Raw genomic sequence first — 55,609 nt, forward strand, 5'->3', positions numbered from 1 at the left:
CGTGGCGCAGATCGCCGACGAGAAGCAGACCATCGTCAATCTGGTCTCGGCGGGGCTCGGCGTCGCCATCGTCCCGCGCTGGACCTCGCGCATGGCCACCCGCGGCGTCCGTTTCATTCGCCTGGCGGCCACAGACATGAACAAGCTGCCGCTGGCCGCCGCCTTCGTCAGCGGCACCCGCGATCCCGTGCGCGATGACGTGCTGGAAATGCTGAAAGCCGATCTGCCGCGCTATGCACGCGAGGCGTAGGTCTTCTGACCCGCCCCCTCGAGGGGCGGGTGAAGAAAAGTCAGATCGAAAAGCTGGTCCCGCACCCGCACGACGCGGTGGCGTTCGGATTGACCACGCGGAACGACGCGCCGATCAGATCGTCGACGAAATCGACCTCAGACCCGGCGAGGAACGGCACCGAGGCCGGGTCGACCAGCACCACCGCGCCTTCGCGCGCGATCACCAGATCGTCCTCGGCCTTGTCATGGTCGACGTCGAATTTGTACTGGAAGCCCGAGCAGCCGCCGCCCTCGACGGAGATGCGCAGCATGGCGCCGTCGCCTTCGGTCTTGAGGATTTCGCCGATGCGGCGGGCGGCCCGCTCGCTGACGGTGATGGCAGTGGTCATGGCATCTCTCCGGCCCGTCATGCCCAATTCATTTGGTTCGGGGCGTCAGACATAGTTAAGTGCGTAATCTCGCGGAATCAAATGGATAAGGACTAAAAAATCGTGTCGGTCGGAATGGCTGCCCCCCGTGCGCCCTATGGCTGCGACCCGGATTCCAGCCGCGGCCGGCTGGTTGCGGAGCCGCCGAGCCGGACCCGCAGCCCGTTCCGGCGCGATTGCGACCGGGTGATCCATTCCACCGCTTTCCGCCGGCTGAAGCACAAGACGCAGGTGTTCGTGTTTCACGAGGGCGACCACTACCGCACCCGCCTGACCCATTCGCTGGAAGTGGCGCAGATCGCGCGGGCGCTGGCCCGCCAGCTCGGCCTCGATGAGGACCTCACCGAGACACTGGCGCTGGCGCATGATCTGGGTCATCCGCCGTTCGGCCATGCCGGCGAGCGGGCGCTCGACAAATGCCTGGCCGCGCAGGGCGGCTTCGACCACAACGCGCAGGCGCTGCGGGTGGTGACGTCGCTGGAGCACCGCTATCCCGAGTTCGACGGGCTGAACCTGACCTGGGAATCGCTGGAAGGCATCGTCAAGCACAATGGCCCGCTGACCGGGCGCGACGGAGCCCCCATCGGTACCTGCCTCGAGCGCGGCATTCCGGTCGGAATCGTCGACTTCAATCAAAAATTCGATCTGGAGCTGTGGAGCTACGCTTCGCTGGAGGCGCAGGTCGCGGCCTTCGCCGACGACATCGCCTATGACGCCCACGACATCGACGACGGGCTGCGCGCCGGCCTGTTCGGCGTCGACGATCTCAAGGTGATGCCGCTGATGACCACCATCATCGCCGAGATCGACGCGCATTATCCCGGTCTGGACGACATCAGGCGCGGCGCGGAACTGGTGCGCGAGCTGATTTCCTACATGATCGGGGCGGTGATGTCGGAAGCGGGCCGGCGGCTTGCCGCGGCAAAACCGCAATCGGCGCAGGACGTGCGCCACCACCACCAGCCGCTGGTCGCCTTTCCGGCCGAGGTGGCCGAGCAGGAAGCCGCGATCAAGGCGTTCCTCTACCAGCACATGTACCGCCACCCCCGCGTCATGCGGGTGATGGGGGAGGCGGAAGGCATCCTGTTCGACCTGTTCGCACGCTACCAGGCGTCTCCGGGCGATCTGCCGCCGGAATGGATCGAGGGCACCGAGCGCGAGAGCGAGGGGGAACGGGCGCGCCGGATCGGCAATTTCATTGCCGGAATGACCGACCGTTTCGCCTTAATTGAGCACCAACGGCTTTTTGACTCGACCCCGGATTTGCGTTAGGCGGCGGCCATGTCCGACAAGCCGACTTCCCACCATCTGTTCGCCGACGTGCTGGCGCGCGTGCAGGCGATTTGCGCCGCGCTCGCGGCCGAGGGCCAATGGCCCGCCGGCATCGATTTTTCCCGTGTCGTGGTCGAGCCGCCGCGCGACGCCAGCCATGGCGACATGGCAACCAATGCCGCGATGGTGCTGGCCAAGGACGCCAAGGCGAAGCCGCGCGAACTCGCCGACAAGATCGCGGAAAAACTGCGCGCCGACGATCTGGTGGCTTCGGTCGAGGTCGCCGGCCCGGGCTTCATCAACCTCACCCTGAAACCGCAGGTCTGGGCGGAGGAGCTGCGCACCATGCTGCGCGAGGGCGCAGCCTATGGCAAAAGCGCGGCCGGCCATGGCGCCAAGGTCGACGTTGAATACGTCTCGGCCAATCCGACCGGGCCGATGCATGTCGGGCACTGCCGGGGTGCGGTGTTCGGCGATGCGCTGTGCAGCCTGCTCGATTTTGCCGGCTTCGACGTGACGCGCGAATATTATATCAACGACGCCGGCGCGCAGGTCGACGTGCTCGCGCGCTCGGCGTTCCTGCGCTACCGCGAAGCGCTTGGCGAGAACATCGGTGAAATTCCGGAAGGGCTTTATCCAGGGGACTATCTCGTGCCGGTCGGGCAGGCGCTTGCGGCCGAGCACGGCGACAAGCTGAAGGCGATGCCGGAGGCCTCGTGGCTGCCGATCGTGCGCCCCAAGGCGATCACCATGATGATGGACATGATCAAGGGCGATCTCGCCGCGCTCAACATCAAGCATGACGTGTTCTTCTCGGAGCGCTCGCTGATCGCGACCGGCAACAACAAGGTCACCGAGACCATCGATTTCCTGCGCGCCAAGGGCGATATCTACGAAGGCAATCTGCCGCCGCCGAAGGGCAAGCCGGTCGAGGATTACGAGGACCGCATCCAGACGCTGTTCCGCGCCACCGCCTATGGCGATGACGTCGACCGTCCGCTGATCAAGTCGGACGGCAGCTATACCTATTTCGCCTCCGACATCGCCTATCACAAGGACAAGATCGATCGCGGCTTCCTCGATATGATCGACGTGTTCGGCGCCGATCATGGCGGCTACATCAAGCGCATGCAGGCGGCGGTGAAAGGCGTCAGTGCCGGCAACGCCGCGCTCGACGTCAAGGTCGTGCAGCTCGTGCGGCTGTTGCGCAACGGCGAGCCTGTGAAGATGTCGAAACGCTCCGGCGATTTCGTCACGCTGCGCGAAGTGGTCGACGAGGTCGGTTCCGACGCGGTGCGGTTCATGATGCTGTTCCGCAAGAACGACGCCGTGCTCGATTTCGACCTCGCCAAGGTGCTCGAGCAATCGAAGGACAACCCGGTCTTCTACGTCCAGTACGGGCATGCCCGCGGGCATTCGATCTTCAAGAACGCCCGCGAGGTGGTTCCGGAGCTGCCCGAGGACGATGCCGCCCGGTCGGCCTGGCTGGGAACCGCCCCGGTTGAGCAGCTGACCGACCCGGCGGAACTCGACCTCTTGAAACGGCTCGCGCTCTATCCCAGAATGATCGAGTCTGCGGCGGTGGCGCATGAGCCTCACCGAATCGCCTTTTATCTATATGATTTGGCCAGTGAATTTCATGCGTTATGGACGAAAGGGCGGGATTTGCCCTATTTACGCTTCATTATGACTAATGATGCAGAGATCACGAGGGCGCGACTGGCTATGGTCCAGGGCGTCGTCTCGGTTCTGGCATCGGGCTTAGCCGTTCTCGGCGTCCACGCTCCGACCGAGATGCGGTAGGCAGGGGCGAAGGCCTTCACGAATGGGGGTTCGTGGGGGCATCTGGCAGGGGCCACGCTCGTCATGGTTTGGATGACATGGCGGGTTTGGCGCTGTCCCGAATGGGATGCATCATCACGATGGCTGATCGTTATCAGGACCGACCTTTTCCTTCCGCCGACCAGGGTCGTGCCGAGGGTGACCCGCTTGCGGAGCTCGCAAGGCTGATCGGGCAGAATGATCCGAAAGGGGCCGCCGGGGCCAAGCCGGCGCCGCGCCCGCTGCAGTCGCGGGCCAATGTGCGGCCGCAGCAATACGATCTGCCGGACGAGGAGGAGCCTGTCGCGCCGCCGAGCCCGCCATCCTGGATGCAGCGCACGCGCCACGAAACCCCGCTGCCGCCGCCGCCGTTGCCGCCGTTGCCGGAGGCATACGACGAAGAGCCGGAATATGAGGAGCCGGCCCCGGTGCATCCCTTGCATCGCTACGCTGCCGCGCCGCCTCCGCCACTGCCGCGCGCACCTGTGCACGACTATCAGGAGCCTCAGCAGGACTACTACGAGGCACCGCAGCAATATGCCGACGAGCCGCAGCAGGACCCGTCACGCTACGACGATGCGCTGTATGGGCGACTGGAGACCGGCGAGCACGACTATCAGCGCGATCCGGCCTATCCGGATGATCCCTACGCTTATCAGGGCGAGGAGTATGAGGATGAGGAGCCCCCGCCGAAGAAGCGGTCCAAGGGCCTGATGACGGTGGCCGCCGTGCTGGCGCTCGCCGTGGTCGGCACCGGGGCCGCCCTTGCCTATCGCACCTTTTTGGGCTCACCGCGCTCGGGCGAGCCGCCGATCATCCGGGCCGACAACAGCCCGACCAAGGTGCTGCCGGCGCCGGCCGATGGTGGCGCTGCCAAGACGCCTGACCGCTTGCTGTCGGGCGATGGTGGCGAGAGGCTGGTGTCGCGTGAAGAGACGCCGGTCGATGTCAATTCGCGGTCCGGCGGACCGCGCGTGGTGTTTCCGCCGCTGAACCAGAATGCCAACCCACCAGCGGCCGCCAGCGTTTCGCCGTCGGCGCCGATGACCTCTGCCGCCAACGGCACGATGCCGAACAACGAGCCGCGCCGGGTCAGGACGCTCGCCGTCAAAGGCGACGCCGCCGACAATGGTGGCGTCCCGGCCGGCGCCAGCGCGCCACCGCCACGGCCAGCGCCCACGACCCGAAATGTCACGGCCGCGCCGGCTCCTGCCGCACCGGCGCGCAACCCGGCCTCGGCCAATGCCAGCGCCAATTCTCCGATGTCGATTGCACCGCAGGCGACCGAGCCGGACCCGCCGACCCGCGTTGCCGCGACCAATCCGACACAGAGTGCGCCCGCGTCCGAGGGTGGGGGGACCTTTCTGGTCTCGGTGACGTCGCAGGACAGCGAGTCCCTGGCGCGGGAGTCTTTCCGTGTGGCGCAGGGCAAGTACGCCTCGGTGCTCGGTTCCCGCTCTCCGGTGATCCGCCAGGTCAATCTGCCCAACGGCATAACCAAATATCGGGCGATGGTCGGGCCGTACCGGACCCGGCAAGAGGCCGCTGCATTCTGCACCGAGCTGAAGTCCGTCGGCGGGCAGTGCTTTATCCCGTAGAATTATCTGCGGTTTCCTTGACCCCGGGGCTATGACGGGCCTAATCGGCCATCATGAGCAGCCGCGCATTCATCACGGGCGTATCGGGACTGGAACTCAGCGCTGCTGAGCGTGAGTTCATCGGTGAGACGCGCCCCTGGGGCTTCATCCTGTTCAAGCGCAATATTGAGGCGCCCGATCAAGTGTCTGCGCTTGTTCGGGATTTGCGGAGCGGTGTGGGCGAGGCGGACGCCCCGGTCCTGATCGACCAGGAAGGCGGGCGGGTGGCCCGCCTGGGGCCGCCGCATTGGCCGATCTATCCGCCGGGGGCGGCCTTCAGCGCGCTCTACGACCTCGACAAGGCGCTGGGGCTGCGGGCCGCGTGGCTGTCCTCGCGGCTAATCGCGGCCGATCTCATCGACCTCGGCATCACGGTCGACTGCCTGCCGCTGGCCGACGTTCCGGTGGCCGGTGCGGATGCCGTAATCGGCAACCGGGCCTACGGAACCGAGCCGGCCAAGGTGGCAGCCATTGCCCGGGCGGTCACCAGGGGGTTGGAAGAGGGAGGGGTGCTGCCAGTCCTGAAACACATTCCCGGCCATGGCAGGGCCACCGCCGACAGCCATTTCCGGCTCCCGACCGTCGATACGGCGCGGGAGGAGCTGGAACGAACCGATTTTGCTGCCTTTCAACCGTTGGCGGACCTGCCGATGGCGATGACCGCACATGTTGTGTTTAGCGCGCTGGACCCCGCCCAACCGGCGACGACTTCTGCGACAATCGTTCGGCAGGTGATTCGCGGCGGAATTGGGTTCCAAGGTTTGTTGATGAGTGACGACGTGTCGATGAATGCCCTGGCGGGATCGATCGCCGAGCGGACCCGCGCCATCGTCAACGCCGGCTGCGACATGGTCCTGCACTGCAACGGCAAGCTGGACGAAATGCGCGACGTGGCGCGCGAGGCGCCGGAACTGGCTGGTGAACCGCTGGATCGCGCCAGACGGGCACTGGCCGCGCGAAAGCAGCCAAAACCGTTCGACCGGCCGGCGGCGCGGGCTGAACTTGAGACGTTGATGAATCGGGCAGGAACGGCATGACGGCTGAGATTCTATCGTTTGAAACCGGACGGCCCGCTGAAATCGCCGACAGCGAGGCCGCGCTGGTGGTCGACGTCGAGGGCTATGAAGGTCCGCTCGATCTGCTGCTGACGCTGGCGCGGCAGCAGAAGGTCGATCTCGCCAAGATCTCGATCCTGGCACTGGCCGACCAGTACCTGACCTTTATCGAGGCGGCGCGAAAGATCCGCCTCGAGCTCGCCGCCGATTACCTCGTGATGGCGGCCTGGCTCGCCTACCTGAAATCGCGCCTGCTGCTGCCCGAACCGCCGACGCCGGACGGCCCGAGCGCCGAGGAAATGGCCACCGCGCTGGCCAACCGGCTGCGCCGGCTCGAGGCGATCCGTGAAGCCGCCAATCGGCTGATGAACCGGCCACAGTTCCAGCGCGATATCTTTCCGCGTGGCAATCCGGAATCGATCGCCGAAATCCGCCATCCGAAATTCACGGCCACCCTGTTCGACCTGCTCACCGCCTATTCCGCGCAGCGCCAGCAGCGCGTGCTCGCGACGGTGCATCTGGCCAAGCGCACGGTGTGGTCGCTGGCGGAAGCGCGCGCCTCGCTGGAGCGGCTGGTCGGCATGACCGAGTCCGAGGACTGGAGCTGCCTCGACGATTTCCTGCTCGGCTACGTCGTCGATCCCTCGCAGAAGGCGACGGTGTTCGCCTCGAGCTTCGCCGCGGCGCTCGAACTGGTGCGCGAAGGCGAGATGGAATTGAACCAGAAAGAGGCGTTCGCGCCGCTGTATTTTCGGAAGCGTCCGTCGCAGGCAGCAATGCCCGCGCCGGATATGACGGTCGAGTAGTGGAAGGAGACCTAGCCATGGCAAGTCTGGCGGAAAAACGCATGGAAGAGGCCGAGGATCATCCTATCGACCAGACTATCGAAGTCGAGAACCCCGAAGTCGAGGCGCGGCCTGAGGAATTGCGGCTGCTCGAAGCATTGCTGTTTGCCTCCGCCGAGCCGATCGATCAGGCAACGTTGGCCAAGCGCATGCCCGACGGCGTCGACGTCAAGGCGGCGCTGGCGCAACTGCAGGCGGAGTACGCCCCGCGCGGCGTCAACCTGGTGCGCGTCGCCAACAAATGGACGTTTCGTACCGCCGGCGATCTGTCGTGGCTGATGACGCGCGAGAGCACCGAGACGCGGCGGTTGTCGCGCGCGGCCATCGAGGTGCTCGCGATCATTGCCTATCACCAGCCGGTGACGCGCGCCGAGATCGAGGACATCCGCGGCGTGATCACATCGAAGGGAACGCTCGACGTCCTGCTGGAAACCGGCTGGATCCGTCCGCGCGGCCGCCGCAAGACGCCGGGCCGGCCGCTGACCTTCGGCACGACCGAAGCGTTCCTGTCGCAGTTCAGCCTGGAGGCGCTCGGCGACCTGCCGGGTCTGGAAGAGCTGAAGGGGACGGGACTACTGGACTCGCGGCTGCCTTCCGGCTTCAGCGTGCCGACGCCGTCCGACGACGTGGCGCTGCGCGAGGACGAGGATCCGCTGGAGGCCGGCGACAGTCTGGAACTGCTGCTGGCGCCGGCTGCCGAGCCGGAAGAACCGGCTGCGGAGCCGGAAGAGACCCCCGTCGCGCCCGAAGAAACCGGCGGACATGGTTCCGAAGGCTCTGCCAGCTAGCGCAGTTAATGCTAGCCGTAATACGTAGCCGTGACAGCGATTTGCCGCGGTATGGGTCCTTGTTTTTGACACCCGCCGGGCCTACCTTCCGCCAAAGCTTGGCCGGAAGCCGGCCGTCTCTTTTTGGAGGGTTGCAGGATGGGTTCGCTTAGCATTTGGCACTGGATCGTCGTGATCGCAGTGGTCCTGCTGCTGTTTGGCCGCGGCAAGATTTCGGACCTGATGGGCGACGTCGCGCAGGGCATCAAGGCCTTCAAGAAGGGCATGCAGGACGACACCAAGGAGGCCGAAAAGCCTGCCGAGCCGGTGAAGACCATCGACCACAACGCAGCGCCGGCGCCGACGGCGGCCCGGACGGATGTCGGCAGCAAGGCCGTCTGAGCCAGGCATCCCGGACCGGGGTCTGTGGAAAGACGCCGGTTGAGAAAAGGCGCGGGCAGGTCCAAATCTGCTAGATAGGGTTTGGGCGCGGACGTCTCGCGCGAGCGGAAGAATTCATGTTCGACATCGGGTGGAGTGAACTGGTCGTCATCGCGGTCGTCGCGTTGATTGCCATCGGCCCGAAGGAGCTGCCGGGCGTGCTGCGCATGGTCGGACAGTGGATGGGCAAGGCCCGCAAGATGGCCGCCGAATTCCAGGGCCAGTTCCAGGAGGCGATGCGCGAGGCCGAAATGGCCGATCTCAAGAAGAGTTTTGACGAGGTCAAGGACGTGGCGACGGGCCTGTCCCCGGCCAACGTCATGACCTCGCTGCAGAAGGACGTCAGCGACGCCATGCAGATCGGGGACATCGACAAGCCTGCGGTCACGGCCGGCGATGCCCAGGTGGCGTCCGCGATCGACGAACCCGTTACGCCGACGACACCAGCCGTGCCGACCCCGGAAACCTTCGTCGAGGCCGAGGCGCATGTGGCGGCGTCCGAACCGCTTGCGATCACGCGCGACGTTCAGGCGGCGCAGGATATCGCGCCCACGGCGCCTGACCTTCTCAAGGACGCCAAAGCGTCATGACCATCGAGGATATCGAAGCCAGCAAGGCGCCGTTGATGGATCACCTGATCGAGCTGCGCTCGCGGCTGATCAAGGCGCTGCTGGCCTTCGGCATAGCGTTCATCTTCTGCTTCTTCTTCGCCAAGCAGATCTACAACGTGCTGGTCTGGCCGTTCGTCTGGGTGGCCGGTGCCGAGAACTCGAAATTCATCTACACGGCGCTGTTGGAATACTTCCTGACGCAATTGAAGCTGGCGATGTTCGGCGCCGCCTTCATTTCGTTTCCGATCGTCGCCGGGCAGATCTACATGTTCGTGGCGCCCGGTCTCTACAAGCACGAGCGCGGCGCGTTCCTGCCGTATTTGATCGCGACGCCGTTCTTCTTCGCGTTGGGATCGATGCTGGTCTATTTCATCGTGCTGCCGATGCTGGTGCGGTTCTCGCTCGGCATGCAGCAGACCGGCGGCGACGAGACCGCACAGATCCAGCTGCTGCCGAAGGTCGGCGAATATCTGTCGCTGATGATGTCGCTGATCTTCGCCTTCGGCGTCGCATTCCAGCTGCCGGTGATCCTGACGCTGCTGGGACGGATCGGCATCGTCACCTCGAAGATGCTGCGTGAGAAGCGGCGCTATTTCATCGTTATTGCCTTCGTGATCGCCGCCATACTGACGCCGCCGGACGTGATCAGCCAGGCCTCGCTCGCGATCCCGCTGTTGCTGCTCTACGAGGGCGCGATCGTTGCGGTCGGCATGGTGGAAAAGAAAGCCGCCGCCCAGGCCGCGTCCGGCACGCCGCCCGCCAGCCCGCCCCCGGAAGGCAACCCGGCGGGATAGGGCGCAAGGGCCGCCTTTTCCCTATCATCGGCCACGCTGCCCATGATTCGTCATGCCCGGGCTTGTCCCGGGCATCCACGTCTTTTACAGACCGTGCGACGAAGACGTGGATGGCCGGGACCCTGGGGTGAAGATGCGCTTCGCGCTTTTGCCCGGCCATGACGGGAAATGAGCCATGCACGACATCAAATCGATCCGCGACAACCCGCAAGCCTTCGACGCCGGACTGAAGCGCCGCGGCCTGTCGCCGTTGTCCGCATCGCTGCTCGCGATCGACGAGAAACGCCGTGCGGCGATCCTGGCGTCCGAGCAGGCCCAGGCGCGGCGTAACGCGGCCTCGAAGGAAATCGGCGAGGCCAAGAAGGCCAGGGATGACGCGCGCGCCGGCAAGCTGATGGCGGAAGTCGCCGAACTCAAGACCACGATGCCGGAGCTTGAGCTGGCCGCCAAAACCGCGGACGAGGAGCTGGCGAAAGAACTCGCCGCGATTCCGAACCTGCCGCTCGACGACGTGCCTGACGGCGCCGACGAGCATGGCAACGTGCAGCGGCACCTCTACGGCAAAATCCGCAACTACGCCTTCACGCCGAAGCCGCATGACGATCTCGGCGGTGCGCTCGGCTATATGGATTTCGAGGCCGCCGCGAAGCTGAGCGGCGCGCGCTTTGTGGTGCTCAAGAAAGGACTGGCGCGGCTGGAGCGTGCGATCGGCCAGTTCATGCTTGATCTCCATACCGGCGAGCATGGCTACACCGAAATCAACCCGCCGCTGCTGGTGCGAAACGACGTCATGTTCGGGACAGGCCAGTTGCCGAAATTCGAGGATGACCAGTTCTGGGCCATCAAGGGCGAGCTGCTTGCCGCGCCCGACGACCGGCTGAAGACCGAGCGTCTTGGGCTTATCCCCACCGCCGAGGTTGCTCTCACCAACCTCGTCCGCGAATCCATCGTCGAGGAAAAAGAACTGCCGATGCGGCTGACCGCGCTGACGCCGTGCTTCCGCGCCGAAGCGGGCGCGGCGGGCCGCGACACCCGCGGCATGATCCGGCAGCATCAATTCACAAAGGTCGAGCTGGTCTCGATTGCAACCCCCGAGACCAGCCGTGACGAGCTCGAGCGCATGCTGTCCTGCGCCGAGGAAGTGTTGAAGCGGCTCGACCTGCATTACCGTGTGATGACGCTGTGCGCCGGCGACATGGGCTTTTCCGCGCAAAAGACCTACGACATCGAGGTCTGGATGCCAGGACAATTTTCAAGTCAGGGCGAGGGCGGCGCGTTCCGGGAAATCTCGAGCTGCTCGGTGTGCGGCGACTTCCAGGCGCGCCGCATGGATGCGCGCTCGCGCGGCCCCGACGGCAAGCCGCGCTTCGTGCATACGCTGAACGGCTCCGGCACCGCCGTCGGCCGCGCGCTGATCGCGGTCATGGAGACCTACCAGCAGGAAAACGGCACGATCGCCGTGCCCGATGTGCTGCAGCCCTATATGGGCGGGCTCAAGACCATCGAGCGGGACAAATAGCGCAGCGGAAAAATGGCCCTGCATCGCGACATCCTTTGGATCGGGAAGCAATGGGCTGTTACCGGCCACGGCATGCAATTGATCGACCAGCGGCTGGAGGGCGCGTTCGATATCGAGGCGGCCCGGCTGTGGGACGACGATCTCATCGAGAGCCTGCGCGCCAAGGCGTGGCTCAAGGCCGATGATTTCGACAAGGGGCTGGCGGTGGCGCGAACGCGGCATCCGCAGCCCCAGGCGGGATCGACCCCGGCGGTCGAGCCGACGGCCGCCGCGATCGAACCCGTTGCGCTGCCTCCGATACCGCCGGAAGGCGTGAGCCCGCGGCCGCAACCCCTAGAGCCGGTAAAAGATGAATTGCCGGCCCTCCAGATGAAAATCGACGGCGGCGCCAGATTCGCGCGCCCGTGGCGGGTCTGGATGAAGAAAACATGAGCCAATCGGGCCGGTTTGCCTCCTTCGCGAGAGCCGGATAAGACGAGGCAAGCGCCCCGCGATCCAAACCAGAAGGCATTTTGACGGATGCGAATTCTCTGCACCAACGATGACGGCATCCATGCGCCGGGCCTGAAGATCGTCGAGGAGATCGCGCGCGGGCTGTCCGACGACGTCTGGGTCGTGGCGCCGGAGATGGATCAGTCCGGCGTGTCGCATTCGCTGTCGCTGAACGATCCGTTGCGGCTGCGCGAGGTCGGTCCGCGCCATTTCGCGGTGCGGGGCACGCCGACCGATTGCGTGATCATGGGATCACGCCACATCCTCGGCGAGACGGCGCCCGATCTGGTGCTGTCGGGCGTCAACCGCGGCCGTAACGTCGCCGAGGACGTGGTCTATTCCGGCACCATCGCCGGCGCGCTCGAAGGCACGATTCTGGGCATCCCGTCATTCGCGCTGAGCCAGGAATTTTCCATCGAAACCCGTCACGCGCCGCTGTGGGACACCGCGCTGAAATTCGGTCCCGATATCCTGCGCAAGGTGATCGATGCGGGTGTACCCAAGAACACCGTGATCAACGTCAATTTTCCCGCCTGCACGCCGGACCAGGTGCAGGGCGTCCGTGTCACGCGACAGGGCAAGCGCAACCTCGGCTTCCTCAAGGTCGACAAGCGCCACGACGGCCGCGGCAATCCCTATTTCTGGATCGGTTTTGAGCGCGCCGCGATGATGGACACGCCGGCTGAAGGCACCGATCTCGCAGCACTTGCGGCGCGCTACGTTTCGGTCACGCCGCTGCGGCTCGATCGCACCGACGAAGCGTTCTCGGCAGCGCTGACGTCGACGCTGAAGTGACGCCGTAGCCCGGCAATGAAGTAGCCCGGATGAGCGCAGCGATATCCGGGGGCCGGTCTCGCCAAGCATTCCCGGATGTCGCTGCGCTCATCCGGGCTACGCAGCGATCTAAACCGTCGCGCTCTTCATCGTGGCCGCGATCAACTGGGCCAGCGTTTCCAGCTGGAACGGCTTCTGCAGCGCCGGCCGGTCGCGGTATTCGTGGGGCAGGCCGGAAGATCCATAGCCGGTCGCAAAGATGAACGGGCGGTTGCGCGCCGTGATCAGCTCGGCCACCGGCGTGATGACCTTGCCGTTGACGTTGACATCGAGAATGGCGAGATCGAAATCGGTCGATTGCGCCAGCTTGACCGCTTCGCTGATTTCGCCGGCCTCGGCAGCCACGCTGTGACCGAGCTCTTCCAGCATGTCAGCGACCATCATCCGGATCATCACCTCGTCTTCAACGAGGAAAACAGAACAGCCTGCCGGCCGTGTCGCCATCATGGGTATCCTTGCCCTTCCGAGGCTTTGAGGTTCGCAAAAAACCCCCTCTGGTGCAACGTCGAGATCGGCGCGCTTTGAGGCAAGGCTCCCCCTTCGAGGCAAAGCCCCCGGATTTTCGGGCCTAACGCCCGGCGGCGGCCCTGGTTCCAAAATCCGGAACCGGAATTTTGAGGAAATTCTTCCTTAAACGCGCGGGGGCTATTACATCTCGCGAGGCCTGAGCATTGGATGGGCGGCCGAAGCCCCGCTGCGAGACCGCAATGTCGCAAGAACCGCCCGAGAAGATGATGTTCCAGCTCGCCCTGCGGCGGCGGGGGATCAGCGACCAGGCGGTGCTCCGCGCCATGGAAGAGGTGCCGCGGGAGGTGTTCGTGGCGGCCGCCGATCGCGGCCATGCCTACCGCGACAGCGCGCTCGGCATCGCCTGCGGGCAGACCATCAGCCAGCCCTTCGTGGTGGCCTACATGACCGAGCAGCTGCAGCTCCAGAAAAGCCACAAGGTGCTCGAGATCGGCACCGGCTCCGGCTATCAGGCCGCGGTGCTGTCGCGGTTGTGCGCCCATGTGCTGACCATCGAGCGCTACCGGACGCTGGCGGACACGGCGCGCGACAGGCTGGAAGCGCTCGGCTATTTCAACATCGAGGTGATGCTCGGCGACGGCTTCGACATACCGGCCGGCGCCGGCGATTTCGACCGCATCATCGTGACGGCGGCGATGGAGCAGATTCCCGAAAAGCTGCTGGAGCGGCTGCTGCCGGGCGGCATCCTGGTCGCGCCGGTCGGGCCCCATCACGGCACCCAGACACTGGTGCGGGTGACCCGGACGGACAGCGGTTTCGAGCGCAAGGAATTGGTCGATGTCCGCTTCGTCCCGGCGTTGCCCGGAATCGCGCGCGAACTGTAGAAAGCCCGATTGGCGGTCCGTCCAACATCTTATTTGAAGGGTTAAGCGCTTATTTACTCGGCACGTGTTTACTCAAAACAGTATTTTGTTGCGTACGAGTGAGTAACCATGTCCCGTATCGTCGAGTTGCTTTGCTCGCGTCGGGTGCCGCAGGTCGCGGTGCTGACGCTGATGTCGGTCGGCTTTGCCGGCTGCAGCGCCGATATGCAGACGCGCTTTTCCGACAGCTCGTTCTCAAATCCATTTGCCTCGCAGCCTGACGCCACCGGTTCGGTGCGCGCGCCCGTCGCCGAGCGCCGCGAACCGCCGCCGCAATACGCGCCCCAATATGCCCGACCGCAGGCGGCTGCTGCACCGCAATTTCAGTCCCAGGCCTTGCCGCCTCCGCCGGTCGCCGTTGCGCCGGCCCCGGTCGCGCCACCCGCCTATCCGGTCAGCTCCAACGGCGTATCCGGAGGAGGGCGCGGGATCTCGTCCTATGCGCCGCCGTCCCAGCCGCCGATCGAGACCACGGCCACGGTGCCGCCGCGCTCGGTGGCCGCCGCGCGTCCGGTCGCGCATAACGGCACCATGATCATCGTCGGCACCAGCGACACGCTCGACGGTCTGGCGAAGCGCTACAATGTGTCGTCCGCCGCGATCCTGCAGGCCAATGGCTACAAGGGGCCGCGCGTGCTGTCGCCGGGCCAGCAGCTGATCATTCCGAAGCCGACCGCCGTGGCCGGCGCGGCGCCGTCGCCCGCGCCTGCGGCCAGCAGGCCGGTTGCCGCGGCGTCGTCGTCGAGCGTCCATGTGGTCAATAGCGGCGACACGCTGATGGGCATCGCGCGTCGCAACAACGTCCCGGTTGGCGAACTCGCCCGGGCCAACAATCTCGATCAGTCCGCCAAGCTCAGCCTCGGCATGAAGCTCACGGTGCCCGGCTCGAAATCGGTTGCCGCTGTCGCGGCTCCACTCGCTCAGCCTGCTGCTGTCGCCGGCGCACCCGCCCAGCCGGCTGCACCCGCCACCAAGATGGCCTCGGCCGGCGGTCCGCCGCAGGCGGCGCGGCTGGCCTCCGCCACCACCAATGTCACGGAAGAAAAACCCGTCGCCGAGCCGGCCGCGGTCAAGCCCAGCGAAGCCACCGGCGCACTGCCGACCTTCCGTTGGCCGGTGCGCGGCAAGGTCATCACGACCTACGGCGCCAAGACCAACGGCAAATCCAATGACGGTATCAACCTGGCGGTGCCGGAAGGCACGCCGGTGAAGGCGGCGGAAGACGGCGTCGTCGCCTATTCCGGCAACGAGCTCAAGGGTTACGGCAATCTGGTTCTGGTGCGGCACTCCAACGGTTACGTCACCGCATATGCCCATGCGAGTGAACTGCTGGTGAAGCGCGGTGATCCGATCAAGCGCGGCCAGATCATTGCCAAGTCGGGTCAATCGGGCGAGGTGGCGTCGCCGCAGCTCCACTTCGAAATCCGCAAGGGTTCGTCGCCGGTTGACCCGCTTCAATTCCTGAACGGAGCGTGATCCTCTTCGTCATTGCCGGGCTCGACCCGGCAATCCATCCGAAGGAAAGCGTTCTGCTTGAAGATTGATGGATACGCGGGTCAAGCCCGCGTATGCCCACCCCGGGGTGCGGCAAGGTCGGCGCAAGCCTGCGAAACGCGCTACTTCCCCGACAGCCTCACGCCCAGCCGCCCCGCCAGTTCCTGCGTGAACTGCCACGCCACGCGGCCCGACCGCGAGCCGCGTGTGGTCGACCATTCCAGCGCCTCGCGCTCCAGCGCTTCGTCATCTATCTTGATGCCGAAATGGCCGCAATAGCCGCGCACCATGGCGAGATATTCGTCCTGGCTGCAGCGATGGAAGCCGAGCCAGAGTCCAAAACGGTCTGACAGCGACACCTTCTCCTCGACGGCTTCGCCAGGGTTGATGGCGGTCGAGCGCTCGTTCTCGATCATCTCGCGCGCCAGCAGATGGCGACGGTTCGAGGTGGCGTAGAGGATGACGTTGTCGGGGCGTCCCTCGATACCGCCTTCCAGCACCGCCTTGAGCGATTTGTAGGAGGCGTCGTTGCCGTCGAAGGAGAGGTCGTCGCAAAACACGATGAAGCTGAAATCGGAGCTTCGCAGCAGATCCATCAGGCCGGGCAGGCTCTCGATGTCCTCGCGATGAATCTCGATCAGCTTGAGCCGGTCGGCCGGCTTGCGGTCGAGATTGATATTGGCGTGGGTGGCCTTCACCAGCGACGACTTGCCCATGCCGCGTGCGCCCCACAGCAGCGCGTTGTTGGCGGGCAGGCCGTCGGCGAAGCGCTCGGTGTTCTCGATCAGGATGTCGCGCATCCGGTCGATCCCCTTGAGCAGGCCGAGGTCGACGCGGCTGACGCGCGGCACCGGCGAAAGCCGCCCGTCCGGATGCCAGACAAAGGCGTCGGCGGCACCGAACGATTCAACGGGTGCCGCGGCCGGAGCGGCCGCCGAAAGATGGCCGGCGATGGCTTCCAGCGCGATGGCGATCCGCTCCGCCGTGGCGCCGTCGAGCGCGCTTGCCGGACCTTTTGTCGCGGCTTTTGAAGGGGCTCGCGAGGCGGCTTTCGGGGCCGCGCGGGGCGCTGTTCGCGCTGGTGTTTTCTTGGCTTTTTTTGACATTTTGGCAGTTCCTGACCGCGCAGCCTTAACGGGCCTTGGAAGCCCCTGCAAGCGGCCTAAATGAGGGGTCCGGCCACGTTGCAATTGGGCGCGCCGCCGCTATAGTCCGCGCGAATTTGCCCGGACCGGCCGATTTGCCCATGGTACTTAGCTCGGCGCTAAGCCCAGGCATGGCCGGTTCTTTTCCTTCTCACGAGGATTGTTCGAATGCTGATTACCCCTGCGTACGCCCAGGCTGCGGCCGGTGGCGATGCCAACGGCATGTTGATGTCGCTGCTGCCGTTCGCGCTGATCTTCGTGATCATGTACTTCCTGATTCTGCGCCCGCAGCAGAAGAAGGTGAAGGATCATCAGGAACTCGTCAAAAACATCCGCCGCGGCGACACCGTCATCACCTCGGGCGGCCTCGTCGGCAAGGTCACCAAGGTGGTCGACGACGACCAGATCGAGTTCGAGATCTCGGACGGCGTCCGCGTGCGCCAGATGCGACAGATGATTTCGGGCGTCCGCACCAAGGGCGAGCCGGCCAAGGAGAAGGCCGAGACCAAGGAAAAGGCTGAGAAGGACGAGACGTCCGCGAGCTGAGCTTTCCGCGCTGCTCCTGGCAGTGCATTTTCCTGGATGTGACGGGTCAACTCGATGCTGTATTTCTCGCGGTGGAAAGCGCTGGCGATCATTCTGACCACGCTGATCGTCTGCCTGTTCGCGCTGCCGAACTTCTTCTCTCAGGAGCGGGTGAAGACCTGGCCGCTGTGGGCGCAACGGCACATCGTGCTCGGCCTCGATCTGCAGGGCGGGTCGCATCTGCTGCTGGAGCTCGATTCCAATTCCGTGAAGAAAGAACGACTTGATCAGGTACGAGACGAAGCCCGTCGTGTGCTGCGTGATGCCAAGATCGGTTACACCGGCCTGGCCGTACGCGGTGACGCCGTCGAAGTCCGCGTCAAGGAGAGCGACCTTCAGGCCGCGCTTCCCAAGCTGCGTGAGTTGTCGCAGCCGCTCGGCGGGCTGCTTGGCTCCAGCGGGCAGCGAAGCCTCGAGGTTTCGGACGCCGGCGGCGGCTTGATCCGTCTTGTGGTACCGCAAGCGGCGATCACCGAACGCGTTCGCCAAACGAACGAACAATCGATCCAGATCGTCGAGCGTCGCATCAACCAGCTCGGCACGGTCGAGCCGCTGATCCAGCGGCAGGGGGTCGATCGCATCCTGGTTCAGGTGCCGGGCCTGCAGGATCCGACCGAGCTGATTCGTATTCTTGGTACGACCGCCAAGATGGAATTCCGCATGGTCGATCCGTCGATCTCGCCGGATCAGGCCCAGCAGGGACGCGTGCCCGCCGACTCGGAAGTCCTGATGAGCGAGGCATCACCCAAGGTGCCTTATGTGGTCAAGCGGCAGGTTCTGGTTTCCGGCGGCGACCTCACCGACGCGCAGCCGGGTTTCGACCAGCGCACCAATGAGCCGATCGTCAACTTCAAGTTCAACAGCTCGGGCTCGCGCAAATTCGCGCAGGCGACGTCGGAGAATGTCGGCGTGCCGTTTGCGATCATCCTCGATGGCAAGGTGATTTCCGCGCCCGTGATCCGGGAGCCGATCACCGGCGGCCAGGGTCAGATCTCCGGCAGTTTCACCGTGCAGGGGGCCAACGAACTCGCGCTGCTGATGCGGGCCGGCGCGCTGCCGGCGCCGCTGACCGTGATCGAGCAGCGCACCGTCGGTCCGGGACTCGGCCAGGACTCGATCGAAAAAGGCGAATTGGCCGCCTATGTCGGCTCGATCCTCGTCATCGTGTTCATGCTGTTGACCTACCGGCTGTTCGGCGTGTTCGCCAACATCGCGGTCGCCATCAACGTCGCGATGATCTTCGGCATCCTGTCGCTGCTCAACGCCACGCTGACGCTGCCCGGCATCGCCGGTGTCGTGCTCACCGTCGGCATCGCCGTTGACTCCAACGTGCTGATCTATGAGCGCATCCGGGAAGAACTGCGGGGCGGCCGCAACGCCATTTCGGCGATCGACGCCGGTTTCCGGCGCGCGCTGTCGACCATTCTGGACTCCAACATTACCACCTTCATTGCTGCCGCGGTACTGTTCTACATCGGCACTGGCCCGGTGCGCGGCTTCGCCGTGACGCTGGGCATTGGCATCCTCACGACCGTCTTCACCGCCTTTACCCTCACCAGCCTGATCGTCGCGGGCTGGGTGCGGTGGACGCGGCCGAAGACCGTGCCGATCTAGGGACCTCATTGTGACTCAATACGTTCTCATTGGGCTGGGCGTGCTGATCGCCGTGCTGACTGTGGTCGCCGTGTTCGATCTGCTGCCGCCGCTGCGCATCGTTCCCGACGACACGCATTTCGATTTCACCCGCTTTCGTCGCATCAGCTTCCCGATCTCGGCGGCACTGTCGATCGTGGCGATCGTGCTGTTCTTCACCCATGGGCTGAATTTCGGCATCGACTTCAAGGGCGGCACGCTCCTGGAAGTTCAATCCAAGTCAGGTCCGGCCGATATCGGCGCGATGCGTGCGACCTTGGGCAATTTGGGCCTCGGAGAGGTTCAGCTTCAGCAGATTGGTGATCCGACCAACGTCCAGATCCGCGTCGCGCAGCAGCCTGGAGGCGACGCGGCGCAGCAGGAGGCGGTGACGAAAATCCGCGGCGCTCTTAGGGACAGTGTCGAATACCGCAAGGTCGAAGTGGTAGGCCCGCGTGTCTCCGGCGAATTGCTGGCTTATGGCATGCTCGGCCTGATGCTCGCGATCTTCGCGATCCTGATCTATCTCTGGTTCCGGTTCGAATGGCAGTTCGCGCTGGGCGCCATGATCGCCAACGTCCACGACATCGTGCTGACGATCGGCTTCATGTCGATTTCCCAGGTCGACTTCGACCTCACCAGTATTGCCGCGTTGCTGACCATTCTCGGCTACTCGCTGAACGACACCGTCGTCATCTACGACCGGATCCGGGAAATGCTGCGGCGTTACAAGAAAATGCCGATGCCGCAGCTTTTGAACGAATCCATCAATTCGACATTGTCGCGCTCGATCATCACCCATGTCACGGTGACGCTGGCCTTGCTGGCGCTGCTGTTGTTCGGCGGCCATGCGATCTACAGCTTCACGGCGGTCATGATGTTCGGCGTGGTGCTGGTCGGCACCTACACCTCGATCTTCATTGCCGCCCCGATCCTGATCTATCTCGGCGTCGGCGAGCACCGCGACACGCCGGACAAGCCAGCGAAGAAGTAGGGCACGGTCCGAAAAGCATGCCCCCGGGGCTTGACCCGAGGGTGGGAACCGGTTTTCGGACAAGGATCATGCCCAAAATGACCACCCGTTCCTCGGACGCTCCGCATCTTCCGAGGTCGGCGCCGATCGAAGCCTACGGCAAGGGCGGCTTTGCCTTCGCCGACATGTCGCATCGTGGCTCGCTGCTGTGCCTGCCGGATGCGATCTGGGCCTGGGACGTGACCCAGTCATCCCAGATCGACGAATATTCGCTGGATCGGGTCTTCAAGGCCGCCAATGCGATCGACACGCTGATCGTCGGCACCGGCACCGAAGTCTGGCTGCCGCCGCGGGGGCTGCGCGAGGCGCTGCGGTCCGTGCGCGTGGTGCTGGATGCGATGCAGACCGGTCCCGCGATCCGCACCTATAACGTCATGCTGGGCGAGCGCCGGCGGGTCGCGGCGGCGCTGATCGCTGTGCCATGAGCGAGGCGACGACGTCGAAGGAGGCCGCTGCGTTCTGCGCCGATCTGGTGCGCACGCATGATTTCCCCCGCTATGCCGCGACGCTGTTCCTGCCGCAGGCGCCGCGCCGCGCGCTGCTGTCGATCTACGCCTTCAATGTCGAGATATCGCGGGTGCGCGATCAGGTCAGCCAGCCCTTGCCCGGCGAGATCCGGATGCAATGGTGGACCGACATGCTGACGGGCGCGGGCCATGGCGATGTCGAGGGCAATCCCGTCGCCGCCCAATTGCTGCAGACCACGAGCGAATACCGCCTGCCGGCCGAACCGCTGTTGCGGCTGATCGAGGAACATCAGTTCGACCTCTACAACGATCCGATGCCGTCGATGGCGGCGCTGGAAGGCTATGCCACCGACACGGCGTCGGCGCTGTTCTCGCTCGGTGCGCGGATTCTGGAACCGCCGTCGGCGGTGACCGACCATCTCGCCCGCCATGCCGGCCTCGCCCAGGGCATGGCGCAGGTGATCGCGGCGTTGCCGTTCGACGCCGCGCGGCGTCAGTTGTTCTTGCCGCTGCAGCTTTTGCAGCAGCACGGCAGCGGGATGGAAGAGATCTTTTCCGGCAAGCAAACGCCGCGGGCGCGTGCGGCGATCGATCAATTGGCGGGAGAGGCCAGAAAGCATCTCGATACGGCGTTTGATCTGCTCACGCATTTGCGGCCGGAGGTGCGCCGAATATTCCTGCCGCTGGTGCTGGTGCGCCGCGAGTTGGCGCGGATGTCACGTGCTGACTTCGATCCCTTCGTGCCGCAGACCACCTCGCGGCTGCGAACCCTGTGGACGCTGTGGCGCGCGTCGCGGACGAAGGAATTTGGCGGGTAGACCAAACCTCCGTCATTGCGAGCGCAGCGAAGCAATCCATCTATCCACCTGCGGCGCTATGGATTGCTTCGCTGCGTTCGCAATGACGCTGAGAGACCTATCGCGAATTCAACTCGCTGCTTTCGAAATTGAACCGGTCCCGCAAATTCTTGCGGCTCTCCAGAATATCCTTCAGGAAAGCGCGGTCGATCTCGTTGTGAAGCAGCGGTTCGATCAGGTCGACCTGGTTCATGGCGACGAGCTGCAATATCTCGGTGCGCGGCTTGCCGGCGGCGTCGCGCGGCAGGGCATGGACCACCTGGATGTGCTCCGGCGGCTTGACGCCCTTGGCGGCGGACAACTCGCTGCGCAACTGCTTTTCCAATGCCACCTGGTCGGCCTCAACAAAGGCGTAAAGCCCGACGCCGCTGCGGCGATCGGCGAAGGCGACAATGGCGGTGTCGCGCACCTCGGGGTTTTTCCGGATCAGATCGATCAGCACAGGCGCGTCGTTGACCAGCCTTCGGCCACCGCCTTCGCGATCGGTGAAGTTGAACAGGCCTCGGGTGATGGCCTGGTAGACCTTCTTGCCGGTCTTGAGCCAGATTCTGGCGACAAATGATTTGCGCGCCAGGATCTTGCGCTCCATCGCCGTCAGCGCCTGCGGCGCATAGCTGCGCTTGTGCTTCAGCAGGTGCCGGAGATCCTCGTAGGCCGCGATCCGGAACAGCCGGCTTCGCGACTTGAAGCAGGCGGCGAGCTGGAAATCGGTCACGTAGGCGCGGCCGTCGCTGCCGCGCAGCCAGTTCTGCTCCTTGGCGAGATCGTTATGGCAGATGCCGGCGCGGTGAAGCTTGCGCAGGGCGAGCTTGGCAGAGCGGAAATAGGCGAGATCGCCATGCGGTTTGGCCAGATGCAGCGCGACGCCGTCGATGAAACCGCGCACCAGTGCCTGCCGGCCGGCCCATAGCAATTTCGGGCCGACATCGAGCTCGCGCGCCAGCGCCAGCGCATGGCGTTCGCGGGCGAACAAATGGCGGGCCAGCGGATAGGACCAGGCCGGCACCTGGTCGAGCCGGCGCAGCACCGCGTCGACCTCGCCCGCCTCGTCGCGGAAGCGACCGCGCTCGACGGTGGAGAACACGTCGCGCTTGAGCAGCACGCCTTCGGTCCAGCGCGCCGACAGGGTGGCGGCATCGTCTTTCGGCAAGCCCATGACGTTACGCCGCCGCCGCGACGCGTAGATGATCGGCGATCCAGCGATCGAGATCGGAGAGCGCCCGGGCGCTGAGCGCCTGCTTCTTGGCCACCGTCTTCTCGTTGCCGCGCAGCCGTGTGCCGTCGGGCTTTTTGGTCGGCACGCTCGCCAGCGGCGGAAACAGGCCAAAGTTGATGTTCATCGGCTGGAAGGAGCGTGTTCCGGCCTCAATGGTCTCGATGTGGCCGCCGGTGATGTGGCCGAGCAGCGAGCCCAACGCGGTTGTGACGGGCGGCGGCTCCAGCGACTGCGCGCGTGCGTCCGCCGCAGCATAGAGGCCGGCGATCAGGCCGATGCTGGCGGATTCCACATAGCCCTCGCAGCCGGTCATCTGGCCGGCAAAGCGAAGCCTTGGCTGCGCGCGCAGCCGCAACTGGCCATCGAGCAGCTTTGGAGAATTCAGGAAGGTGTTGCGATGCAGGCCGCCGAGTCGCGCGAACTCGGCGTTCTCGAGACCGGGAATGGTGCGGAACACGCGCTGTTGCGCGCCGTAGTTCAGCTTGGTCTGGAAGCCGACCATGTTGTAGAGCGTGCCGAGCTTGTTGTCCTGGCGCAGCTGCACGATGGCATAGGCCTTGACGGTCGGGTCGTGCGGATTTGTCAGCCCGACCGGCTTCATCGGGCCATGCCGCAGCGTCTCATGGCCGCGCTCGGCCATCACCTCGACCGGCAGGCAGCCGTCGAAATAGGGCGTGCTGGTCTCCCAGTCCTTGAAGTCGACCTTCTCGCCGGCCAGCAGCGCCGCGACGAAGGTATCGTACTGTTCTTTGGTCATCGGGCAGTTGATGTAGTCGGCGCCGGTGCCGCCGGGCCCGACCTTGTCGTAGCGCGACTGAAACCACGCCACCGACATGTCGATGGAATCCTTGTGCACGATCGGTGCGATCGCATCGAAGAAGGCCAGTGCATTCTCGTCCGTCAGCTCGCGGATCGCTTCGGCCAGCGGTGCGGAGGTGAGGGGGCCGGTCGCGACGATCACGTTGCCCCATTCGGCGGGCGGCAGACCGGCGACCTCGGTGCGGTCGATCTCGATCAGGGGATGGTCGTGCAACGCTTTGCTGACGGCTGCGGAAAACCCGTCGCGGTCAACCGCCAGAGCCCCGCCCGCGGGCACCTGGTTGGCGTCGGCGCAGCGCATGATCAGGGAGCCCAGCCGGCGCATCTCCGCATGCAGCAGGCCGACAGCGTTGTTGGCGGCGTCGTCGGAGCGGAACGAGTTGGAACAGACCAGCTCGGCGAGGCCCTCGGTGCGGTGGGCCTCGGTCATCCGCGAGGGACGCATCTCGTGCAGCACGACGCGAACGCCGGCATTGGCGAGCTGCCAGGCGGCTTCCGAGCCGGCGAGGCCGCCGCCGATCACATGGACGGTGTCGGTTTGGGGTGTGGAGGAAATCATGCGCGCAGCGTTAGCGCGTTTTCGTCCCAAACGCACCGGTTGGCGTCGAATAAAACGCCTCGAACCGAGGCCAGAAACGACAACGCCCGCAGCGCGGCGGGCGTTATCCGTTCGTCAGGCGGCCGAACAGCAATCAGTTGGCGTAGTTGCCGGCTGCAACGCGCGGAATGTCCGCACGATCAAGGCCGATATCGGCCAGTTCGCGATCGCTGAGCTGGGACAGTTCGCTGACATTGCGCTGATAATCCCGGAAAGCCTGGATCATGCGGATGAGCGAGAGTAACATGGTAGTCTCCTTGAAGTTCAGATTCAGCCTTTGCGCTTGGCCTCATCAATGAAATGAATATAGCCGAGATTCCGCAATGCGGAAGTTCCTATGTTGCGGTGCAGCTAAGCCTCAGATGCATGGCAATGGTAAGGTCGGCTTAACCTTTGAATGTGGCCATCGGATCGAGCGACCCACGCGTTCATCGTCGTGTCGCAAGCACGTAACAAATGCCTTAAAATTGCAGGTTTTTTGAATTTTCGTGATCGACTTGGGCCGGCCAGTACAAGGCTGTGACGGGAACCAAATTCACCGCTGCCGCCCATCATAGTGGCAGAAATGTGCGATTTTGTTGGACTTGTTGGAAGTTTATTATGCACGAATCGCATGCACGCCGGATCGAATAAATGAACTAATATTCATTTGTATGATCCGATAGTGTCGCGTCGGAAGCCAGCACCAACAGGTCAGCTTCTGACGTGTGTGCAAGAGGGAAGCCTGCCTCAGTTCACCCCCCGAGCCGGGCGAGGCGGTCCCCATTCTACTTTGCATGGGGTTGTTTTCGTACTTTTTGTGTCGGTCACCCGTTTATCGTCACGGTGCCCGCGAAAGCTGGGTCGCGAAATAGGCGATGGTTCTGGCGTAGACCTCGCTCTTGTTCCACTCCTTGATGACAGCGAAATTGTCGCTGCCGGGCTCCCAATCCTTGCCGCGCTTCCAGCCGTGGCCGGCGAGGAAGTTCGCGGTCGAGGCCAGCACGTCCGGTGCGCTGCGCAGGAGATCGCGGCGGCCATTGCTGTCGAAATCGACGGCGTATTTGATGTAGGACGACGGCATGAACTGGGTCTGGCCGATTTCGCCCGCCCATGCGCCGCGCAGATCCTGCGGTGCGATATCGCCGCGCTCGACGATGCGCAGCGCGTCCATCAGTTCGGCCCTGAACAAGTCGCTGCGGCGGCAGTCATGGGCCAGCGTCGCCAGCGCGCGCAGCGTCTGGAATTTGCCGATGTTGACGCCGTAATCGGTTTCCAGGCCCCAGATCGCCACCAGCACTTCGCCGGGCACGCCATACTTCTCCTCGATGCGGCCGAGCACCGAACCATATTGCTTGAGCATGTTGGAGCCGCCGGTGATCCGCGGCGGTACCATGCGGCCGGAGAATTCCTCAAACGTCTGGCTGAATACCTTCTGCGATTGATCGCGGGCCAGCACGCTCTTGTCGGGCGTGATGCCGGTGAGGCCAGCCTGAATGACGGTGGCCGAGATCCCCTTGGCGGCAGCTTCCTTCTTGAAATCCTCCAGCCAGGTCTCGAATGGACCCGTGCCACAAGGCGCCGCCGGCGCGGGCGCCACGGAAATCAACAACAGGGCGCCCAGGGTGAGGACGCGCAAGGAGAAACGAGAAATCATTGGGCTGTTGGCTCCGGGTCGACAGATCATCATGGTTAGTGTCCACGTGATGTCGAATGTTCGAAGCAAGATCGGCCAAAACATGGCTGAGGTCGCAGCCTTGGCTTCCTTTCTGTCGAAGATGCTCAACTCATCGTTAGCGCGCGGTGACCGATCGCACCGCCGGCTGTTGGCCGACGGTGTGAGAGGCATGATTCCGCACGGGCCTACGCGCTGTCCTTGCTGCGCCACGGGAACAGATTGGCGGGGAAATCGGCCGCCGGCTTGCGCTCGCGGTGCGGGCGCGGCGGGAGCGGCTGCGGATTGAGCGCCGGCTCAACCACTTCTCGGTAGAGGTGCCAGGTGGCGTGGCCCAGCAGCGGAATGACGACGGCAAGGCCGATGAACGCCGGCAGCGTCCCCGCCACCAGCAGGAGCGCCACGATCAATCCCCACGCCGCCATCGGCACGGGATTGCGCGCGACGGCGCGCAGCGAGGTCACCATCGCATCGCCGGCGCCCGCATGGCGGTCGAGCATCAACGGGAACGACACCACGCTGATGCAGAGCGCGACGAGCGCGAACAGGAACCCGACACCGCAGCCGACCAGGATCAACCACCAGCCTTGCGGCGTCGCCAGCACGCGCGCGGCAAAATCGGAAATGCCGGTTGCGCCGGCATAGCCGAATGCGGCGATATAGATCGCCTGTGCGGTTGCCACCCACGTCGCGAACAGCGCGAACAACAGCACACCGAGTCCGAGCATCGCGCCGAACGACGGCGAGCGCACGACCTCGATCGCATCCCAGGCCGTGGCCTCTTCACCGCGTTCACGGCGACGGCTCATCTCGTAGAGACCGAGCGCGGCAAACGGGCCGAGCAGGGCAAACCCGGCGGCGAGCGGAAACAGCAGCGGCAGTACCGAATAGCCGAGCACGGCGCGCGCCAGCACCAATCCCAGGACGGGGTAGATGATGCACAGGACGACGGCGTGGGTTGGAACGGCCTTGAAGTCTTCCCAACCGCGCTGCAGGGCCCGATGCAGTTCCGTCAGGCCAATGGTTCGGATGACGGGCGCGGTGGCGGGATTTGGTCCGCTTTGCGCCATCGATGTGACATTGCCGTGATACGTCGCCATGGTCGCTGTCTCCCTCGCGGTCGCAGTGCGCCAGCAAGGACGCAAACGCGCCGCTTCATAGAATGATCGCGATCAGGCCAGACGCGAAGACAAACGGAACCGGCCATGTCGCGAACTGAATTGCCAGCGTACTCCCATACAGCCGGCGAACGCACTCACGCTTCGGTGAATGTTTCATTGGCCAAGCGTCGCCCGTCTGGCTAGACTTGTTGTGATCCCGGCTGGCGCTGCCGATCGGACGGTGCCGCAAGAGATTCACTCCATCCTCAATTTCATTGGGAGCGAACGATGAGCATTTTCGGAAAAATCATGGGCGCGATTTTCGGTACCAAGGCGGACGCCGCGCCTGCTGGCGGCGGCGCGGCTGCGGGCGGAGGATCCTCCGGAGGTGCCGCGGCACCGGCAGCAGCGACCGTCGACGTCGCCCCCATCCTCGACCAGGCGGTGAAGGCCAAAGGCGAGAAGCTGGAGTGGCGTACCTCGATCGTCGATCTGATGAAGGCGCTCGATATCGACTCCAGCTTCGCGGCGCGCAAGGAACTCGCCAAGGAGCTCGGCTATACCGGCGACAGCAACGATTCCGCCAGCATGAATATCTGGCTGCACAAACAGGTCATGACCAAGCTGGCCGCCAATGGCGGCAAGCTGCCGCCTGAGATCAAGCACTGACGCTTCGTTCGGTTTGCGCATGCAAGGGCCCGCGGCGACGCGGGCCTTTCCTTTTGGCGCGATTGCGATGCAGCAACGCGCAAGCGGTATCCACTTCGCCGTGAAGACCAAGCAAAACGGAGGAAGCCATGAGCGATGTCGACCGCAGGACGGTTTTGGCATGGGACGGTCAAGCAGAACTCGGACCTGAGCAACATGATCTGGAACGTGGCCGAGCAGATCGCCAAGCTTTCGGAAGCCTTTGAACTCAAGGCGGGTGACATCATCTATTCCGGCACACCGGAAAACGTCGGCCCGGTCGTGAAGGGCGACGTGCTGTTGTGCAAGCTCGAGGGCCTGCCGGATATGTCGATCCGGATTATGGGAGGCGGGGAACTTTCACGCCGTCAGATCGACGAACTCCGGGTTCTTGCGCAGATAGTCCACCACAAAACCGCAACCGGCGATGACCTTGCGGCCGTCGGCGCGGATCAGTTCGAGCGAGCCCCTCACCAGTTCGGAAGCAATCCCGCGGCCTCGTAACGCGCGGGGTGTTTCTGTGTGGGTGATGATGACTGCCGTAGGCGTGAGGCGATAATTCGCAAACGCCACGGCGCCGTCGACGTCGAGTTCGAAGCGATTTTGAGTCTTGTTGTCGCGAACGGCGGCCATGGCGATTCCCGGATGAGTGATTTTCATGTAGGGGCATGGCCGCAGCGATGCAAACCGGCGAAGGAACGGCGCGACCGCAGGTTCCGCGCGTTGGTGCAGCGCAACGACGGGGCGTCCGCGGGCGTAGCGCGCAAGATCTTCGCATGCGGACCTTGCAACGGTGTGCAGGGCCCCTAGGTGTTTTGGATGACATACGCCGCCGCGGCGGCAGGGTCTGGGCCTAAGTCGAACATGCGCTGATCGCGGCCGCCCATGTATGCCTCTTCTTAAAGGGAGGTTTGCCATGTCGGGCATTGGTTTCTTCAGCAAGCATCGGACGTGGGAAGACTGGTGCGGCATGCTGCTGGGCGTGCTGATCGTGGTGTCGCCGTGGTTTCCGTTCTCCAACCATGACGTGATGGACGCCGAACGCAGCACCATGATCCTCAATACGTTCGTGGTCGGCATGCTGGTGTTCGGCCTGGGCCAGCTCGAATATGTCGCACTGCAGCGCTGGGAGGAGGTGGGCGAGATCGTGCTCGGCCTCTGGCTGATCGCCTCGCCGCTGATTCTTGGATATTCCGGCGACGAGGCGCTTCGCATGTGGCACATGACGCTCGGTGCCATCGTCGCCGCGCTGGGCGCGCTTCAGCTCTGGCAGGACTGGCGGCTGAGCGAGCAGGAACTGGCCAAGCATTCCCAGTAGTTTATTTGGCGAGCAAAGCGCCGGATTCGTCGTGGCGCGGCAGGATGCCAGCCGGCAGGGCGGCTGTGCCAGCCAAGATCAGCTTTCGCGGGTAACCGTGGTGATCCCTTGAATCATGGGTGGAGTTGATGGACGGGCGCGCCGGGCCGGCTATGGTGATGCGCACAACGCTTGCCGGGAGAATACCATGGCCAATGAAAAAGGCCCCAACATCAAAAAGAAGCAGAAATGCAAGAACTGCGAGGGCAAGGGCCTGCTGAAGAAGGGCGACCGGGTGGTCAAGTGCCAGCGCTGCAAGGGGACCGGTGTGCGCTGAGGCCGGCCCACGGATTTGAGCAGGCGGCAGGCTTTCTGCTATCGTTGCGCCGAGCTGACTACGTCTGTTGTTCGAAAATGCAGGTTGATTCCCGGTGTCTGAAACCATGACGATTCCCGTTCCGCGCGGCGGCTTGGCGCGGATGTCGCGCCGGGTGATGAACCTCGCGCATATGCTGACCCAGAACGCCCGCCGCCATGGCAACCGCACTGGCTTCGTGTGGGGCGACAGAACCTGGACCTGGCGCGAGATCGACGGTCATGTCTCCGCGCTGGCGGCCGGCCTCGCCGCGCGCGGCATCGTCAAGGGCGATCGCCTTCTCGTGCATTCCAAGAATTGCGACGAGATGTTCTGGTCGATGTTCGCGGCTTTCCGGTTGGGGGCGGTCTGGGTGCCGACCAATTTCCGCCTGATGCCGGACGAGGTCGCCTATCTCGCTTCCGCCTCCGGGGCGAAGGGGTTTTTGTGTCATGGTGATTTTCCCGATCATGTGACCGCTGCGGCCAATCCCGCGCTCGAATTCACCTGGCGGATCGGCGAGGGGGCGTTCGGCGAGCGGGAGGTGAGCGAGGTGATCGCGTCGCACGCCGGCGCCAGGGTCGAGAACGCTGCGGTCGAGTACGACGATCCCTGCTGGTTCTTCTTCACCTCCGGCACCACCGGCCGCTCCAAGGCCGCGGTGCTCACCCACGGCCAGATGGCCTTTGTGGTGACCAATCATCTGGCTGACCTGACGCCCGGCACCACGGAGACCGACGCTTCGCTGGTGGTCGCGCCGCTGTCGCATGGCGCCGGTGTGCACCAACTGATGCAGGCCGCGCGCGGCGTGCCGACCATTTTGCTGCCGACCGAAAAATTCGATATCGCCGAAGCGTTCCGCCTGATCGAAACGCATCGCGTCAGCAACATGTTTACCGTGCCGACGATCTTGAAGATGATGGTCGAGCACCCTGCGGTCGACAAATACGATCACTCCTCGCTGCGCTACGTGATCTATGCCGGCGCGCCGATGTATCGCGAGGACCAGAAGGCGGCGTTGAAAAAACTGGGATCGGTGCTGGTGCAATATTTCGGGCTTGGCGAGGTCACCGGCAACATCACGGTCATGCCGACCAGCCTGCACGATCCCGAGGACGGTCCGCAGGCCCGCATCGGCACCTGCGGCTTCGAACGCACGGGCATGCAGGTCTCGATCCAGGGCGACGATGGGCGCGAACTCAAACCGTTCGAGACCGGCGAGATCTGCGTGATCGGCCCCGCCGTGTTCGCGGGCTATTACGACAACCCCGAGGCCAACGCAAAGGCGTTCCGCGACGGCTGGTTTCGCACCGGCGATCTCGGCCACATGGACGAGGAGGGCTTTGTCTACATCACGGGCCGCGCTTCCGACATGTACATCTCGGGCGGCTCCAACATCTATCCGCGCGAGGTCGAGGAGAAGATTCTCACCCATCCCGCGATCGGCGAAGTCGCCGTGCTCGGCGTGCCCGACCCGTTCTGGGGCGAGGTCGGCGTCGCCGTCTGCGTTGCGCGCGAAGGCGCGGCCAAAGTGAGCGAAGCGGAGCTGGCGGCGTTCCTGTCGCCGAAAGTGTCGCGCTACAAGATGCCGAAACGGTTCTTCTTCTGGGAGGCGCTGCCGAAATCCGGCTACGGCAAGATTCCGAAGCGGCTGGTGCGTGACGAACTCGAGGCGCGGGGCTTGCTCGAACTCGTCGCGCAGTCGACGGGCTCTTGACCGATGCGCAATATTGAGCAGCCCGGGCCGGCCGCACCCGAACGTATCCAATGGGTCGCGGCGCGGGGCCGGGCGTTCTCGTTCACGCTCGCCGCCGGCCTGCCGTTGCTCGAGGCCGCGCGCCTTGGATTCGCCGAGGCCGGGTTTGTGGGCGGCGTGCTGGGAATGCGGGAAGGGGCTCTGGGGCCGTTTGCCTATGTGATGCCGGCGCTGTCGAAGACCGGCGCCAATGCGGCGTTTTACAGCGACACGTTTCGGCCATCCGGAGTCACGCGGCTGAAATGCGGCGCGATGACGCTGGGTGAGCGCGACGGTACGCCGTTTTTCCACTGCCACGGCCTGTGGACCGAGACCGATGGCCATCTACACGGCGGCCATATTCTGCCCGAGGAGAGCATCGTCGCCGAATCGTTTGAGGTGGAAGCGTTCGGCATCGACGGTGCCGTCTTCGCGGCCGAACCCGATTCGGAAACCAATTTCAAACTGTTCGGTCCGGTCGCGCGCGTCGGCACGAATGTGAAGGCCGAACGCCGCGCCTTCGCGATTCGGCTGCGGCCGAATCAGGATTTTGCCGCGGCGCTGGAGACGTTCTGCCGGCAGCACGGGATTTTGCGCGCGCGAATCCATGGCGGCGTCGGTTCCACCATTGGGGCGCACTTTACGGACGGAAGGACCGTGGTGCCGTTTGCGACCGAGCTTGCGATCAAGTCAGGTGGAATCGCGCCCGGCGCCGACGGCACGCTGCAGGCGGATCTCGATATCGCGCTGGTGGACTATCTCGGCGGCATCGCGGAAGGCCGGCTGATGCGCGGCGACAATCCGGTGCTGATGACGATGGAACTGGTGCTTGAGGTGGTGTGAAGTTTTTGAAGGATCGGCAACCACGCATGGACGCCGCGTTACGGCGCCGCGTCCGCCATCTCATCGAGGAGATCGCCATGGATCGCCGGCGACGGGAGGCCGTTGTCCGGCGCGCATTCGCGCACTCCGTTGGAATTGGCCCATACAAAGGCCTTTGCCCACGCCAAGGCCTGCTGGTTCTGCAGAAGGGTGTCACCCGCTTTCGCGGGTGACAATTGTTGATACGCAGTCTGGAACACCTGGTTCACGGCGTTCATTACCGGAAGTGGTAGTTCACGCCGACCTTGATGGTGTGGAAGTCGAGATTGCCGGAATCCAGCAGGGCTCCCTGACCGAAATTATAGGTCTCGCCGCCGAGGCTGGTGTACATGTACTCGGCCTTGGCCGACCAGCTCGGCGTGAACAGGTATTCGAGGCCGCCGCCGATGGTGTAGCCGGTGTGAGTCTGGCTGTCCGAAACCGACAAACCCGGCACCGAAATCGTGGCCTTGTTGTTGGCCCAGGCGTAGCCGCCCTTGGCGTAGAGCAGCATCGCATCCATGGCGAAGCCGGCGCGGCCGGTAACGCTGCCGAACGAGTTGATCTTGGATTCCTGCGTCAGCAAAATGCCGCCGCCGAGATCCTCGGTGAAGCTGTCCTTGATGCTGGCGCCGGCCGCGTCGACCTCGATACCGAACACGAACTGGCTGCCGGGAAGCTGCCAGTTGTAGCCGACCGTGCCGCCACCGAAACCACCGGTGCCTTCGTTGTCACCGCTGCCCCAGCCGAAGCCGCCCATCGCTCCGATGTAGAAGCCGGACCAGTTATACGCCGGAGAAATCATCGCCGCCGGAGGAGGGGCCTTGTAAGGACGCGCCTGCATGTCGGCAGCCGAGGCCGCGCTCGCGACCGACAGGGCCGCCACGCCAGCGAGAAGTAGTTGTTTCATATTCTGTCCCCTAAAGTTGATCACTCGTACAAACCCCCTTACGGGCTCGATAGCGAACCGATCGCACCAACATGGTGACGTATCGTTGTGGAAGCGGGCGCGAACGCGCCCCCAATGAGCCGACTACAAGCGACGTCCGTTCAGGTGTGAGGACGTTGCTTGCAGGTTAACCATACGATGGGTATGCCGGCAAAAATTGGACTGAAGCGCGACCATGCATTGGCGCAGACAGGTTGCTAATTCGACGGCCGTGCGACGATGTGTGGCGTGAATGCGTTCATGATCTGTGGAGAGCGTGGCATTTGTCTTCGCTCGATGTGATCCAGCGCGCTGAATTTGGATTCTCCTGCAGATCTGCAGCATTACGAGTGCAAATCGACAAGCGATCTATTTGTGGCGCCAGTGAATTATGGATGTCGTGGCAACGATCGCAACGAGGGACAGATTGTCGCAACGTTCCGGGTCCGAGCATTCGAACGTCACGCGTGGCATTCCGCAACAGCGTTCGCGCTTCACGGCCGCTTTCGAACGTGAACGTTGATGTCGAGATCGATATCGCTCACGCATGTCTGAATCGTCTGATGCGATCCGCCTTCATGCGAGCGGCCCGCGCGCGGGCGTGCGTTGCTGACGTTCGCCAGCTTGAGGCAGCGCCATTGCGGCAACGGGCCTGAACTCCCGCCATCGAACTGCCAGGCCAGCACGACCTCTTCGCCACGCTTGTTGATGCCGATGATGTGCGGGCATAGCTCGCGCGCGCGGCCGCCGTAGACGCAGACGACCTGCTGTTCACCGAGGATGGCGTTGCGGAAGAGGGTGTAGGTCTCGGAAGGCATGGGGCTTCTTGCAGCGGGGGCACGATCTGGGGTTGCGCGACGATCGGGATATATGCAGAGAATAGCATGTTGTTCCATCGGACCCGCGCGTATGGCCATACGACGAAACAAGCCGATCAACCTGCCGGCGCCCTACCTCAAGCGCATCTGGCTCGACCCGTCGAAGATCACCGACCGCGAGGCCTATCCGTTCTGCCTGCCGTTGCTGCGCGACGACTTTGAACTGCGTTTCGATAAGGCCATCACTATCATCGTCGGCGAGAACGGCACGGGCAAATCCACGCTGCTGGAAGGCATCGCTGTGCTTGCCGGCTATGACGAAGCCGGCGGCGGCAAGGGATATATGACGGTCGACCATTCATGGGCGCTGGAAAAAATGGGAGGCCGATTGTCCAGCGCGTTGCGGGCGAGCTGGCTGCCCAAAATCACCAAGGGCTGGTTTTTCCGCGCTGAAAGTTTTTTCTCGGTCGCCCGGTACCTGGACGAGATGGCCCAGAAATATCCAATGGGAGGAGGCCCGCCGCCGGACTTCCTCTCGCATTCGCATGGCGAAGGCTTTTTACGCTTCTTCGAGGAGCGCTGCCAGCGCCAGGGCATCTTCATCTTCGACGAACCGGAATCCGCGCTGTCGCCCTTGCGCCAGATCGCATTCCTGAAACTGATGCGGCGAATGGAAGACATCGGCCACTGCCAGATCATCATGGCCACGCACGCGCCAATGCTGATGGCCTACCCGAACGCGACGCTGCTGCAACTGACGAAACACGGGCTGGAGCCGGTGAAGGTCAAGGACACCGACCACTACAAGGTCATGCGCGAGTTCTGCGAGGACCCGAAGGGGTTTGTGGATGCGGCGATCGTGGAGTAGACGCAAACGAGGTGTTTATATACCCCTGCTTAGGAACTGATGTGTAGTGAAAATCGGAGATTTTTTTATGAAAGACTGGATGGGCCTGGTGGTCGCGTGGGTGCCATTTCTGGTGCTCATCGTGGCATGGTTCTGGTTTTCACGTCGAAATGGAATGCAGGCGCGTAGCTCGTCCGGGACGACGCTGATCGAGCTTTACGCGCAGCAGGTCGAAGAAACCCGCCGCATGAATCAGTTCCTGGAGCGGATTGCTACGTCGATGGAGAAGCGAGAACGCATTGGATCGAGTGGGTAGAGAAGCGAACGAGTTTGCCGCTCAATGATCTCGGCGCGGATCACTGAGGAGCGTGAAGCTAGGAGATAATAGACTGAGGAGATTCGAATGGCTTATTCTGCTACGGTTATTCCGGTGATGATTGCATCTCCTGGAGATGTCCTGAGTGAGCGCAATGCCGCCAGAGAAGCGATCCTTGACTGGAATTATGTTAATTCCCTTTCGTCAAAAACGATTCTTACGCCTGTTGGATGGGACACGCACGCCTCACCTGACCTAGGAGGAAGACCTCAAAAACTAATCAACGAGCGTATACTGAAAGACTGCGATCTGCTCGTCGGAATTTTTTGGACCCGCCTAGGGACACCGACGGGAGAAGCCGAAAGCGGCTCCGTTGAAGAAATCAAAACGCATATTGCCGAGGGCAAGCCGGCAATGGTGTACTTTTCCGACGCACCAGTTGCGCCTGCGAGCATCGATCCCAAACAGTACGATGCGGTACGCAAATTTCGAGCTTGGTGCGAACAACAAGGTCTTATTTCGACCTATGACAATCTTCCAGACTTTCAATCCAAATTTGGAAGAGAGCTGCAGATTCAGATGAACGGCCACAGTTACCTGAAAAAATTGCGGAAAAACGTTGATGCTAATGGTATCTACGAAGATAATACAAAAAGTTCTTTGGAGCAGCGATCCTCAAGCATCAATTTATCAGATGAATCTCGTGTTCTCTTGCTTGAGGCCGCCCAAGATCAAGGCGGCACCATTCTAAAAGCAGTGTATATAGGCGGAGCGCACATTCAAACACATGGTAAAACGTTTGGAGAAGGAGCTGACCGGCGGCTTTTTGCAAAATGGGAATTTGCAATTGAGCAGCTGCATCAACTAGGCTTCTTGGTCGCACGAGGAAGTAAAGGCGAAGTTTTTGCACTTACTGCGCAAGGTTACGAAGCGGCCGATAAACTTAAGGCCAGTCTGTAGCTGAACCCTCGCTCAACGTTGTTGCTTTGCCGCCGAGCGAGATGGCCAATCAGGTAGATGTTGATCTACTAGAGATTTTGGTATCGAAAGATATGTCGGCAGTTTGAAGCCATCAATCAACCCCTTCCTTCTAACGTGATAGATATCCCCATCACCGTCCGGATTCACAAAATCATAGTATTTAGAGATCATGTGAGCTGGGTTTTTAGTGACAATGAGCGATAGCAACTTATTGTACTGGTTGTGATCGCTGACGGTAATCCGCCGTTGCGCATTTTTCATGCTGACATGCTTGCCCATGTTGATCCATAGAGTGAGCAAAGCAAAAAAAGACAAGATGACTGTTGTGTCTTGATAGAAATCAGGCTTCTCCAGCACGAGTCTGTTGACGAAGGCATCGTAGAATTGCGGAGGCAGGTCGTTTCTTGAAAGCACATTCAAAACTAGGTCGGAGATGTACGAACTTGGATTGGACGAGATGGCCACAGCAATTGCCAACTCCGCGCCCAAACTCTGTAGTATGGCTGGACGTCTCGGAATCGAAGGCAGCTTAACTATATATTCCGCCGTTAAATATTCTTGGATCGATTTGTGTGCAAATTCATACTGCTCGTACGCGCTTTGTAAAAACAAGCCGGTGTGGCTTTCAATTTCCGCAACGACTAATTTAGTTTCAGATTCATCAAGCCCAAAATTGGTGTGGATCTGCTCATAAGCGCCAAAGAAATCAGCTTGTGAAAATACTGAACGTCTGGTCTGGGTCGTGAGATAAAAAGCTAAATGACTTAAAAACTCAAACTTTCGGTCTGCCTCAAACTTCGCGTATTTCGACTGGCGTCTTATGGAGCGTTGCTGATCCCACTCCTCCAACAGCAAGCCAACGATTTTCCTATAAACGGTTTTAGGTCTATCCGGTATCTGACCGATTCGCTCATAAATTGCGCAGAGGTGGGCCAGCGACAGCGGTTTTATGGCGGTATCAGCGAAAGGGCTGCTGTACAAGTCAGATACGAAGCGATTCTTATCCACCTCATTGCCGATCCAGCGGCTAGCAAACATTTCGATTTGTTCTCTCTTGAGGTTTGCGATCTCAAACGTTCGCGAATTATCCAAGCTGTAGTTGAATTCTCCAGTGCGGCAAGTTACCACGACCTTTGATGAAGTCAGCGCCGAAGTCAGTTTTCGTATTTCATTTGCGATTTCGACCATGGCAGAATTGTTAGGATACTCATCAAAGCCTTCCAAAATGATGAGTGGCTTCAGAGCATTTAAGAAGATCAGAAACGACCGATCCTTGAAGCTTTTCGTCAGCTCGGTCTCTTTTTCTTCCAGAGGGCCAGTGAAGCGAAATTTAAGCGGAATTATCGCTTTTAGTTCATTGAGTATTACGCCGTCGTTGTGTGTACTCGGCGGCAAGTCTCTGAACTTTATCAATAAAGGAAATGCGTATTTTTCCATCTGCTGATTGGATAGTAGACGCATACAGAGGCGCTTCATAGAAGTTGTCTTGCCAGCCCCTGGCTGGCCAAGAACTATGCAATGGTCATTCTCTTCGAAGATTGCATTTTCTAGTGGGATAGTTTGTTCGCGCTCGACCGAATCCAGATGAAGTCGAGATGGGGTGAGGTACGTATCCAGTTGTATGTAGATGTCGCTGAGTGTCTTTGTACCTCGAAGATCAGCAAAACCAACTTTTGTTGACCACCGTTCTACGCTTTGAAGATGTGACTGCAGCGTGCTTGATGCTTCAGAATTTGATACGCTAACATCTGCGCCGGCGGTTTCTGGAGGATCAAGTTTGATTCGCTCCAACTCATCGTCAGACATTTTTTTCTTCATTTCGGCACGTTTCCGTTCAAGAGACGTGCTGTTGAAATCGTCAACTCGACCTTTCAAAAACTCTTTTGACTTCGAAACCGCTAATTCGAATATTGGCTTACCGGTAAAATGCGACATAGAGAATACCCCAACTGTAATGCGCCTAAGAGTGACGCTTAGGTTGGGGGACGTCAATGACGGTTATTAAAAGTTGTCTCGCTTCTTGTTCAGAATCGCAGGTAGGAGGCGCAAAGTGCGTATCGACCTAAGGCAAATTGACAGTCGATACTTGGCTTTCCGCGTGGATCTGCTGGAAGATACATTCCGGAATGAGGCATTCCCGCTAATCTAAAGACTAATAAAAAGGTGAGTTCTCGCTCAAAGGACCAAGAATGCCGTAACGATTGCTGGGCTGTGACTACGAGTTAGTTACTCCGCCGCCTCGCTCGCCGTGCCGCTCTTCCTCGGCTTGCCATCCGCCTTCTTCAGCACCGGGGCCAGAAACTTCCCGGTGTAACTCCTCGGCGCTTTCACGATATCCTCCGGCGGACCCCAGGCGACGATTTCGCCGCCGCCGTCGCCGCCTTCTGGGCCGAGGTCGATCACCCAGTCGGCGGTCTTGATGACTTCGAGGTTATGCTCGATCACGACCACCGTGTTGCCCTGTGAGACCAGCTCATGCAGCACTTCGAGGAGTTTTGCGACGTCGTGGAAGTGCAGGCCGGTGGTCGGCTCATCGAGGATATAGAGCGTGCGCCCGGTGGCGCGCTTTGACAGCTCCTTCGCGAGCTTGACGCGCTGGGCTTCGCCGCCGGAGAGCGTGGTGGCCTGCTGGCCGACGTGGATGTAATCGAGACCCACACGATGCAAGGTCTTGAACGTTTCGCGGACGCGCGGCACGGCCTTGAAGAACTCGGCGGCTTCTTCCACCGTCATGTCGAGGACGTCGGCGATGCTCTTGCCCTTGAACAGGACTTCGAGCGTTTCGCGGTTGTAACGCTTGCCCTTGCAGGTGTCGCAGGTGACGTAGACGTCGGGCAGGAAGTGCATCTCGATCTTGATGACGCCGTCGCCCTGGCAGGCCTCGCAGCGGCCGCCCTTGACGTTGAAGGAAAAGCGGCCGGGCTCGTAGCCGCGCGCTTTCGCCTCGGGGAGGCCGGCGAACCATTCGCGGATCGGCGTGAAGGCGCCGGTATAAGTCGCGGGGTTGGAGCGCGGGGTGCGTCCGATCGGCGACTGGTCGATGTCGATGATCTTGTCGATATGCTCCAGCCCTTCGATGCGGTCGTGCGGGGCGGCGCCTTCGCTGGCGTTGTTCAGCTTGCGGGCGATGGCGCGGTAGAGCGTGTCGATCAGGAGCGTCGACTTCCCGCCGCCGGAGACGCCGGTGACGCAGGTGAACAGCCCGAGCGGAATCTCCGCCGAGACGTTTTTCAGATTGTTGCCGCGGGCGTTGATGACCTTGATGGTGCGGCGGTGGTTCGGCGGCCGGCGCTCGGGGATCGCCACCGACAGTTCGCCGGTGAGATACTTTCCGGTCAGCGATTTCGGGTTCTTCATGATCTCGGCGGGCGTGCCCTGCGCCACGATGTGGCCGCCATGGGTGCCGGCGCCGGGACCGATATCGAGCACAAAGTCGGCGAGCCGGATCGCGTCCTCGTCATGCTCGACCACGATCACGGTATTGCCGAGGTCGCGCAGCCGCTTCAGCGTTTCCAATAGCCGCGCATTGTCGCGCTGGTGCAGGCCGATCGAGGGCTCGTCCAGCACGTAGAGCACGCCGGTCAGGCCGGAGCCGATCTGCGAGGCGAGGCGGATGCGCTGGCTTTCGCCGCCCGACAGCGTGCCGGAGGCGCGCGCGAGCGTGAGATAGTTCAGGCCGACATCGAGCAGGAACGACAGCCGCTCGCGTATCTCTTTCAGTACGCGGGTGGCGATCTCGTTCTGCTGCGCGCTGAGCGCCTTCGGCACGGTTTCGAACCATTCGCCGGCGCGCAGTACCGACATTTCCGAGACTTCGCCGATATGCTTGCCGCCGATCTTGACGCAAAGCGCCTCCGGCTTGAGGCGGTGGCCGTTGCAGGCCGCGCAGGGGATGTCCGAAAAATACTTTGCCAGTTCCTCGCGTGCCCATTCGCTCTCGGTCTCGCGGTAGCGGCGCTCGAGGTTGGTGATGACGCCCTCGAACGGTTTCTTGGTGTCGTAGGAGCGGACGCCGTCCTCGTAGGAGAACTTGATCTCGTCGTGGCCGGAGCCGTGCAGCAGCGCGGCCTGCGTTTTCTTCGGCAGGTCCTTCCACTTGGTGTCGAGCGTAAACTTGTAGAATTTTCCGAGCGCGGTCAGCGTCTGGATGTAATAGGGCGAAGAGGACTTGGCCCAGGGGGCGATCGCGCCCTTGCGCAAGGTCGCCTCCTTGTCCGGGATGACGAGGTCCTCGTCGATATGCTGCTCGACGCCGAGGCCGCCGCAGGCCGGGCAGGCGCCATAGGGGTTGTTGAACGAGAACAGCCGCGGCTCGATTTCGGGAATGGTGAATCCGGAAACCGGGCAGGCGAACTTTTCCGAGAATAGAATCCGTTCCGGCCCGCTCTTGTCGTGGATCTTGGCGGTCTTCTTGTCGGATTTCTTCTCGGGTTTCTTTTCCTCCGTCGTGCCCGCCGGCGCGTCGGCGTATTCGATCACGGCCAGCCCCTCGGCCAGCTTCAGCGCCGTCTCGAAACTCTCGGCAAGGCGCTGGCCGATATCGGGGCGGACCACGATTCGGTCGACCACCACGTCGATGTCGTGCGGGAATTTCTTGTCGAGAACGGGCGCTTCCGACAGCTCATAGAAGGTGCCGTCGACCTTGACGCGCTGAAAGCCCTTCTTGAGCCATTCGGCGAGTTCCTTCTTGTACTCGCCCTTGCGGCCGCGCACGACCGGCGCCAGCAGATAGAGCCGGGTGCCTTCCGGCAGCGCCAGCACGCGATCGACCATCTGCGAGACGATCTGGCTTTCGATCGGCAATCCCGTGGCGGGCGAATAGGGCACGCCGACGCGCGCCCACAACAGGCGCATGTAATCGTAGATCTCGGTGACGGTGCCGACGGTGGAGCGCGGGTTCTTCGACGTCGTCTTCTGCTCGATCGAGATCGCCGGAGAGAGTCCGTCGATCTGGTCGACGTCGGGCTTCTGCATCATCTCCAGGAACTGGCGCGCATAGGCCGAGAGCGATTCGACGTAGCGGCGCTGGCCTTCGGCATAGATCGTGTCGAACGCGAGCGAGGACTTTCCGGAGCCGGAGAGGCCGGTGAACACGGCGAGCTTGTCGCGCGGTATCTCGACATCGATGTTCTTCAGATTGTGCTCGCGCGCGCCGCGGATGGTTATCGCACGCGATGCCGAGCCGGCGTTGTTCTGGCGCTTCGCCCTGAGCACTTCATCCATGTCGGCATTCCAGGCGCGCGGAAGCGCGCCACGTTGGGCGCGAATGACCGGGCCGGCAAGCCGGGGTCAGGCGCCGATGACTGAAAGCCGGAACGTAGGAAGAACGGAGGGGGATTTCCAGTGCCGATTGCGAATCATCAACGGATTGTTTTGGGCAATCAGCGTTTGGCAGCAATCGTCAGCCGAACGGGAACAGCGCAAAGTAAATCGTGTCGGAAACGGAGAGGATTGCCAATTGGCGCATCGGTCGTGGCTTACATAAAAAGGCCGGCACGAGGCCGGCCTTTTCTCGATCTTAGGAACTAGTGGAGATTAGTACGCGCCGAACCTGTAGTTGATACGAGCGGTAACGACATCGACGTCTTGGCGAATGCGGTTCCGCGCTAGGAGGAAGCCAGCGGTGTTGAAGTCATAGGTCTTATCCTGCATGAACAGGTGATTGTATTCGATGCCAGCTGACCAGTTCGGGGCGAAGCCGTACTCCAGGCCTGCGCCGACGGCGGCACCCCAACGGGTTTCATCGACGCTGGCGAGTGAGGTGCCGACGCCAGTTACTAGCATGCGGTAGCGGTTGGAGGTCACAGCGGCACCGCCCTTGATGTAGAACAGAACGTTGTTGGCGGCATAGCCCACCTGACCCGTGAACAGGCCGAAGGCATCGATACGCGTATCGTTGGTCAGCGCCGGAAGAGCTGCGATCGCATTGCTACCGTGGAAGTCTGCCCAGTTGCCCTGCGCTTCCACGCCGAACACCCACGACGCAGCCTGCCAGCGGTAACCGATCTGACCACCGACGGTGCCGCCGGTTGCGTCATGGCTGCCTAGCGGGATAAAGGGGGCGGCAAAGGTTTCATCCCAAGTGTTGCGGCTCGATCCCCAGCCGCCGTTAACGCCAGCGTAAAATCCGCTCCAGTTATACATCGCGACAGCGACAGGTGCCTTGGTGTAGGGCCGGGCGGCCAGGTCAGCGGCGGCGGCAGGTGCGATACCCAGCGCGAGCAGGGCGGTCGTCGTCAACAAAATCTTCTTCACGTTTTTTCCTTTCGGCATGTCCCACGCAACTACCGGAGCAGTCAATTTCAGGTTGCTCGGTTGTATAGCCCGATACCGCCGCAAAATGCTGTCACTGGAAAACCACATCCGCGGCAAATGTAGGTAAGATGCAACCGATGCGGGTGGCAGGCGCGATGCGGTACAACCAAACAAAAGGCCGGAATATGATGCCGGCCTTTCGCGTCACGTCGGTCCATGAACCCGTATGTGTCGTCGATACCAGTCCCCTTGAGATGCCAGGCCGCCGGCGGAACAAAGCTGGAACATTGGCGGAGAAGATGCTATATGTGGATAACCGTTGACTTGCGGAGGGATCGCTAAGTCGGCGGGGCTTGCGCGTGTATAGGGTCGCCCCGGATGTCTGGAAACGGGCGCAGCAAGCGGATCAGCGACAGGTGAAGAATTGAAGGCGGCCGCAAGAAGTGGCCGAACCAGTGATTTTTGCCGGCAATATCGAGTGGAGAGCGGCGATGGCGGGAAGCGTAAACAAGGTGATTCTGATCGGCAACCTCGGCAAGGATCCTGAGATCCGGCGGACACAGGACGGGCGGCCGATCGCCAATCTGACCGTCGCCACCTCAGAAACCTGGCGCGATAAGAACACCGGCGAGCGCAAGGAAAAGACCGAGTGGCACCGCGTCGTGATCTTCAACGAGGGGCTCTGCAAGGTCGCCGAACAGTATCTGAAGAAGGGCGCCAAGGTTTACATCGAGGGCGCGCTGCAGACCCGCAAATGGACCGACCAGAGCGGCGTTGAGAAATACTCGACCGAAGTCGTGCTGCAGGGATTTAACTCGACCCTGACCATGCTCGACGGCCGTAGCGGCGGTAGCGGTAGTGGTGGCGGCGGCTTTGGCTCCGATGATTCCGGCGATTTCGGCTCCGGTAGCGCAGCCAGCTCCGCACCGCGGCGGGCAGTGGCTGCCGGCGGCGGTCGCAACAGCGACATGGACGACGATATCCCGTTCTAACGTCTCGCAGAAGGTGGCGCGGTTGGAGGCAGTAAGCGGCCGACCCTGGTTTCGAGGATCCGGACAAGCGCCGGATCCATGAATTCATAGTCGTCGGGAATGTCGAGGCAGATGACCCGTTTGCCCTTCAGGCTGGAACGGAACTTCCGGTTCAGCTTGTTGCGGTGGGTCTTCTCCATGACGAAGATGATGTCGGCCCACTCGACCTGTTCGGCCGACAACAGCACGTCCGCGCCGTTAGATATGCCGGCCGAGTCGGTTTCGATGTCCGGCCAAGTCGAAAAAACTTGTTCAGCTGTAGGACTGCGGAGGCGATTGGCACTGCAGACAAAAAGGACGTTGGTCACTTTGTCACCCGAATGAGGCGGCGAGCTGCGATGTCAGACACATATCGGTAAGGGCCGCAAGCATAGTCCCAGCTGGAGGGATGATCCGCGCCGCGCCGGCCGATATTGCTCCGCCGTTATGTTATTGATAGTTGCATGAGGTATTTTCCTCAAGTTGCTTCCAGCCTTGAGATCAACTGGAAATAGAGTGCTGCCATGAGCCTCGCGCCGCTGCTGGGGGCCTCCGGGACGATCCCGCTGCATGCCTTCGCGGCCATCGCGGCATTCGTGCTGGGTATCGTGCAGTTCGCGGCGCCCAAGGGGACGCTGCCGCACCGGACCATCGGCTGGATCTGGGTGCTGCTGATGTTTGCCGTCGCGATCAGCTCGTTCTGGATCCATGAGATCCGCCTGGTCGGGCCGTTCAGCCCGATCCACCTGCTCTCGATCTTCGCGCCCGTCATGCTGGTGCTCGCCGTCCTGCACGCCCGCAGGCACAATGTCAGCGCGCACAAGAAGGCGATGGCCTCGATCTTCTTCGGTGCGCTCGTCGTCGCCGGCCTGTTCACCTTCCTGCCGGGGCGGGTCATGCATGCGGTGGTTTTCGGCCCGTAAGGGAGGCTGGAAACGGCGTTCCGGAATCCGCTTACAGGCTTGCAAGAAAGCTCTTCCGGGACACCCCGGTGCTCCTGTTAAGTCCATGAAAAATCGGGCAGAAAAACCGCCCCTCCGGACCGCTTCGGGGTGGTTTTTGCACCCCCGATGCGCTATATGATTCTCAGCTGAGAACTGACCGGATTCCCCTTTGTCTGACCCTGAAGATAACAAGCCCGGCGAGCCGCCGGAGCAGCCTTCCGACATTCGTCCCGTTTCCATCCTCGACGAGATGAAGCGCTCCTATCTCGATTACGCCATGAGCGTGATCGTCGCGCGGGCGCTGCCGGATGCGCGCGACGGGCTTAAGCCCGTCCATCGCCGCATCCTGTATTCGATGTATGAGCAGGGGCACACGCCGGACAAGAAGTACGTCAAATCCGCCCGCGTCGTCGGTGACGTGATCGGTAAATACCATCCGCACGGCGACCAGTCGATCTACGACGCGATGGTCCGGATGGCGCAGGATTTCTCCATGCGCGTGCCGCTGGTCGACGGCCAGGGTAATTTCGGCTCGGTCGACGGCGATCCACCCGCAGCCTATCGATATACCGAAGCGCGCCTGACCCGATCGGCGCTGGAAGTTCTCGGCGATATCGACAAGGACACCGTCGATTTCCAGCCGAACTACGACAACTCCGAAAGCGAGCCGTCGGTTCTGCCGGCGAAATTCCCGAACCTGCTGGTCAACGGCGCCGGCGGCATCGCGGTCGGCATGGCGACCAACATCCCGCCGCATAACCTCGGCGAGGTCATCGACGCCTGCGTGGCGCTGATCGACGACCCCGCACTCGCCATTGACGACCTTATCAACATCATCCCCGGACCGGATTTTCCGACCGGCGGCATCATCCTCGGACGTCAGGGCATCCGCTCGGCCTACCATCTCGGCCGCGGCTCGATCGTGATGCGCGGCAAGGTGACGATTGACACCATCCGCAAGGATCGCGAAGCGATCATCATCTCCGAAATTCCCTACCAGGTGAACAAGGCCACGATGGTCGAGCGCATCGCCGAACTGGTGCGCGAAAAGAAGATCGAGGGCATCTCCGATCTGCGCGATGAATCCGACCGCGACGGCTTTCGCGTGGTGATCGAGCTGAAGCGCGAAGCGGTGGCGGACGTCGTGCTCAATCAGCTGTACCGTTTCACGCCGCTGCAGAGTAATTTCCCGGCCAATATGCTGGCGCTGGATCAGGGTCGTCCGCAGACGATGAACCTGAAAGACCTGCTGACGCTGTTCGTCGCGTTCCGCGAGCAGGTGATCACGCGTCGCACCAAATTCCTGCTCAACAAGGCCCGTGATCGCGCGCATATTTTGGTCGGCCTTGCGATTGCGGTCGCCAATATCGATGAGATCATTCGCGTGATCCGCACCTCGCCGGACCCGAACACGGCGCGTGACACGTTGATGTCGCGCGACTGGCCGGCACGCGATGTCGAGGCGATGATTACGCTGATCGACGACCCGCGCCACCGCATGTCGCCCGACGGCACGGCGCGGCTGTCGCTGGAGCAGGCCAAGGCCATTCTCGAGTTGCGTTTGGCACGATTGACCGCCCTCGGCCGCGAGGAGATTTCCGAAGAACTCGACAAGCTCGCCGTGGAAATCGCCGACTATCTCGAGATTTTGCGGTCGCGCGCGCGCGTGCAGGCGATCGTCAAGGCCGAACTGGCCGAGGTGAAGACCAAGTTCGCCACCCCGCGCAAGACGATCATCATGGAGCAGGAAGGCGAGGTCGAGGACGAGGACCTGATCCAGCGCGAGGACATGGTGGTCACGGTTTCGCACGCCGGCTACGTCAAGCGCGTGCCGCTGTCGACCTATCGTGCGCAGCGGCGTGGCGGCAAGGGCCGCGCCGGCATGCAGACGCGCGATGAGGATTTTGTCTCCCGCCTGTTCGTGGCTTCGACGCATACGCCGGTGCTGTTCTTCTCCTCGCGCGGCCAGGTCTACAAGGAAAAGGTCTGGCGGCTGCCGGTGGCGGCGCCGAACGCGCGCGGCAAGGCGCTGATCAACATCCTGCCGCTGGAGCAGGGCGAACGCATCACCACGATCATGCCGCTGCCGGAGGACGAATCCTCCTGGGGCAATCTGGACGTGATGTTCGCCACCACCGGCGGCACCGTCCGCCGTAACAAGCTGTCCGACTTCGTCGATGTCCGCCGCTCCGGCATCATCGCCATGAAGCTCGGGGAGGGCGAGGCGATCGTCGACGTCCAGATATGTACCGAGCGCGACGACGTGCTGCTGACGGCGGCCGGCGGCCAGTGCATCCGCTTCCCCGTCACCGACGTGCGCGTCTTCACCGGCCGCACCTCGATGGGCGTGCGCGGCATCGCGCTCGCCGAGAACGACACGCTGATCTCGCTGGCGATTCTGCGCCATGTCGAGGCGACCTCGGACGAACGGTCGGCCTACTTCAAGATGCGCCGCGCCGTCGCCGGCGAGGTGGCCGCGGAAGAACCCGCGGATGCCGACGGCGAGGAGACGACGGGCTCGCTGCAGCTTTCCCAGGAACGCTATGCGGAAATGTCAGCGCAGGAGCAGGTGGTGCTCACCGTCTCCGTCAACGGCTACGGCAAGCGTACCTCGTCCTACGAGTATCGTACCACCGGCCGCGGCGGCAAAGGCATCGTTGCGATGAGCGTCAACAACCGCAACGGCAAGCTGGTGGCCTCGTTCCCCGTCGAGCACGCCGACCAGATCATGCTGGTCACCGACAAGGGCCAGTTGATCCGCTGCCCGGTCGAGGACATCCGCATCGCCGGCCGCTCGACGCAAGGTGTCATCGTGTTCGATACCGCCGAGGACGAGCACGTGGTGTCGGTCGAGCATATCGGCGACGACGGGGAGAATGGCGAGAACGGCAACGGCGGCTAGCGCCGCCGGCCATCAACGGGTCTATGACGCTCTTCGCTGGATTGGGAATTGGTATCCTTCAATTTCATTCTCGTGGCGGGACCGCTGGTCCGGGCGTCAAGCTGGGAGCCTGCGGCCGGCGCCTTGCGGGCGGCGGGATGCCATGTCCAGGTGCCGGACGTATTGGCCCATCATCCTTCGCCGCCTTCCTGGGGCGCCTGGAATTCTCGACTTCTGGAGCAGGTGAGCCGGGATCCCGATCCGATCGTGGTGGGTCATAGTTCGGCGAGCGCGCTGGTTGCCGATCTGGCGACCAGGCTGCCTGCGCGGGCGGTCATCATCGTGGATGGCGACGTGCCTCCGCCGAAAGGCGCAGCGTTCCCGGTCAGGCCGGCCCTGCACGATTTCATCAAGGGCCTCGCCGCCGCCGACGGCATGCTTCCGATTTGGTCCGAATGGTTTGCGGCCGACAAGGGGCGCGCGTCGCTCGTCGGGATCGACGTGATGGCGCGCGATGCCGCAGCGTTCGCGCGGTTTGAAGATGGACTTCCGCGCATGCACATCGGCTGGTTCGACGAGGCGATCGAACTCGCCGATTGGGATCATATCCCCGCCGGCTTCATCCAGACTTCAGCAATCTACGATCACGCCATCGCGGAGGCGCAACGGCGCGGCTGGTCGGTCGTAAACCTGCACGGTACGCATTTGCATCCAACGCTGCAGCCGGAAGAGACGGCGAATGCCATTCTCGCCATGTCGCGCCAGCTTGTGACCGGCGCCAACCCGGCCGTTGACGCGTCGCCTGCCTTCTTCGTCCGTCCCAAGCTTCAGGACGAGGCATCGTAGCGCCTTAAGCGGGGCCCGAGGAAACGGCACCCGATTTCAAATAACGCCGGTCAGGCGCAACGCGATGCCCGCGACACAGGACGCCGCGAGCACCGCCAGCATGCCCACCTTGAAACGGAACACGGCGATGGCGGCTGCGATGGCCAGGAATAGCGCCGGTGTGTCGACACTCGACAGGACCGGCGCGTCGAAGGCGAAGCCAAAGCGTCTCACCTCAAAGGTTTGCCGGAACAGCGTGTGCAGCGCGAACCATATCGACAAATTGAGGATCACGCCGACCACCGCCGCCGTGATCGCCGACAATGCCCCGGCAAGCGCCTTGTTGCCGCGCATCGTCTCGATGTAGGGCGCGCCGGCGAAGATCCACAGGAAGCACGGTGCGAATGTCACCCAGGTGGCGAGCAATCCGCCAAGCGTCGCAGCCAGCATTGGCGGCAGCCCGCTCGCATCACGAAACGCAGCCATGAACCCCACGAACTGAACCACCATGATCAGGGGGCCCGGCGTCGTCTCCGCCATGCCCAGCCCGTCCAGCATCTCGCGCGGCGTTACCCAGTGGTAATAGTCCGCCGCCTGCTGCGCGACGTAGGCCAGAACCGCATAGGCGCCGCCGAACGTCACCATCGCCATCTTGCTGAAGAAGATGGCGATCTGGCTGAAGACATGGTTCGGTCCGAGACCGATCAGGAGCCCGGCAACCGGCACGAGCCACAGCGCCAGCCAGACCACGGTCACACGCAACGTCCGGGCGGAGTTGGGCTTCACATGTTCGGGCATCGCATCTCCGAGCATGCTGTCGATGACGGCGGCGTTTGCGCTGCCGCCGTGCCCGATGGCGGCGAATTCCGACCGGCCGATCCTCGCTCCGGCAAAGCCGATGATGCCGGCGGCGATGATGATGACCGGGAACGGTACGGCAAAGAAGAATATCCCCACGAAAGCCGCGGCCGCGATCGAAATCATGACCCAGTTGCGCAGCGCGCGCTTGCCGACCCGCACCACCGCTTGAACGACGATGGCAAGCACGGCGGCCTTCAGGCCGAAGAACAGCGCCTCGATGAAGCCGACATTGCCGTAGGCCGCGTAGACGTAGCTGAGCGCCATGATGGCGATGACGCCGGGCAGGACAAAGAGCCCGCCCGCCATCAGACCGCCGGCGGTGCGATGCAGCAACCAGCCGATATAGGTCGCAAGCTGCTGTGCCTCGGGCCCAGGTAACAGCATGCAGTAGTTCAGCGCATGCAGGAAGCGGCCCTCCGAAATCCACTTTTTCTCCTCGACGATGATCCGGTGCATCACGGCAATCTGCCCGGCCGGCCCGCCGAAGCTGAGGATCGCGACGCGGAGCCAGACGATAAATGCCTCGTTGAAGGAAACGCCGTGCGTGTACATTTCCGGCTTGGGCTTTGTATTCGCGGTGAGGTCGGTCATGGCTTCACCTCCCCTTGCTGGTCGGCCAGTTGTGCGTCTCGCCCGTAGCGTCCCGGCACCAGCGATAGAACGCATCATAGAGCAGCATTCCGGCGCTGAGTTGTTCTAGGTCGTCGTCAAACATGCGCGAAAGACCGAGTGAGGCGGCGAGCAGCCCGGGTGCCTCCGGCGAAAGGTCGAGCCGCGCCGTATCGGCCGCGCGAACCATCGTCGCCAGCCTTTCTAGTGGCGGGGCCGAGAGGCCGAATTCCTGGATCATCACATCGAAGGTACAGAGTTCTCCGCGATGGCTCCAGAACACGTTCTCGATATCGAACGGGGTGGCACCGAAGCGGTCGGCCACGGCCTCCACTTCCGAGGGCGCAACGAAGAGAAAGACCGCCGCGGGATCGATGAAGCGGCGAATCAGCCAGGGGCAGGCGATGCGGTCAATCTTGGGCCGTGCACGCGTCACCCAGACGGTGCGGCCACGGCCGTCACGCCTGGGGATCTTGTCGGCGGGAACGGCCGGCCTCTGCGTCTCGGTCCAGCCGAGATGTCCACCTTCGAGCGCTTCGGCGGCAATGCCGGACTGGCGCAGCCACGCCGCGGCGCCTTCACTGAGCTTCTTCCCTTTCTGGCAGATGACGACGACCGGCGACTGTCCGGCAAGCTGTGGCGCCCATTCCTGCACATCAAGGTAGGAGCGCCGCATGGCGCCGGGGATCAGGCGCGGGTCGGCGGCGAAATCTTCATCGATGCGCACATCGATCAGGGTCGGCGCCCTGGCGGTGCCAATCAGACGGGAGAGTTTGTCGGATGAGATGGTGTTATAGGAAGACATGTTGCGTCCTTGTGAAGGTGGACGCGATTCTTGGGCATGTCGCCTCGCGGGGAGATCGCTTTCCCCGTTTGAATAATTAAGGCCGGGCGGCCCGCCATGTCAACGCCGGGATGCCGCGTTTTCACTTGCTATGACGGGCGAGGACGCGGTCGACCATCGCTCCCGCTGTTCCGAGATAGTTCGCCGGTTCGCACAACGCAGCGAGCCGGTCGCGGGGCAGGGCGGAAGCAATGGTCGGCCGCCGCAACAATGCATCCAGCAGCGGCTCGCTATGGGTAAACGCATCGCGGCAGGCGGCGTAGACTTCATCATGCGCCGGCTGGCGGCCGAGCACGGGCGCCAGCCCCATCATGACGGCTTCGGCGACGATCAGCCCGCGCGTGGAGTCAAGGTTTCGCTTCATCGCCGCGGGATCGACGATCAGGCCGGCGAGCATGAATTGCGCCTGCGCCAGCGAGCCCGCGGTCAGCAGACAGACCTGCGGCAGCGCCATCCATTCGGCATGCCACGGGCCGGTGGCGCGCTCGAGATCCTGAACCATGGCGTCGAGCATCAGCGAGGCGGCGTCGCGCGAGATCTTTGCGTTGGCCAGCAGAATTTCCGACGAGATCGGATTGCGCTTCTGCGGCATGGTCGAGGATGCGCCGCGATGCGAGGAGAACGGCTCGAACACCTCTCCGATCTCGTTGGCCATCAGGATCATGACGTCGTAGCCGATCTTGCCGAGCGCGCCGCAGATCACGGCCAGCGTCTGGACCATTTCAACCAGCCCGTCGCGGGCGACATGCCAGGTGATGTCGGGCTCGACGAGACCAAGCGCACGCGCATAGGCGGCGCGCACATCCAGGCCGTGGTCGCCGAGCGACGCCAGCGTGCCGACCGCGCCGCCGAGCTGTGCCTGGAGCGCGCGAGGCTTGGCCTGTTGGAGCCGCTCGGCCGAGCGCTGCAGCGCCGAGAGCCAGATCGCCACCTTGTGCCCGAATGTGATCGGCAGCGCCTGCTGCAGATGGGTTCGCCCGGCCATCGGCGTATCGCGATGCAGGCGGGCGAGACCGGCGAGGGTGACGATCACCTCGACGAGCTGGGTCTCGATCAGAACGACCGCTTCGCGCAATTGCAGCACCGTCGCGGTGTCCATGATGTCCTGGGTGGTCGCGCCCCAATGCACGTAGCGGCCGGCTTCGCCGAGCTGCTCGGATAGCTGCCGCACCAGGCCGACGATGGGATAGCCGACATTCTCGGTGTCGCGCTTCAACTGCGCGGTATCGAGCACGATCGTCGGCGCCTTTTGGGCGATCGCCTGCGCTGCCTCTTGCGGGATGATTCCGGTTTCGCCCTGGGCCACGGCGAGCGCGACCTCTGCCTGCACATAGGCCTTCAGAACGGCTTCGTCTGAGAATGCCGCCCGCATGGCCGGCGTGGAGAACACGTCGCGATAGAGGACGCTGTCGAATAGGGTGCTGGCCACGGCGATCCTTTCAGAGATGAACGGCCATAACATTTACAAGCGCAAACTTGTCAAGCGGGAGGGGCGGGCGTCGTTAGGGCCATCCCGAAAGCTCGGCGAGTGAAGTCGCCGTGTGCCTAGCGTTTGCCCTCGATGGCAATTTCGACGAGATACGGCCGACCTGCCGCAACCGCCTTTGCAACCGCGCCGGCAATGTCTTCGGCCTTCTCGACCCTGACGGCCTCGACGCCCATGCCGGCTGCGAGGTGCACGAAGTCGAGCACGGGACCGGTGATATCCATGTTCTGATAGGGATGCTGGGTGCCGGCTTCGAAATTCTGGCGCCAGACATCCACATTGTGTTTGAGGATGCGATATTCGTGGTTGGCAAGCACCACGAACACGATCGCGAGTTTGTGGTGCGCAGCCGTCCACAGCGACTGGATCGCATACATCGCCGAGCCGTCGCCGGAGACGGCGACCACGGGCCGGTCCGGCATGGCCACCTTGACGCCGATCGCGCCGGCAAGGCCCTGGCCGATGCCGCCACCGCGACCGCCGAAATAATCGCCGAAGCCGCGATAGTCGAAGGCGCGGGCGAGGTCGAGGCTGGCCGTGATGCTTTCATCGACGATGACGACATTGTCCGGCAGCCCGCGGCGAAGCTCCGCGGTGACGCGCGGCATCGAGCTCGGCTGGCGGTTCCAGCTTTTTTCGACGCGTGCACGATAGGCTTCTTTTTCGCTCGCCTGCAATTCGGCCAACGCGGCATTGCGGCTTTGTGCGGCTTGCCTGAAGTCCGCGCCCGCTTTTGCGTGCAGGGCTTCCGTCAAGGAACGGAGGCTGACGGCGATGTCGCCGACGATGCCGGCATCGAGCCGGTTGTTGAGCGCGAGACGTTCGGCGGACGCTTCGATCTGCAGCAAGGGTACGCCGTCGGCCATGTGGCCGCCAGGCGCAAACCAGATGTCCTCAAAGAAGGGGCCGCCGATCAGCAGCACAAGATCGGTATCGCCGAGCGCCTTGCGGACCTGCCGGGCGTCGGCGGGGAGCGACTGGCGGTAGCTCGGATGGCTGGTCGGGAAGGGCGCGTGATGCCGCAGCCCTTCGAACCACACGGTGGCCCCAATCGTTTCCACCAGGGCCACCAGCGCCTGTTCGCCGCCCGATCTCGCCACGTCGTCGCCGGCGATGATGGCCGGCTTCTTCGACTTGAGAAGCAGCGTGGCCAGCGCTTCCACGCCAGCCGGGTCGGGTCGGGTCGATCGCCACAGATTGTCCGGCGCCGAAGCATCGACGGCGGTCTCCTGTTCCAGAACGTCGATCGGCAGTGCGACGAACACCGGACCCGGAGGGCCGTCGGTCGCGACCTTGAACGCGCGACGCATGATCGGGGCAATCTCGTCGGCGCGCTCGATCTGCACGCTCCACTTGGTCACGGGGGCCGCCATCGCCACGAGGTCGTGGCCGAGAACCGGATTCCTGAGCCGCATCCGCGTGTCCTGCTGACCGGCGGTGACGACAACGGGCGAATTGGCTTTCAGCGCGCCGTAGAGCGAACCGATGCCATTGCCGAGGCCGGGGGCAACGTGCAGATTGGCGACGGTGACGCGGCCCGAGGCCTGCGCATAGAAGCTGGCAGCACTGACCGCGACGCCTTCATGCAGCGCCATGATGTATTCGAGTTGCGGAAATGCCGGCAGGCTGTCGAGCAGCGGGGTTTCCGTCGTTCCGGGATTGCCGAAGATATGACGCACGCCGTGCGACACGAACGATTCCATCAGCACACGACGTCCGCGCATTTCTCTCCCTTTCGATGCTTCGATCCGTTATGAGCATCATCGGCCGGGACGCCGCCCATGGCAATCGCGCGGGACGGTTTGCGCCCGCGCGGCCGGCTGCGTCTTCCGCATGGCTGTGGGTGACAACGTCGACACCCGTCGAGGCCGCATCACTCCTCCGACAGCGAATGCCCCAGGAAGAAACGCAACATTTCTCTGGTTGCATCCGGTCCTCGCGGATCGGTATAGGAGCCTGCGGGGCTGCCGCCGGACCATGCATGTCCGCCGCCGTGGACATTCCAGTGCTCCAGCATTTCGCGTCCATGCGCATCGGTCAGGACCGTTCTCGTATAGGCGTGACCGCCGGAGATCTGTCCCCGATGCACGGTCTTTTGTGTGTTCAAGGCCCTCACGGACTGCTCAACGATGTGATCGCCGTTGTTGGGATGCACGGTCGTGTCGCGATCGCCGTGGAAGACGATGGTGGGAACGGGAGACGGGCCACCTGAAACGAACTTGCGATCCAATCCTCCCTGTCGCATGGCGAGAAGCGCGGAGGGAAGATCCGTGGCGACGCCGCATGGCAGGCCGGAGTGGATGCCGATGGCGGCATACAAATCGCCATACGTCGCGCCCATCACGGCCGCTGCGGCTGCGCCGGCCGACAGTCCGGCCACGTAGACGCGCTTTCGATCGACCGAATATTGTTCCATGATTTCTCGCGTAATGCCCGCGATCAGCGACGGCTCGCCTCGGCCTCGCTGCTGGTCCTCCTTGCGAAACCAGTTCCAGCATTTCGCCTGGTTGGCCTGGCTCGGTTGAGCGGGATAGACCACAAGGCAATTGAGCTCCTCCGCGAGCAGGTTCATGCGCGTGCCGGCGGCGAAATCGTCCGGCGACTGGGTACAGCCGTGAAGCATTACGGCCAGAGGAAGCGGCTGCTGGCGATAGCCACTCGGGATGAACAGCTTGTAGGTACGGCTTCCCGCCGGACTGCGGTATGTCGCTTCGATGAAACGGGCGCCCTCCGGCACGACCTCCGGTGAACTCAGCGGGGCGCGTTTCAAGACGCCGGGCATTTCGATCACGGGGCGTCGCTTTTTGCGATCCACCAAGGAGTGGGTCTTGCGCGGCGGCCCAGCGGGGGCTGATGCGGATGACGGTGTGTTCTGCGGCTCCTCGATCACGTTGGCCTTTGCGTCGATGATGATCGGGCCGGGGAGAGCGACGTGACTGCGGCTGCGCGGCGGCGCGTGTTCCGTGCGCTCGCCGTGAAGCATGCGTTGCAGCAGCGCGGTGGCTTCAACGAGTTGGCCCGCGCGGGTGAGGCGGGTGGCTTCCCGGATGATGTCCTGGTTCAGCATCGTTTCACCTCGTCCTGTCGGCGAGCGCGGCCTTGACCGCCGGACTGGCATGCAAAGCGCCCAGCACCGAGACGGAGGCGATGGTGGCCCGTGCAAGCTCGGGCGTGACGTCCTGGGAAATGCTGGCAAGGCCCAGCACATTGATGTGGAGCATCTCGCCGGTGCGCTGCACTGCTTCAAGATCCTCGCGGCTATAGGTTCGCAATCCGAGGTCCAGACTTTTGCGTGCGGTCGACTGCTTGACGACGTCGGCGTGACGTTCGAGCTGATTACGGATCGCCGTCCGGATGAAATCGGTCCGGTTCGAGTAGAAACCCTCCTGGACCATGAGATCGACGTGACCCAGATCGACATAGCCAAGATTAATGGTGATTTTTTCGCTTTCGGGCGGTTTGGGCCGAAGTTCCCTGACGTTACCTTGCATCGATTACATCCATACACCATCCATATGGATGTTATATGGATGTTAAGGTCGCCCCCGCAAGGTGGCCAACTCTCTTAATTTTCCTGCAAAAAAGACGGCCCGCCGAAGCGGGCCGCCTGGTGCAATTAGCGATGTGCATCATTGATGCGATTAGCGCGGTGCGCCGCCGTAGATTTGACGCTCCTTGCGAACCTCATCCGCGCCATAGGGCTGACTGGCGGGATCGAACGATTTCCAACCGGTCTTCTGCCAGGCGGCACTCCGGTCGCGCAGGTTGACGGCAGACTCGTTCAATATCGCGTCGAGTCGGGTCCTTTCCGCATCGGCCACGCGTGCGGACACCAGCGTGCCTCCACGACGGACGCCCTCGGCATAGGAGTGAGCGTCCTCGTCGGAGACGCCCGCTTCCGTCAGCGCACCGACGATTCCGCCGGTCGCCGCGCCTGCAGCCGCGCCGACCGCGGTAGCTGCCAGCCAACCAGCGGCGACGACGGGGCCGAGGCCCGGGATCGCCAGCAAGCCGAGTCCGGCAAGCAGGCCCGCTGCGCCGCCTACGCCCGCACCAATGCCAGCGCCCTTGCCGGCACCTTCGGCGCGATCGTCGACGCCATCGCGATCGCGATCAACGTTCTTGTCGGTATTGAACCAGCTGTCCGAATTATTGGCGACGATGCTGATGTCCGAATGCGGAACGCCCGCCGATTCCAGACGCTGAACGGCTTGCTGGGCATCGCTGTGGTTATCGTAAAGACGAGAGATTGTAACGGTCATGTAAAACCTTCCTTACTTGGCAGAATTGACGTTGCCTTGAAAATCGACGCTCACCGCCGTCGCGGCGCC

General features: G+C 62.8%; 56 protein-coding genes and 1 pseudogene (2 of these 57 only partly in view). 32 read left to right on the forward strand and 25 right to left on the reverse strand.

Going from position 1 to position 55,609, the window contains the following annotated elements; translation table 11 throughout:
* Window positions 1-250: the final stretch of a LysR family transcriptional regulator gene (locus tag QUH67_RS17065; protein ID WP_300947818.1), read on the forward strand. 656 nt of this gene lie to the left of the window's left edge; only the last 250 of its 906 coding nucleotides appear in the window; its start codon lies beyond the left edge, outside the window; its stop codon occupies window positions 248-250.
* A 40-nt stretch (window positions 251-290) separates the two neighbouring features.
* Here the strand turns inward: QUH67_RS17065 and erpA are convergent, their stop codons facing one another.
* The gene (gene erpA / locus QUH67_RS17070; RefSeq protein ID WP_300947819.1) at window positions 291-620 is read right to left on the reverse strand and encodes an iron-sulfur cluster insertion protein ErpA; all 330 of its coding nucleotides are present in this window, start codon (window positions 618-620) and stop codon (window positions 291-293) included.
* Between the two features lie 102 nt (window positions 621-722).
* Here erpA and QUH67_RS17075 point away from each other — a divergent pair, with 102 nt between their 5' ends.
* The 12 genes from QUH67_RS17075 (at window position 723) to surE (ending at window position 12,708) form a co-directional block, all read left to right on the forward strand.
* Complete coding sequence (locus QUH67_RS17075) at window positions 723-1,931, forward strand: deoxyguanosinetriphosphate triphosphohydrolase (RefSeq protein WP_300947820.1); 1,209 nt, start codon at window positions 723-725, stop codon at window positions 1,929-1,931.
* 9 nt (window positions 1,932-1,940) lie between these two features.
* Entirely contained in the window at window positions 1,941-3,734 is a 1,794-nt protein-coding gene (argS, locus tag QUH67_RS17080; RefSeq protein ID WP_300947821.1) for an arginine--tRNA ligase, read from the forward strand.
* A 119-nt stretch (window positions 3,735-3,853) separates the two neighbouring features.
* The gene (locus QUH67_RS17085) at window positions 3,854-5,350 is read left to right on the forward strand and encodes an SPOR domain-containing protein (protein ID WP_300947822.1); all 1,497 of its coding nucleotides are present in this window, start codon (window positions 3,854-3,856) and stop codon (window positions 5,348-5,350) included.
* A gap of 53 nt (window positions 5,351-5,403) precedes the next feature.
* Complete coding sequence (gene nagZ, locus QUH67_RS17090) at window positions 5,404-6,426, forward strand: beta-N-acetylhexosaminidase (protein WP_300947823.1); 1,023 nt, start codon at window positions 5,404-5,406, stop codon at window positions 6,424-6,426.
* Window positions 6,423-7,250 (forward strand): segregation and condensation protein A, encoded by an 828-nt coding sequence (locus tag QUH67_RS17095; RefSeq protein WP_300947824.1) that lies wholly within the window; start codon window positions 6,423-6,425, stop codon window positions 7,248-7,250. The genes nagZ and QUH67_RS17095 overlap by 4 nt, the downstream gene beginning before the upstream one ends.
* A gap of 17 nt (window positions 7,251-7,267) precedes the next feature.
* Entirely contained in the window at window positions 7,268-8,077 is an 810-nt protein-coding gene (gene scpB, locus QUH67_RS17100; RefSeq protein ID WP_300947825.1) for an SMC-Scp complex subunit ScpB, read from the forward strand.
* Window positions 8,078-8,215: 138 nt separating this feature from the next.
* Window positions 8,216-8,458 (forward strand): twin-arginine translocase TatA/TatE family subunit, encoded by a 243-nt coding sequence (locus QUH67_RS17105; protein WP_300947826.1) that lies wholly within the window; start codon window positions 8,216-8,218, stop codon window positions 8,456-8,458.
* 116 nt (window positions 8,459-8,574) lie between these two features.
* Window positions 8,575-9,087: a Sec-independent protein translocase protein TatB gene (tatB, locus tag QUH67_RS17110; RefSeq protein WP_300947827.1), complete on the forward strand. Its 513-nt coding sequence runs from the start codon at window positions 8,575-8,577 to the stop codon at window positions 9,085-9,087.
* A complete protein-coding gene (gene tatC / locus QUH67_RS17115) occupies window positions 9,084-9,902 on the forward strand; it encodes a twin-arginine translocase subunit TatC (protein WP_300947828.1) in 819 nt (272 codons plus the stop codon). The genes tatB and tatC overlap by 4 nt, the downstream gene beginning before the upstream one ends.
* A 175-nt stretch (window positions 9,903-10,077) precedes the next feature.
* On the forward strand, window positions 10,078-11,421 hold the full coding sequence (gene serS, locus QUH67_RS17120; RefSeq protein WP_300947829.1) for a serine--tRNA ligase: 1,344 nt from the start codon (window positions 10,078-10,080) through the stop codon (window positions 11,419-11,421).
* 12 nt (window positions 11,422-11,433) lie between these two features.
* Complete coding sequence (locus tag QUH67_RS17125) at window positions 11,434-11,853, forward strand: hypothetical protein (protein WP_300947830.1); 420 nt, start codon at window positions 11,434-11,436, stop codon at window positions 11,851-11,853.
* A gap of 87 nt (window positions 11,854-11,940) precedes the next feature.
* A complete protein-coding gene (gene surE, locus QUH67_RS17130) occupies window positions 11,941-12,708 on the forward strand; it encodes a 5'/3'-nucleotidase SurE (protein WP_300947831.1) in 768 nt (255 codons plus the stop codon).
* A 108-nt stretch (window positions 12,709-12,816) separates the two neighbouring features.
* Here surE and QUH67_RS17135 read toward each other — a convergent pair whose 3' ends face one another.
* Complete coding sequence (locus tag QUH67_RS17135) at window positions 12,817-13,194, reverse strand: response regulator (protein ID WP_300947832.1); 378 nt, start codon at window positions 13,192-13,194, stop codon at window positions 12,817-12,819.
* A gap of 260 nt (window positions 13,195-13,454) precedes the next feature.
* Between QUH67_RS17135 and QUH67_RS17140 the strand changes: the two genes are divergently transcribed.
* Together QUH67_RS17140 and QUH67_RS17145 are read left to right on the forward strand one after the other, a co-directional pair.
* Entirely contained in the window at window positions 13,455-14,099 is a 645-nt protein-coding gene (locus tag QUH67_RS17140; RefSeq protein WP_407080440.1) for a protein-L-isoaspartate(D-aspartate) O-methyltransferase, read from the forward strand.
* A gap of 108 nt (window positions 14,100-14,207) precedes the next feature.
* Entirely contained in the window at window positions 14,208-15,614 is a 1,407-nt protein-coding gene (locus QUH67_RS17145) for a LysM peptidoglycan-binding domain-containing M23 family metallopeptidase (protein ID WP_300947833.1), read from the forward strand.
* 140 nt (window positions 15,615-15,754) lie between these two features.
* Here QUH67_RS17145 and QUH67_RS17150 read toward each other — a convergent pair whose 3' ends face one another.
* Window positions 15,755-16,738, reverse strand: a complete 984-nt coding sequence (locus QUH67_RS17150) for an ATP-binding protein (RefSeq protein WP_300947834.1) — start codon at window positions 16,736-16,738, stop codon at window positions 15,755-15,757.
* A gap of 207 nt (window positions 16,739-16,945) precedes the next feature.
* Between QUH67_RS17150 and yajC the strand changes: the two genes are divergently transcribed.
* The 5 genes from yajC (at window position 16,946) to QUH67_RS17175 (ending at window position 21,312) form a co-directional block, all read left to right on the forward strand.
* Window positions 16,946-17,323: a preprotein translocase subunit YajC gene (gene yajC, locus QUH67_RS17155; RefSeq protein WP_300947836.1), complete on the forward strand. Its 378-nt coding sequence runs from the start codon at window positions 16,946-16,948 to the stop codon at window positions 17,321-17,323.
* Between the two features lie 54 nt (window positions 17,324-17,377).
* A complete protein-coding gene (gene secD, locus QUH67_RS17160) occupies window positions 17,378-18,976 on the forward strand; it encodes a protein translocase subunit SecD (protein WP_300947837.1) in 1,599 nt (532 codons plus the stop codon).
* Window positions 18,977-18,986: 10 nt separating this feature from the next.
* Window positions 18,987-19,988, forward strand: coding sequence for a protein translocase subunit SecF (gene secF / locus QUH67_RS17165; protein WP_300947839.1), 1,002 nt, complete (start codon window positions 18,987-18,989; stop codon window positions 19,986-19,988).
* A 77-nt stretch (window positions 19,989-20,065) separates the two neighbouring features.
* Complete coding sequence (locus tag QUH67_RS17170) at window positions 20,066-20,452, forward strand: Mth938-like domain-containing protein (protein WP_300948077.1); 387 nt, start codon at window positions 20,066-20,068, stop codon at window positions 20,450-20,452.
* A complete protein-coding gene (locus QUH67_RS17175; RefSeq protein ID WP_300947840.1) occupies window positions 20,449-21,312 on the forward strand; it encodes a phytoene/squalene synthase family protein in 864 nt (287 codons plus the stop codon). The genes QUH67_RS17170 and QUH67_RS17175 overlap by 4 nt, the downstream gene beginning before the upstream one ends.
* Before the next feature lie 97 nt (window positions 21,313-21,409).
* On the opposite strand, the gene QUH67_RS17180 is transcribed toward QUH67_RS17175, so the two are convergent.
* From QUH67_RS17180 to QUH67_RS17200, 5 genes are all read right to left on the reverse strand, one after another.
* Entirely contained in the window at window positions 21,410-22,507 is a 1,098-nt protein-coding gene (locus tag QUH67_RS17180) for a serine/threonine protein kinase (protein ID WP_300947841.1), read from the reverse strand.
* A 4-nt stretch (window positions 22,508-22,511) separates the two neighbouring features.
* Window positions 22,512-23,945: a methylenetetrahydrofolate--tRNA-(uracil(54)-C(5))-methyltransferase (FADH(2)-oxidizing) TrmFO gene (gene trmFO, locus QUH67_RS17185; protein ID WP_300947842.1), complete on the reverse strand. Its 1,434-nt coding sequence runs from the start codon at window positions 23,943-23,945 to the stop codon at window positions 22,512-22,514.
* A gap of 133 nt (window positions 23,946-24,078) precedes the next feature.
* Entirely contained in the window at window positions 24,079-24,231 is a 153-nt protein-coding gene (locus QUH67_RS17190) for a DUF1127 domain-containing protein (RefSeq protein ID WP_300947843.1), read from the reverse strand.
* A 573-nt stretch (window positions 24,232-24,804) separates the two neighbouring features.
* Window positions 24,805-25,620: a lytic murein transglycosylase gene (locus tag QUH67_RS17195; protein WP_300947844.1), complete on the reverse strand. Its 816-nt coding sequence runs from the start codon at window positions 25,618-25,620 to the stop codon at window positions 24,805-24,807.
* A 206-nt stretch (window positions 25,621-25,826) separates the two neighbouring features.
* Window positions 25,827-26,738, reverse strand: coding sequence for a DUF2189 domain-containing protein (locus tag QUH67_RS17200; RefSeq protein ID WP_300947845.1), 912 nt, complete (start codon window positions 26,736-26,738; stop codon window positions 25,827-25,829).
* Window positions 26,739-27,026: 288 nt separating this feature from the next.
* On the opposite strand from QUH67_RS17200, the gene QUH67_RS17205 reads away from it, so the two are divergent.
* Both QUH67_RS17205 and QUH67_RS17210 read left to right on the forward strand, forming a co-directional pair.
* Entirely contained in the window at window positions 27,027-27,407 is a 381-nt protein-coding gene (locus QUH67_RS17205; protein WP_300947846.1) for a DUF3597 domain-containing protein, read from the forward strand.
* A 159-nt stretch (window positions 27,408-27,566) separates the two neighbouring features.
* Window positions 27,567-27,770 (forward strand): annotated as a pseudogene (locus QUH67_RS17210) (fumarylacetoacetate hydrolase family protein); the annotation flags it as partial.
* A 15-nt stretch (window positions 27,771-27,785) separates the two neighbouring features.
* Here QUH67_RS17210 and QUH67_RS17215 read toward each other — a convergent pair.
* The gene (locus QUH67_RS17215; RefSeq protein WP_300948078.1) at window positions 27,786-28,058 is read right to left on the reverse strand and encodes a GNAT family N-acetyltransferase; all 273 of its coding nucleotides are present in this window, start codon (window positions 28,056-28,058) and stop codon (window positions 27,786-27,788) included.
* Between the two features lie 283 nt (window positions 28,059-28,341).
* Here QUH67_RS17215 and QUH67_RS17220 point away from each other — a divergent pair, with 283 nt between their 5' ends.
* Entirely contained in the window at window positions 28,342-28,743 is a 402-nt protein-coding gene (locus QUH67_RS17220) for an SPW repeat protein (protein ID WP_300947847.1), read from the forward strand.
* A 1-nt stretch (window position 28,744) separates the two neighbouring features.
* Here QUH67_RS17220 and QUH67_RS17225 read toward each other — a convergent pair whose 3' ends face one another.
* Entirely contained in the window at window positions 28,745-29,167 is a 423-nt protein-coding gene (locus QUH67_RS17225) for a hypothetical protein (protein WP_300947848.1), read from the reverse strand.
* Here QUH67_RS17225 and QUH67_RS17230 point away from each other — a divergent pair.
* Both QUH67_RS17230 and QUH67_RS17235 read left to right on the forward strand, forming a co-directional pair.
* Window positions 29,166-30,794, forward strand: a complete 1,629-nt coding sequence (locus tag QUH67_RS17230; protein ID WP_300947849.1) for an acyl-CoA synthetase — start codon at window positions 29,166-29,168, stop codon at window positions 30,792-30,794. The genes QUH67_RS17225 and QUH67_RS17230 overlap by 2 nt on opposite strands.
* Window positions 30,795-30,797: 3 nt before the next feature.
* Entirely contained in the window at window positions 30,798-31,655 is an 858-nt protein-coding gene (locus QUH67_RS17235; RefSeq protein WP_300947850.1) for a PCC domain-containing protein, read from the forward strand.
* A 38-nt stretch (window positions 31,656-31,693) separates the two neighbouring features.
* On the opposite strand, the gene QUH67_RS17240 is transcribed toward QUH67_RS17235, so the two are convergent.
* The 3 genes from QUH67_RS17240 to QUH67_RS17250 form a co-directional block, all read right to left on the reverse strand.
* Entirely contained in the window at window positions 31,694-31,903 is a 210-nt protein-coding gene (locus tag QUH67_RS17240) for a hypothetical protein (RefSeq protein ID WP_300947851.1), read from the reverse strand.
* An 8-nt stretch (window positions 31,904-31,911) separates the two neighbouring features.
* Window positions 31,912-32,583 carry an outer membrane protein gene (locus tag QUH67_RS17245; protein ID WP_300947852.1) on the reverse strand — a complete coding sequence of 224 codons (672 nt, stop codon included), beginning with the start codon at window positions 32,581-32,583 and terminating at the stop codon, window positions 31,912-31,914.
* Between the two features lie 512 nt (window positions 32,584-33,095).
* Entirely contained in the window at window positions 33,096-33,419 is a 324-nt protein-coding gene (locus tag QUH67_RS17250; RefSeq protein ID WP_300947853.1) for a hypothetical protein, read from the reverse strand.
* Between the two features lie 91 nt (window positions 33,420-33,510).
* On the opposite strand from QUH67_RS17250, the gene QUH67_RS17255 reads away from it, so the two are divergent.
* The 3 genes from QUH67_RS17255 to QUH67_RS17265 all read left to right on the forward strand — a co-directional run bounded on the left by QUH67_RS17255 (window position 33,511) and on the right by QUH67_RS17265 (window position 35,542).
* On the forward strand, window positions 33,511-34,287 hold the full coding sequence (locus tag QUH67_RS17255) for an AAA family ATPase (RefSeq protein WP_300947854.1): 777 nt from the start codon (window positions 33,511-33,513) through the stop codon (window positions 34,285-34,287).
* Between the two features lie 67 nt (window positions 34,288-34,354).
* A complete protein-coding gene (locus QUH67_RS17260; protein WP_300947855.1) occupies window positions 34,355-34,582 on the forward strand; it encodes a hypothetical protein in 228 nt (75 codons plus the stop codon).
* An 87-nt stretch (window positions 34,583-34,669) separates the two neighbouring features.
* Window positions 34,670-35,542, forward strand: a complete 873-nt coding sequence (locus tag QUH67_RS17265) for a hypothetical protein (protein ID WP_300947856.1) — start codon at window positions 34,670-34,672, stop codon at window positions 35,540-35,542.
* Between the two features lie 12 nt (window positions 35,543-35,554).
* Here QUH67_RS17265 and QUH67_RS17270 read toward each other — a convergent pair whose 3' ends face one another.
* The 3 genes from QUH67_RS17270 to QUH67_RS17280 form a co-directional block, all read right to left on the reverse strand.
* Window positions 35,555-37,498 carry an NACHT domain-containing protein gene (locus QUH67_RS17270; protein WP_300947857.1) on the reverse strand — a complete coding sequence of 648 codons (1,944 nt, stop codon included), beginning with the start codon at window positions 37,496-37,498 and terminating at the stop codon, window positions 35,555-35,557.
* Between the two features lie 291 nt (window positions 37,499-37,789).
* Window positions 37,790-40,786, reverse strand: a complete 2,997-nt coding sequence (uvrA, locus tag QUH67_RS17275) for an excinuclease ABC subunit UvrA (RefSeq protein WP_300947858.1) — start codon at window positions 40,784-40,786, stop codon at window positions 37,790-37,792.
* Window positions 40,787-41,098: 312 nt separating this feature from the next.
* Entirely contained in the window at window positions 41,099-41,818 is a 720-nt protein-coding gene (locus tag QUH67_RS17280) for an outer membrane protein (RefSeq protein ID WP_300947859.1), read from the reverse strand.
* Window positions 41,819-42,309: 491 nt separating this feature from the next.
* Between QUH67_RS17280 and QUH67_RS17285 the strand changes: the two genes are divergently transcribed.
* Window positions 42,310-42,810 (forward strand): single-stranded DNA-binding protein, encoded by a 501-nt coding sequence (locus tag QUH67_RS17285; RefSeq protein ID WP_300947860.1) that lies wholly within the window; start codon window positions 42,310-42,312, stop codon window positions 42,808-42,810.
* On the opposite strand, the gene QUH67_RS17290 is transcribed toward QUH67_RS17285, so the two are convergent.
* Window positions 42,807-43,157: a low molecular weight protein tyrosine phosphatase family protein gene (locus QUH67_RS17290; protein ID WP_300947861.1), complete on the reverse strand. Its 351-nt coding sequence runs from the start codon at window positions 43,155-43,157 to the stop codon at window positions 42,807-42,809. The genes QUH67_RS17285 and QUH67_RS17290 overlap by 4 nt on opposite strands.
* A 195-nt stretch (window positions 43,158-43,352) precedes the next feature.
* Here QUH67_RS17290 and QUH67_RS17295 point away from each other — a divergent pair, with 195 nt between their 5' ends.
* The 3 genes from QUH67_RS17295 to QUH67_RS17305 all read left to right on the forward strand — a co-directional run bounded on the left by QUH67_RS17295 (window position 43,353) and on the right by QUH67_RS17305 (window position 47,499).
* Entirely contained in the window at window positions 43,353-43,751 is a 399-nt protein-coding gene (locus QUH67_RS17295) for a DUF2306 domain-containing protein (RefSeq protein WP_300947862.1), read from the forward strand.
* A gap of 190 nt (window positions 43,752-43,941) precedes the next feature.
* Entirely contained in the window at window positions 43,942-46,674 is a 2,733-nt protein-coding gene (gyrA, locus tag QUH67_RS17300) for a DNA gyrase subunit A (protein WP_300947864.1), read from the forward strand.
* A gap of 48 nt (window positions 46,675-46,722) precedes the next feature.
* On the forward strand, window positions 46,723-47,499 hold the full coding sequence (locus QUH67_RS17305) for an alpha/beta hydrolase (RefSeq protein ID WP_300947865.1): 777 nt from the start codon (window positions 46,723-46,725) through the stop codon (window positions 47,497-47,499).
* A 36-nt stretch (window positions 47,500-47,535) separates the two neighbouring features.
* Here QUH67_RS17305 and chrA read toward each other — a convergent pair whose 3' ends face one another.
* From chrA to QUH67_RS17345, 8 genes are all read right to left on the reverse strand, one after another.
* A complete protein-coding gene (gene chrA, locus QUH67_RS17310; RefSeq protein ID WP_300947867.1) occupies window positions 47,536-48,930 on the reverse strand; it encodes a chromate efflux transporter in 1,395 nt (464 codons plus the stop codon).
* A gap of 4 nt (window positions 48,931-48,934) precedes the next feature.
* The gene (locus QUH67_RS17315; protein ID WP_300947868.1) at window positions 48,935-49,753 is read right to left on the reverse strand and encodes a chromate resistance protein ChrB domain-containing protein; all 819 of its coding nucleotides are present in this window, start codon (window positions 49,751-49,753) and stop codon (window positions 48,935-48,937) included.
* A 121-nt stretch (window positions 49,754-49,874) separates the two neighbouring features.
* Entirely contained in the window at window positions 49,875-51,221 is a 1,347-nt protein-coding gene (gene pcaB / locus QUH67_RS17320; protein ID WP_300947869.1) for a 3-carboxy-cis,cis-muconate cycloisomerase, read from the reverse strand.
* Window positions 51,222-51,337: 116 nt separating this feature from the next.
* Window positions 51,338-53,002, reverse strand: a complete 1,665-nt coding sequence (locus QUH67_RS17325) for a thiamine pyrophosphate-binding protein (RefSeq protein WP_300947870.1) — start codon at window positions 53,000-53,002, stop codon at window positions 51,338-51,340.
* 149 nt (window positions 53,003-53,151) lie between these two features.
* Window positions 53,152-54,345: an extracellular catalytic domain type 1 short-chain-length polyhydroxyalkanoate depolymerase gene (locus tag QUH67_RS17330; RefSeq protein ID WP_300947871.1), complete on the reverse strand. Its 1,194-nt coding sequence runs from the start codon at window positions 54,343-54,345 to the stop codon at window positions 53,152-53,154.
* A gap of 4 nt (window positions 54,346-54,349) precedes the next feature.
* The gene (locus QUH67_RS17335) at window positions 54,350-54,769 is read right to left on the reverse strand and encodes a CopG family transcriptional regulator (RefSeq protein WP_300947872.1); all 420 of its coding nucleotides are present in this window, start codon (window positions 54,767-54,769) and stop codon (window positions 54,350-54,352) included.
* 150 nt (window positions 54,770-54,919) lie between these two features.
* Entirely contained in the window at window positions 54,920-55,540 is a 621-nt protein-coding gene (locus QUH67_RS17340; protein WP_300947873.1) for a general stress protein, read from the reverse strand.
* A gap of 12 nt (window positions 55,541-55,552) precedes the next feature.
* A protein-coding gene (locus tag QUH67_RS17345) for a hypothetical protein (protein ID WP_300947874.1) crosses the window boundary here: on the reverse strand, window positions 55,553-55,609 show its final stretch. Its footprint extends 261 nt past the window's final position; 57 of the gene's 318 nt are visible here — the last part of the coding sequence; its start codon lies beyond the right edge, outside the window; the stop codon is at window positions 55,553-55,555.

The sequence above is a fragment of the Bradyrhizobium roseum genome (assembly GCF_030413175.1).
GTDB lineage: Bacteria > Pseudomonadota > Alphaproteobacteria > Rhizobiales > Xanthobacteraceae > Bradyrhizobium > Bradyrhizobium roseum.

What these genes read in the sequence shown, in the direction of transcription:
- erpA (WP_300947819.1), bottom strand. Translation starts at nt 620, where the DNA reads ATGACCACTGCCATCACCGTCAGCGAGCGGGCCGCCCGCCGCATCGGC.
- argS (WP_300947821.1), top strand. Translation starts at nt 1,941, where the DNA reads ATGTCCGACAAGCCGACTTCCCACCATCTGTTCGCCGACGTGCTGGCG.
- QUH67_RS17085 (WP_300947822.1), top strand. Translation starts at nt 3,854, where the DNA reads ATGGCTGATCGTTATCAGGACCGACCTTTTCCTTCCGCCGACCAGGGT.
- nagZ (WP_300947823.1), top strand. Translation starts at nt 5,404, where the DNA reads ATGAGCAGCCGCGCATTCATCACGGGCGTATCGGGACTGGAACTCAGC.
- QUH67_RS17095 (WP_300947824.1), top strand. Translation starts at nt 6,423, where the DNA reads ATGACGGCTGAGATTCTATCGTTTGAAACCGGACGGCCCGCTGAAATC.
- scpB (WP_300947825.1), top strand. Translation starts at nt 7,268, where the DNA reads ATGGCAAGTCTGGCGGAAAAACGCATGGAAGAGGCCGAGGATCATCCT.
- QUH67_RS17105 (WP_300947826.1), top strand. Translation starts at nt 8,216, where the DNA reads ATGGGTTCGCTTAGCATTTGGCACTGGATCGTCGTGATCGCAGTGGTC.
- tatB (WP_300947827.1), top strand. Translation starts at nt 8,575, where the DNA reads ATGTTCGACATCGGGTGGAGTGAACTGGTCGTCATCGCGGTCGTCGCG.
- tatC (WP_300947828.1), top strand. Translation starts at nt 9,084, where the DNA reads ATGACCATCGAGGATATCGAAGCCAGCAAGGCGCCGTTGATGGATCAC.
- serS (WP_300947829.1), top strand. Translation starts at nt 10,078, where the DNA reads ATGCACGACATCAAATCGATCCGCGACAACCCGCAAGCCTTCGACGCC.
- QUH67_RS17125 (WP_300947830.1), top strand. Translation starts at nt 11,434, where the DNA reads ATGGCCCTGCATCGCGACATCCTTTGGATCGGGAAGCAATGGGCTGTT.
- surE (WP_300947831.1), top strand. Translation starts at nt 11,941, where the DNA reads ATGCGAATTCTCTGCACCAACGATGACGGCATCCATGCGCCGGGCCTG.
- QUH67_RS17135 (WP_300947832.1), bottom strand. Translation starts at nt 13,194, where the DNA reads ATGATGGCGACACGGCCGGCAGGCTGTTCTGTTTTCCTCGTTGAAGAC.
- QUH67_RS17140 (WP_407080440.1), top strand. Translation starts at nt 13,455, where the DNA reads ATGTCGCAAGAACCGCCCGAGAAGATGATGTTCCAGCTCGCCCTGCGG.
- QUH67_RS17145 (WP_300947833.1), top strand. Translation starts at nt 14,208, where the DNA reads ATGTCCCGTATCGTCGAGTTGCTTTGCTCGCGTCGGGTGCCGCAGGTC.
- QUH67_RS17150 (WP_300947834.1), bottom strand. Translation starts at nt 16,738, where the DNA reads ATGTCAAAAAAAGCCAAGAAAACACCAGCGCGAACAGCGCCCCGCGCG.
- yajC (WP_300947836.1), top strand. Translation starts at nt 16,946, where the DNA reads ATGCTGATTACCCCTGCGTACGCCCAGGCTGCGGCCGGTGGCGATGCC.
- secD (WP_300947837.1), top strand. Translation starts at nt 17,378, where the DNA reads ATGCTGTATTTCTCGCGGTGGAAAGCGCTGGCGATCATTCTGACCACG.
- QUH67_RS17170 (WP_300948077.1), top strand. Translation starts at nt 20,066, where the DNA reads ATGACCACCCGTTCCTCGGACGCTCCGCATCTTCCGAGGTCGGCGCCG.
- QUH67_RS17175 (WP_300947840.1), top strand. Translation starts at nt 20,449, where the DNA reads ATGAGCGAGGCGACGACGTCGAAGGAGGCCGCTGCGTTCTGCGCCGAT.
- QUH67_RS17180 (WP_300947841.1), bottom strand. Translation starts at nt 22,507, where the DNA reads ATGGGCTTGCCGAAAGACGATGCCGCCACCCTGTCGGCGCGCTGGACC.
- trmFO (WP_300947842.1), bottom strand. Translation starts at nt 23,945, where the DNA reads ATGATTTCCTCCACACCCCAAACCGACACCGTCCATGTGATCGGCGGC.
- QUH67_RS17190 (WP_300947843.1), bottom strand. Translation starts at nt 24,231, where the DNA reads ATGTTACTCTCGCTCATCCGCATGATCCAGGCTTTCCGGGATTATCAG.
- QUH67_RS17195 (WP_300947844.1), bottom strand. Translation starts at nt 25,620, where the DNA reads ATGATTTCTCGTTTCTCCTTGCGCGTCCTCACCCTGGGCGCCCTGTTG.
- QUH67_RS17200 (WP_300947845.1), bottom strand. Translation starts at nt 26,738, where the DNA reads ATGGCGACGTATCACGGCAATGTCACATCGATGGCGCAAAGCGGACCA.
- QUH67_RS17205 (WP_300947846.1), top strand. Translation starts at nt 27,027, where the DNA reads ATGAGCATTTTCGGAAAAATCATGGGCGCGATTTTCGGTACCAAGGCG.
- QUH67_RS17215 (WP_300948078.1), bottom strand. Translation starts at nt 28,058, where the DNA reads ATGGCCGCCGTTCGCGACAACAAGACTCAAAATCGCTTCGAACTCGAC.
- QUH67_RS17220 (WP_300947847.1), top strand. Translation starts at nt 28,342, where the DNA reads ATGTCGGGCATTGGTTTCTTCAGCAAGCATCGGACGTGGGAAGACTGG.
- QUH67_RS17230 (WP_300947849.1), top strand. Translation starts at nt 29,166, where the DNA reads ATGACGATTCCCGTTCCGCGCGGCGGCTTGGCGCGGATGTCGCGCCGG.
- QUH67_RS17225 (WP_300947848.1), bottom strand. Translation starts at nt 29,167, where the DNA reads ATGGTTTCAGACACCGGGAATCAACCTGCATTTTCGAACAACAGACGT.
- QUH67_RS17235 (WP_300947850.1), top strand. Translation starts at nt 30,798, where the DNA reads ATGCGCAATATTGAGCAGCCCGGGCCGGCCGCACCCGAACGTATCCAA.
- QUH67_RS17245 (WP_300947852.1), bottom strand. Translation starts at nt 32,583, where the DNA reads ATGAAACAACTACTTCTCGCTGGCGTGGCGGCCCTGTCGGTCGCGAGC.
- QUH67_RS17250 (WP_300947853.1), bottom strand. Translation starts at nt 33,419, where the DNA reads ATGCCTTCCGAGACCTACACCCTCTTCCGCAACGCCATCCTCGGTGAA.
- QUH67_RS17255 (WP_300947854.1), top strand. Translation starts at nt 33,511, where the DNA reads ATGGCCATACGACGAAACAAGCCGATCAACCTGCCGGCGCCCTACCTC.
- QUH67_RS17260 (WP_300947855.1), top strand. Translation starts at nt 34,355, where the DNA reads ATGAAAGACTGGATGGGCCTGGTGGTCGCGTGGGTGCCATTTCTGGTG.
- QUH67_RS17265 (WP_300947856.1), top strand. Translation starts at nt 34,670, where the DNA reads ATGGCTTATTCTGCTACGGTTATTCCGGTGATGATTGCATCTCCTGGA.
- QUH67_RS17270 (WP_300947857.1), bottom strand. Translation starts at nt 37,498, where the DNA reads ATGTCGCATTTTACCGGTAAGCCAATATTCGAATTAGCGGTTTCGAAG.
- uvrA (WP_300947858.1), bottom strand. Translation starts at nt 40,786, where the DNA reads ATGGATGAAGTGCTCAGGGCGAAGCGCCAGAACAACGCCGGCTCGGCA.
- QUH67_RS17285 (WP_300947860.1), top strand. Translation starts at nt 42,310, where the DNA reads ATGGCGGGAAGCGTAAACAAGGTGATTCTGATCGGCAACCTCGGCAAG.
- QUH67_RS17295 (WP_300947862.1), top strand. Translation starts at nt 43,353, where the DNA reads ATGAGCCTCGCGCCGCTGCTGGGGGCCTCCGGGACGATCCCGCTGCAT.
- chrA (WP_300947867.1), bottom strand. Translation starts at nt 48,930, where the DNA reads ATGACCGACCTCACCGCGAATACAAAGCCCAAGCCGGAAATGTACACG.
- QUH67_RS17315 (WP_300947868.1), bottom strand. Translation starts at nt 49,753, where the DNA reads ATGTCTTCCTATAACACCATCTCATCCGACAAACTCTCCCGTCTGATT.
- QUH67_RS17325 (WP_300947870.1), bottom strand. Translation starts at nt 53,002, where the DNA reads ATGCGCGGACGTCGTGTGCTGATGGAATCGTTCGTGTCGCACGGCGTG.
- QUH67_RS17330 (WP_300947871.1), bottom strand. Translation starts at nt 54,345, where the DNA reads ATGCTGAACCAGGACATCATCCGGGAAGCCACCCGCCTCACCCGCGCG.
- QUH67_RS17335 (WP_300947872.1), bottom strand. Translation starts at nt 54,769, where the DNA reads ATGCAAGGTAACGTCAGGGAACTTCGGCCCAAACCGCCCGAAAGCGAA.
- QUH67_RS17340 (WP_300947873.1), bottom strand. Translation starts at nt 55,540, where the DNA reads ATGACCGTTACAATCTCTCGTCTTTACGATAACCACAGCGATGCCCAG.